Origin of the sequence: Pseudomaricurvus sp. HS19 (genome assembly GCF_009857815.1) — a bacterium.
Taxonomy (GTDB): Bacteria; Pseudomonadota; Gammaproteobacteria; order Pseudomonadales; family Cellvibrionaceae; genus Pseudomaricurvus.
Map to the genome: position 1 here is coordinate 1 of NZ_WVVW01000011.1, position 57,111 is coordinate 57,111.

A 57,111-nucleotide genomic window follows, 5' to 3' on the forward strand; every position below is an offset into this window, starting at 1 on the left:
TGGACTTAGTCGCAGTCTCAAACGTGCTTTACAAACTTTGTTTTCAGTTCCTATGGCACGCGCCGCAGACAGGCCGGAGAGAGGGGAGTCAGCTGGTGTTTTTTACCAGCTGACCCGCGAACCAGGGGCACCCTTTGAAGGACATGGATGTCCAAATTCTGTGGGCGCATGGATGCGCAGGAGCGGCCATTGGTTACTTTTCTTTGGGCGACAAAGAAAAGTGACTCGCCCGTAGGGCGAAACCCAAAGCTCAAATTCACTCAGCTTGTGAGTCGTAAGCTCTCAGATCAGCTGCCTGACAAAGCAGACTAACTTAACGCCTGAACACCACCGTGCGACGCCCATTCAACAGCACCCGCTGCTCCGCATACCAGCGAACCGCTCGATAGAGCACCACACTCTCAATATCGTGACCGATCTCCACCAGCTCCGCCGGTGAGTTGCTGTGGGAGACCCGCTCCACTTCCTGCTCAATGATCGGACCCTCGTCCAGATCACTGGTGACGAAGTGGGCGGTGGCGCCAATCAACTTCACGCCGCGGTCGTAGGCCTGGTGGTAGGGGCGGGCGCCCTTGAAGCCTGGCAGGAAGGAGTGGTGGATATTGATGGCGCGGCCGGACAGCTGACGGCACATCTCGTCGGAGAGGATCTGCATGTAACGCGCCAGCACCAGCAGGTCGGCCTGGCAGTCGCTCATCACCTGCAGGATCTGAGCTTCCTGCTGCGGTTTGGTGTCCGCGGTAATGGGCAGGTAGTGGAAGGGCACGTTGTACCACTCCACCAGGCTGCGCATGTCCTCGTGGTTGGAGACCACCGCCACGATATCGATGGGCAGGGTGCCCTCTTTCCACTTGTGCAGCATGGCATTGAGGCAGTGTCCCCAGCGCGATACCGCCAGAACCACCTTGGGGCGCTGGGCCAGGTCCCGCAGTTGCCACTCCATATTGTCCTTTTCCGCCAGCTCACCAAACAGGCTGCGCAGTTCCGCCTGTGAGGTGGCGCCGCTCACGGGCACCAGCTCGGTACGCATGAAAAAGCGCTTTTCCTGGCGGTCCTCAAACTGGGCCGCCTCCTCGATGTTGTAGTGGTGGCGGGCCAGGAAGCCGGTGACTTCGGCAACGATGCCGGGGCGGTCGGGGCAGCTGAGGGTGAGTACCAGTCGTTTGCTCATGGTGTATCGCTTACTAAAGGGTAAAAAATTCAGGGCGCTATGGTAGCAGGCTGGGGGAGAACTGTCCCTGCTGCCACAATTGATCACTTTTGGTCGCTGCTTTGCCAGTGCTGCGCCCCGGGATAGCCAGCTTCTGCGTGTTGAATAGAACCATCAATAAACCGCAGGAGATAAGCAATGAAACAACTGATGATCATGACCGCCCTGGCCGCAGCCCTGACCACCGGAGCTGCCCAGGCGGCGGATAACAGCCGTCATACGGAATTGAAGCAGAGCGCGACCTTTACCACGGCCACGGTGGCCGGGGCGGTGCTGGGCGGGCCGCTGGGGATGTTTATTGGCGCCCTCGGTGGTGCCTGGATGAGCGAGCAGATTGAGCAGGCAGACAAGGTGGATACCATGAACGAAGCAGTGGTGGTGGCAGATGTGCGTATCGGGCAGCTGGAGCAGCAGCTGCAATCCAGCGATAGCCTGCAGGGCCAGTGGCAGCAGTTGGCGCTGCGCTCGCTGGATCAGCGGGTGCTGTTCGAAACCGGCTCGGACCAGCTGACGGAGAGTGGTCGCGAGCAGGTCACCAAATTGGCCCTTATGCTCAAGGATTTCCCCCGGTTGCAGGTGCGGCTGGATGGCTATGCCGACCCACGCGGCACCGATGAGTACAATAATGTGTTGTCGGAGCACCGGGCGCTGGCGGTACGCGATGCACTGCTGGCGGCGGGGATTCCCGAACAGCGACTGCAGGTGTTCAGTCACGGTGCCGACCGTTCCACCGCTGCCAGGGGGGATCTCGAGGCCTACAGCAGCGAGCGCCGGGTGGATGTGGAAGTCAGGTCATCATCCGCAGACGACGGTGTGGTGGTGATGAACTGAGCGGGATTGGAGAATCACGGATCCGAGGCTCGGTTGCGTAAACGGATTACCGTATACTAGGCTGCTTTAACGCTGGCTACGTGTGTAGCCAGCAGCGTGGCGCCGGATCTTCGGCGTCCTACCACTGTCAGCCTCAGCGAGCCGCCGCCATGGAACCACTCTCCAACAATCCGGAAGAAAATCTGGATCGCTTTATTGTCGAAGCCATAGCCACCGGGTGTGTGTGGGCACTGGAAGGGCCGGATGGTTTTGCCCTCTGCCCGTCGGAGGGTAGTGATGATATCGATGTAATGCCTTTCTGGTCACAGCCGGAGTTTGCGCAGGCGGTCTGTATCGACGAGTGGTCGGTCTACAAGCCGGTACCGGTAGCACTGGAGGAGTTCCTCGACGAGTGGATCGATGGCATGCACGCCGACGTACTACTGGTGGGTATCAACTGGAGCGAGGAGCTGGACGGACTGGAGATCGAGCCCCTGGACCTGGCCGAAGAGTTTGATATGGAGCTGCGTTAAGGGGCAGGCGGCCTACCGCTTTCCATAAACACTCTTAAGCAAAATCATAAGATTCTTTTGCTGTACAGCAATTTTGGTCAGCCTCATATTGCGCGTGAAATCGCAGTAAACGGGGGTGAACCATGTCTCTTATTGAACAGGACACAGACGACGAACTCTTTCTCGAAAACGACAGCGAGGAGTTCGACTATGAATTTCCGGGCCAGCCGAAAGACCGTCGGGACAAGGCGCGCCGCAAGACCGAGCAGCGCCGCATGATGGAGGATCGCCGTGAGCGCCGTCGTCTGGCGGAAGAGTTGGGGATGAATATTCCCGACGAGTGGGCGCGGGAATCCGGCCACTACTGAGAGCGCTAGCGCCAGGGCTGGCGCTTCAGCAGCTCGATAATTTCCGGCAACAGATCCGGGCGGCTGAAATTGCTGCGATAGACGGCAAAGATATCCCGCGAGAAACCGGGGGCGTCGGCTACCCGGTAAATGTCCCCGGCTTGCCACTGTTCGATAACCGTCTCGGGCAGGTAGGCGCTGCCGCCGTGCTCTGCCAGGTAGGCCTCGGCGATGCTGGCCATATTGGTGTGCAGCACCGGTGGTTGGGTATCCGGAAAGCGCTTGCCGTGAAAGATCCCGAAGGCGGTACCCCAGTCCACGTAGACGTAGCCGTTTTTCACCGCTTCCTTCGCCTTGAGCCCCTCCCGGGTACTGGCCATAACCAGCTTCAGCTTGCCAATGGGCGTCGCGACGATATTGGGCAGGCTGGCGGGCTCGTAAAGAAAGGCCAGGTCAATCAACCCCTCCTGTAACAAACGTACCAGTTCTTCTGCCGAGTGGGCGTCAGCCCGCAGGGCCAGCTCGGGAAAGCTGTCGTGCAGCCGTGGCAGTTTGTCCTGCAGGGTAAAGCGCCAGAGGCCGGCGGTGGTGCCCAGGCTCAGTTGCAGCTGCTGCTCCTGCTTCAGGGCTACTTCCTGCCGGGCGCGTGACCAGGCCAGCAGCATGGTCTCGGCGTGAGGTACCAGCCGCTCCCCCTCGGGGGTGAGCTGGATATTGTTGCGCGCACGCAGAAACAGGGTTACTCCCAGGCTCTCTTCCAGCAGCTTGACCCGGGCGCTGACCGCCGCCTGGGTCAGGTAGAGGTTCTCCGAAGCCTTGCCGAAATGGCGGGTCTTGTTCACTTCGAGAAAGGTTCTGAACAGTTCGATATCCATAATGCCGTAACGCCCGTGCTTCTGCCGGGGCACCCTGGTCTCGGTTGTGGGAAGAGCGTAGCCGTCACGCTGCCGGGCTGTCGCAGTGGCTCTGCAGCGTGGCAGTGGCGCGCAATGTTGGGTATAGCAAGTTGTGGCGACCTTACCACCGGCTGTCGAAGCTGCCAAGGGGCGAGGGGGTGGCCCCTGTGGCGCCGGGGTTGCCGGCGGGGTTCACACAGCTGTCACAGCAATAGGGTATTCCGCATAACAGGTTTTTGATGTGTGGCACCTTCAATAAATATTTTTTGATTTCGTATCAATAATAATTTGATGTTCAACCACCCGGATAAAACCATAATGACGCGGAAATGAGCCTGTGGCCCATTTCACTCTGCTCTCGGTTGAGAGCGTCATCTGGGGCTTAGCCATCTGGGACCTTAATTCATCGTCAGGTGAATGCTGGATAGGGAGTGAAGCAAGACTATGAACACTAGAGAATATTTTCTGGGGCGCAAATTTGCCGACCCTGTTCATTACCCCTACGGCATCGAGAAATCCGGGGATTTTTCGGTGAAAGAAGTGCGCCTGCTGCAGTCTGCAGGCGGGTTGTTCAAAGCACTGGTGGATGCCAGGGTCAGTAATCCCACCGCAGATGACCAGCAACTGCTGGAAGCCGCTGCGGGAACCCGGGAAGTGACCACCGAGCTGGAGCGGGTTTACCGCAAATACTGGCTCAAGACCCATCCCACCGGTTATGTTCCGTCCATGATCCTGACCGGTGGTGCGACGGACTTCAGCAGCGACTCCTACTCTTACAGCGACTGATCGCGGGGCCCCGTCAAGGGGCCTGCCTGGAGGATTTTCTGTCGCGTTTGGAGTAGCGGCGTATACTGGCGTGTACGCCGCGGCTCAGCACCTTGGTATTTTCTTCAAGAACATCGATTCCCCACAAAATTGCCACTACAATCAGGCTCAGTTTGATGGCTTGCAGGCGGTAGTCGCAGGCGATCATTACACCTATGGCGGCCAGTACCCAGATGGCTGCAGCGGAAGTGACCCCCACCACGGCGCCATCCTTGGCCAGCATGACACCAGCACCGAGAAAACCAATCCCGGTAATTACCTGTCCTACCACCCGTGAGGGGTCAACAACGTCACCTTTCAGCTCAAAGGCGGTGGCGAGAAACAGATAGGTGCCTAACACTATAAGTGAGGCGGTACGGATACCCACCGGCTTGCCCCGCAGCTGCCGTTCGAGACCAATGATACCGCCGCTGAAGAGCGCGGTGGCGATGCTGGACCACTCCAGCGGGGCGATGTCGGTAATCAGCTCGACGAGCACGGGGTAACCTCAGCAGTACGAAAAGGGATGGAACACAGGTTCGGAAAGTCATTGCCCGGGCGCGGGTGGCCAGCTGCCGGATTGGCAGTGATGACACAGAGCTGCAGACAGGGGCAGGCATAACGGCAGGGGAGGTAGCATGGCTGCTACTTCCCGCAGGAAGTTTACAACGAAGTTCAGTGGCCGCGAAGCAGGGCTGAACAACAGAATGACAGAACCCGCTGCGAGCCCATTGGCCCGGCGGTGACAACGGATACCAGCAAGGATTTCAGATCATGCGAATTGCAGTACTCTCCCGCAACGAGAGCCTCTACTCTACCCGCCGCCTGCAGGAGGCCGGTGAGGCACGGGGCCACGAAGTGGATATTATCGATACCCTGCACTGTTACATGGATATCACCAAGAGCCGGCCGGCGGTGCGTTACCACGGTGAAGAGTTGCCGTTTTACGATGCGGTTATTCCGCGTATCGGGGCTTCCATTACTTTCTACGGCACGGCGGTGGTGCGCCAGTTCGAGATGATGGGGACCTTCTGCGTCAACGAATCGGTAGCCATCAGCCGCTCACGGGACAAGTTGCGCTCACTGCAGTTGCTGTCCCGCCGTGGTGTCGGCCTGCCGCGTACCGGTTTCGCCAACAAACCCGATAACATCAAGGACCTTATTCGCAATGTGGGTGGTGCGCCGCTGGTGATCAAGTTGCTGGAAGGCACCCAGGGTATCGGCGTGGTACTGGCGGACACCAATAAAAATGCCGAAAGCATTATCGAGGCGTTTATGGGACTGAAGGCCAACATCCTGGTGCAGGAGTTCATTAAAGAGGCCGGCGGCGCCGATATCCGCTGTTTCGTGGTGGGCGGCAAGGTAGTGGCGGCCATGAAGCGCCAGGGCGCTGAAGGCGAGTTTCGCTCCAACCTGCACCGTGGCGGCAGTGCTACCCTGGTGCGGCTGAGCAAGGAAGAGCGGGCCACCGCGGCCAATGCTGCCAAGATTATGGGGCTGAACGTCTGCGGTGTGGATATCCTGCAGTCTCACAATGGTCCGGTGGTGATGGAGGTAAACTCTTCCCCGGGTCTGGAAGGTATTGAGCGAGCCACCGGTAAGGATGTGGCTGGACTGATCTTCGAGTTTATCGAGCGCGAAGCCAAACCCCACAAGACCAAAACCCGCGGCCGGGGCTGATACCCCGTGCCGGCAGCATGGCATTACGGAGCGACGTCATGACGGACAAACTGATAATTGGCAATCTGGAGTTGTGTGACCTGCCAGAGCTGGGGATCAGTGATCTCAAGGTGCGTGTGGATACGGGAGCCAAAACCTCCTCACTGCACGTGGACAATATCCGCACTTTCAAAATTGGCCGCAAGCCGGCGGTACGTTTTGACCTGCATCCCCATATTCACAATGTGGATACCGTGGTGGAGTGCGAAGCCCTGTTGATGGATATTCGCCGGATCAAATCCTCCAACGGCGCTGCGGAACAGCGCTACGTCATTCGCACGCCTATTGTGATGGGCGGCCGCTCCTGGCCCATTGAAATTACCCTCACGGATCGCTCCGATATGAGCTACCTGATGTTGCTGGGGCGCGAAGGCATGAGCGATCTGCTGGTAGACCCTTCGCGGGCATTTCTGCTCAGCGAGTGATTGGGCCTTATCGGGATTGGGCCTGGGATTGACGCCTGAACGGGCGGCTTACAGCGCCTGCAGGGTCAGGTGGGCGATGACGGCATAGCGCAGCAACTTGCCGGCGGTGACCAGCAGCAGGAACCAGAGCAGCCGTATGCGCAGTACGCCGGCGACCACGGTCAGTGGATCGCCGATCACCGGTACCCAGGCAAACAGCAGCGAGGCTGTACCGAAACGGCGAAAGCGCTGCTCAGCCTGCTCAAACTCACGGTCTGACATGCGCAGCCACTTTTGCAGCAGTGCCTTACTGGCCCAGTAACCAAGAATGTAATTGGTGAGTGAGCCCAGTACGTTGCCACAGGTGGCAACAGCTACCACCGTGGAGGCAGGGGCGCCGCCGACCAGCAGGCTGGCCAGCACAATCTCCGAACTGAGAGGCAGGATGGTGGCGGCCAGGAAGGCGGCCAGGAACAGGCCGCTGTAGCCGAGTTCGGTCAGGTACTCCATGGGGGTGTGCTGTCGCTCGCAGATTGGGTAAATGGCGGCAGAAATACCGCGCCTGTAATGGCAACCGGTTTGTTACACCGGGTGCCATCTTTTATAGTGGAATGAACACAAGGAATCGCTGGAAACAACACTATGCGCCTGATTGCACTACTGTCCGTACTGATATTGGTGACCGCTTGCCAAAGCAGCAAAGTGGTTGTGGATTATGACACCGACACGGATTTCGGGGAATTCCGCAGCTACAGCTGGCAGGAAGACGGGGAGGCCGGTGATGAAGTGGATCCCCTGCTGGTGGAGCGGGTCAAGAGTGCCATTGCCAACCGCCTTGCCACCTACCTGATCGCACCGGTTGCCGACTCTCAGCAGGCGGATATGCTGGTGCGATATACCGTCAAAAACTCGGTGCAGACCCAGGAGCCCAAAAGCCGGGGTGGCATTGGTGTGGGCAGCGGCGGCGGTGGAACCGCCTTCGGTGTTTCACTCAGTATTCCGCTGGGAGGCGAGCGCACGGTACAGGAGGTTGAAGTAGTGATCGACTTTATCAACCCGCAGGACCGGAAGGTGAAGTGGCGTGGTACCAACCGCTTCAAACTGCAGGGAGAAGCACCGGAAAAAATCACCGAGATAGTCAATAAGGCGGTGGCCGAGATCCTCGACCGCTATCCGCCACAATAAGCCGCTAACAACGCCGGGAGCTACTCCTGGTTGTTGGCGCCGGGGCGGGGTTCGTCCGCCCAGGTAGTCTGTTTGTCCGCCACTGTCTGCAGCGCCCGTGCCCAGAATTGCGGGTTGTCTGCCAGCACCTTGATATCAAAGCGCTCACTGGCGCGGAACTCCAGAATCTCCACCCCTCTGGCACCGGCAACGTAGGTGTAGGGGACATCCTCGCCGACAAAAAAACCATCGCCGGCGTGCAGCTCGTCGTTACCCATAAGTACCGACCCCCCGGTGATGTAGTAGAGACAGTCGCAGTTGTGGGTGTGGCGCGGCAGCGGGTAGCCGCTCTTGAACCAGGCATATAACAGGCTGAAACCGCCACCGCTGAACAACAGGCGGTTCTCATGGCCGCTTTCGACACCGGCAGCGGTCAGTTGCATCGCACCTTCCATGGCCACATCGCTCAGTGGCGTCATCTCCATAATGGGTATACCGGCAGCGGGATCGGCGTCGGCGTGGCGGAAGGTGGCAAAGCGCAGGGGTTTATTATTATCGGTCATGGCGGTTCCTGGTGAAGGTTTGTCAGTCGGTGTGGCTGTCCTGTCCGCTGTGGTGAATATCGAATGTAGCTTTGTTGCTGCGGATATGGAGGTCCCGCTGCGGGAAGGGGATCTCGATGTTGTAGCGCCGCAGGGCATCGTCGATGGCCCACAGGTAGTCGGACATCAGGGCGGTGGGCCGCTTCACCTGATCCGCTTCCACCCACACACCCAGCACAAAGTTAAGGCTGCTGTCGCCGAAGCTGTTCATCCACACGATGGGCGCCCTGCCGGGCAGGTCCAGGGTGTAGGGTACGGCGGCGGCTGCTTCCAGTACGGCCTTGCGTACCAGCTCCTTGTCGCTGCCATAGGCGACGCCAAACGGAACGCGGAAACGCCGTACGCTCTCTTCCAGCGTCCAGTTGATCAGCTTCTGGTTGGTGAGCTCGGAGTTGGGGATCAGAATATCGACATTGTCATTGGTTCGAATCAGGGTGGCGCGCATGTGAATCGCCATCACCTCGCCGGTGACGCCGGAATCCAGCTCCACAAAATCTCCCACCTTGAGACTGTGCTCCAGCAGGATGGCCAGGCCCGAGACAAAGTTATTGACGATGCTCTGCAGCCCCAGGCCAATGCCGATACCCAGGGCACTGGCCACCAGCGCCAGTTTGGAAACATCGATGCCCAGCATGGAGATGGCAATCAGGAAGCCGACCAGCAGGATGGCGTAGTTGGAAATCCTCGCCATCACATAGGCTTGCGGCGCATTGAGCATGGTGGTGCTGCGCTGGCCGATGCGCACAAACGCCCGCCGCGCCATCTTGGCCACCAGCAGGGTGAGAGCCATCGCCACCAGCGCGGTGACCAGCTGGCTCAGGCGCAGGTGATAATCACCGACGGTAAACAGGATCGAGTTCCAGATTTCCGCTTGTTCCATGAGTCTGGCCCCTTCCTAAAACCACTGTTTGTGTTTGAACCACAGCGCCAGGCTGGTGGCAATCAGGGCCATGGTGCCGAGCAGCATAAAGTAGCCATTATGAAAGCGCAGCTCGGGGATGTACTCGAAGTTCATGCCGTAGACCCCGGCGAGAAAGCTGAGTGGCACAAAGATGGCGGTGATCACCGTCAACACCCGCATGGTGATGTTGAGCTGGTGGGAGGTAATGGAGATGTAGCTGTCGATCATGTCGCCGCACATGTCGTAATGCATCTGCGTGAGGCTCAGCAGTCGTTCAAAGCGATCGTCCAGGTCAATGATCTGGTGGTGATGGACGCTGTCGCTGGTGGGCAGAAAGCTGCACTGCTCCATGCGTAACTGATGAGAGACGCTACGGTGGTAGCCAAAGGTGCGTTTCAGCTTGATCAGTTGCGCTTTGCAGGCGGCCAGTTTGCCGAGTGCGACCTCACCCTTGCCGCTGTAGAGCTGGTCTTCCAGTATGCTCAGCTCATCCTCGAACAGCAGTACCTGGTCGAGGTAGATGCCGGCGGAGGTGTGCATGATCTTCAGTGCCAGTTGTAAAGGAGAGGCGAGCAGCTCCTTGGTCAGGCCCGCCTCTGCAACGGTGTTAATGCCCAGCGATACTTGCGGGTGAATGGTTATCAGCAGGCGCGCGCCGATAAAAAAGCCGATTTGCTGGTGATCGAAATCGAGGGTGTCGTTGATCTGGTGAATGCCGCGATACAGCACGAACATCTGGTCATCAAACACCTCCAGTTTGGGGGGGTGGCGTTTGCGGGTGACATCCTTGATCGCCAGCAGGTGACAGCCGAGCGACTCCAGCAGCTGGCGAATATCTTCGCTGATGGGGTGCTGGAACTGGATGTCGAGCCACAGTATAGAGTCTGTCGCTTCACGCCAGCGCTGCAGCAAATCCTGCTTACGGCTGGTGCTGATCTCTCCATCGAGTAACAAATAGGATTTGATCACGCTTTTCTCCCTTTCCGCGTTTGTATTTTTATGGCGGCGTTGCGCTTGTAGGCTACAGGAACACCAGTGAGCCGAGGCCGAGAAAAATACTGAAGCCAACCACATCGGTAACGGTGGTCAATATTACGGCCGATGCTACGGCCGGGTCTATGTGGAGCTTTTCGAGGATAAACGGAATGTAGGTGCCGGAGACTGCAGCCGCCAGATTGTTGATGACCACCGCCAGCCAGATAATGATGCCGAGCGCGGGAGAGTCGAACCACCAGCCCACCACCAGCGCAATCAGCATGCCGATCAATACACCGTTAATGGCCGCCACCAGGCTCTCCTTGTTGAGCAGCAGGCGGATGTTGGCGCTGTGAATGTGTTTCAGGGCCAGGCCGCGCAGGGTTACTGCCAGCGTCTGGCTGCCGGCGATGCCGCCCATGCTGGCGACCACCGGCATGAGAATGGCCAGCGCCACCACCTGTTGCAGGGCGGCTTCAAACAGGCCGATGACCCAGGAGGCGAGAAAGGCGGTGACGAGATTGATGGAGAGCCACAGGGCCCGCAGTTTGGCGGCGGATTTGACCGGGCTGAAGAGGTCCTCCTCGTGACTGGGGGATTCGCTGAGGGTGGCGATGGCGAGATCGTCCCGCACTTCGTTAAACAGGGTGGCCACCGACAGGGCCCCGATCACCTTCTGCTGGCGGGTGACCGGCAGGTAAGCGATTTCACCTTCCAGCGAGATGTGGTTGGTGGCTTCAAACAGATCCTCTTCGTGGTCGAGTTCGCTGATGCTTTCCGCCAGCTCATCCACCTGTGCCTCCGGCGAATTGCAGAACAGGGAGGCTACCGGGATATGGCCCAGTAGCTGGCGCTCGTCGTCCACCAGAAACACGGCGGTGACAAACTCGCGCTTCTGCAGCCGCTTGAGTACGGCGTCCACGGAGATACCGGAGCGCACCCGCAGGATATTGCGCTGCATGTAGCGTCCCACCTGCTCATCGCTGTAGCTCAGTGCCTGCTGCAGCTCTTCCGAGGTATCCTCGTCCAGATCCAGCAGGATGGCATCCACCATGTCCCGTGGCAGCAGGTCGGCAAAGGCGATCAAGTCCTGCGGGTCGGCATTGGCCTGGATGGTGCGGCGATCGTCATCGTTGAGGGTGTGGATCAGGTTGCGGGCGGTTTCCCACTGCAGCTCGGCGATCACCCGCCACTGGTCCTGCGGCGCAATCAGTGACCACAGCCGCAGGCGCAAATTGTTGGGAACACACTCCAGCAGGTGTGACCATTGCTGATGGCTGAACTCCTGCAGTTGCTCCTGCAGTGACTCCAGCCCCTCCTCTGCGTCCAGTTGCAGCAGCGGCTGCAGGAGCTCGTCAACCAGCTCCAGGGGATCGGTGGTGGCAGTGGCGGTGGCGATCAAGGGCGGCATTTCCTCTGTTTGCTGTTAGAATCCGGGGCCTTTGGCTGGCGGGCGGGACAGTATATGAACCGCGCGGTGATTGCCAGCGTACCCTAACGCATCGGTCTGTGTACTAGTATATGCAGTGGTTAACCATAACACTAAGAGAGAACTTCCGAGTCTGTAATGCTGCCTGTATCCCCCGTTTTGTCCCTCAAAAAGCTGTGGTTTCTGTTGCTCACCGTACTACTGGCGGGCTGCTTTTGTGAGGAGATCTGTCTCAATTGTGAAGTGGAGTTGCCGCGGCAGTCGTCATTGTCGTCAGCGCAGTTGCGGGTGCCGGATTTTACAGCCTTTGAGGTTGTCGCGGATAAGAAGAGCGCGTTCTTCGGATTTCTGATGCCGCTGGTGGACAAGGTAAACCGCGAGGTGTTACTGGAGCGCAACCGCCTGCGGGCGCTGGCCTTCAGTACCCTGACACCGGGTAAGCGGGATCGGGAGTTTGTGGCGCAGATGTGCGAGAAGTATCGCTACGACTGCAGCGAGGAGAGCTTGAAAGAACGGGCGCTGGCGCTGAGTGAGCGTATCGGTATGGTGCCGCCGTCTCTGGCCCTGGGACAGGCGGCCAACGAATCCGCCTGGGGTACGTCGCGCTTTGCCCGCAATGGCAATAACTACTTTGGTCAGTGGTGCTTTGTGAAGGGCTGTGGCCTGGTGCCCACCAACCGCCACTCCCGTGCCCGCCACGAAGTGCGCCGTTTCGCCTCGCCGCTGGCGTCAGTGCGGTCCTATATACACAACCTCAACTCGTCGCCGGCCTACGAGGAGTTTCGTCGCCTGCGTGCCGCCGCCCGTGCTGCCGGTGACGTGCCCAGCGGCCTGCAGCTGGCCCAGGGGCTGCAATCCTACTCCGAACGTGGTCGCGCCTACATTCAGGAGATCCGCGCCATGATCAGTGTGAACGAATTGGGCCACTATGATCTGGAAGCCTGGCAGGAGCTGGGTGCGCAGGTGGTGCCGCGAGCCTGAGCCCTGTCAGCTCCGGGGCGCTTCCCCATCCCCATTGCTTGACGGTGAGTGGCTGCCGGCCATTGCCAGCGGAAAGGGCGCCGTCTGTGAGCCGCTATAGAGCGTGAGATGGGGGAAGGGAATTTCCACACCGTGGCTGTCGAACAGCGACTTCACCTGCATCATCAGATCGCTTTTTACATCGCGGTAGAGTTCACGGCGGGTCCAGACCGACAGCTGCAGGTCCACCGACGAGGGACCGAAGTTGGTAACAATGCAATAGGGCTGGGGCTCCTCCAATACCCGCAGTTCGTCACTGGCCATATCCAGCAACAGTTGCCGAACCCGCTTCAGGTCCTCCTTGTAGGCAACACCAATGGCCAGGTCGATACGGCGGATGGGGAAACGGGTGAGGTTGACCACCGTGGTTTTGATCAGGGCCTCGTTGGGGATACGCACAAACAGGTTGTCGAAGGTGCGCAGCTTCACCGACAGCAGATCGATACTGATCACCTCGCCGGTGTCACTGCCCACCCGCAGGATATCGCCAATCTGAAAGGGTTTTTCCCCCAGCAAAAACAGGCCGCTGATCAGGTTGGAGGCCGAGGTCTGGGAGGCGAAGCCGATGGCGACGGTGAGGATGCCGGCGGCACCCAGCAGTACGCTGACGTCAAAGCCCAGCTGGTCGATGGTGGTGATGGCGAACAGAATCAGCAGGGCGTAATAGATCACCCGGCTGTACATGGCCTGGGTGTGGGCGCTGAAGCGGTTACTGCTGGCACGGAGAAACAGCCTGCGCGCCAGGTTGGCCAGCAGCAGACCTGCCAGCATCAGCAGTGCGGCCTTGATCCCGGTGGCCAGGGAGAAGGTGTGCAGGGTGGATTCGGCAACGGTCTCGTTCATGTTAGCTCCGGACATCAGGCAAAGAGGTTGGACCAGGCGCTCACCAGAATACCTTTGTCGGCACTCAGGCGTGGCGCGGACAGCAGCCGGGCGTTATCCGGTGGCCTGCCGATTTTCACCACCCCCTGTCCCTTCTCGGCATCCATGGTGATTTTCAGCGCTTCGGTGGTCAGGCTCTGGCTGCTGGCAAACACCGACAGATAAGGTGTGGGCAGGCTCAGGCGCTCCAGCTTGCGTTCCTGATGGCTCTTGTTGTGGATACGCACCGGCGTCAGTACCCGGTAGGGGAGGCTGAGCAGCTGGCTGCGGTCGAGCCGGGCATGGGTATGGGAGCCGTAACAGAGCTGGCCTTCACCGGTGAGGTTGCCCATCCAGGTGTCCGATAATTGTTGCACCGGCAGCTCCCGCAGTACCCGCCCGGAGAGTTCCAGCTGCAGCCACACCGGTGTGCTGACGTAGAGGGTGAGGTGGCAGTTGGCGGCCAGTGTCAGTGGTGCGTAAGGGCGTACCACCACCGGCCGGTCTGCCAGGCGCGGCAGCAGGCGCAGCTGCGGCGTGATGTGGTCCATGGCGATACGGTCATTGGGTAGCTCGTTACTGCCGGGCAGCGGCTGTGGGCGGCAGAGAAAATTCCCCTGGATGCCGCGTTTTTCCCAGTGGTAGAAAAGCTGCCACTCCATGGGCTGGGACCGGGCGCAGAGACTGAGATCGCCGATCTCGATGGCCAGGCTGTTGTCATTGTCGACGGTAAACTGCTGGTCCCAGAGGGCGGTGAGCTCCGCGGATTCGGGCGCGGCGGTGGTCATGTATGGGATTCCTTGTGCTGGCGGCTGGGACAGGGCGCAGGAGCGGCCGCTGGTGTGCAGACAGGCCAAGTGTACGGCCTGTGGCAGGAGAGGCAAAAGCCGATTTTGCAGGCGCGGGTTATAATGGCCCCAACACCCGTTAGCCCAGGCCTGCTGTTATGTACCCACTCGACTACATTGATCCTGTTTTTCGTCCCCCCAGTGAAGCCCGCTCCCTGATTCTGCAGGTCACCAACGGCTGCTCCTGGAACCGCTGCACCTTCTGCGAAATGTACACCGAGCCGCAAAAGCGTTTCAGCCCACAATCCCTGGAGCAGCTGGAACAGCAGGTGGCCGCGCTGGTCCGGGCCGGTTATCCGGTACGGCGGGTATTCCTCGCCGACGGTGATGCCATGACCCTGTCGGTGCGACGGTTGACGGAAATTCTGCAAATGATCCGTCGCTACTACCCGGATGTGCAGCGCGTATCGGCCTACTGCCTGCCGCGCAACCTGAAAAACAAATCGGCTGAGGATCTGCAGCAGCTGCGCGAACTCGGCTTGTCGCTGCTCTATGTGGGTTGCGAAAGTGGCGACGACGAAGTGTTGGCCAGGGTCGAAAAGGGCGAGACTTTTGAGTCTTCACGGCAGGCCCTGGAGAAGATTCACGCCGCCGGTATGCAGAGTTCGGTGATGATCCTCAATGGTCTCGGCGGCACAGAGTTGTCAGAGCAGCACGCCATGGAGTCGGCACGGCTGATGAACGCCACCCAGCCCCACTTCCTGTCGGTGCTGGTGGTGACATTCCCCACCGGTATGGAGCGGCACGCCAGCGGCTTTGAGGGGCGCTTCCGGCCTCTCAGCCAACACCAGTCTGTGCAGGAGTTACAATTGCTGCTGCAGCAGCTGCAGCTGGACAAAACCATATTTCGCAGTGATCACGCCTCCAATTACCTGGTGCTGAAAGGTATCCTGGGACGGGACAAGGCAGCCCTGTTGCAACAGGTGGAGCTGGCGCTGCACCGCCCCGACCTGGTGCCCTTGCGGGAGGAGTGGCAGCGCTCTTTCTGACGCGTTAAGGGATCAGAGCTGGCGGCCGTGACTATGGTCCGGCCACAGGTGGCGTGGCGGCGTAAAGGGGGGCTGGTGCAGCCACAGACGCGCCATTTCCAGTTCCGCTTGCGCGAAGTGGCGCAGGTCGGCGCCACTGAAATGGTCGCCGATCGGGGACATCAGCCGCGCCAGTGAGTGGTCGGTGACGGTGGCCACCTTGCGAATCGATTTGTGGTGGTTGTCGATAAACTCCAGGTGGTGCACCAGATCGGCAAAATCCTCCCAGCCGGGCAGTTCCGGTGAGTACACCAGCAGTCCGGATAGGCTCGGGTAGTGATTGAGGTAGCGGTCGACCGCCTGGTTGATTTCTGCAAAATCCCTCACCCTCAGGGGGGCGTGGGGGTGTAGCTGCAGAATGGCTTCCTCGCCCAGAATTTCAAAATCCAGCATGACCAGAATCTCCTGCACAACGGCCGACACTGCATGGCAGCCGTCTGTTATTAAGCGTAGACTAAAGTCGTCGATTGCGCCGCAATCAACATCGGAGCACAGGCAGGTTGCGGTCGGTAACTTGTCAGGGAACAGTCCCGGCGGTGTCCGGGCCAATTGGGGAAATGTCTATGGATTCCATTAAAGTTGCCGATTGTATGAGTCGTCAGTACGTCTCTTTTTCGCCCAGTACCCCTGTGGTGGAAGCGGCGATGGAGTTACTCAAGAATGAATTGCTGGGCGGGCCGGTGATCGACAGCGCCGGCAAGCTGGTGGGCTGGATTTCCGAGCAGGATTGCATCAGTGTGGTGAGCCAGGTGATGTACTACTCTGACCGCGTCGCCACGGTAGACGATGTGATGAGTCGTGAACTGAGCACCGTGGACCCGGATCGCAACGCCATGGACGTGGCGGAAGATATGAAAAAAATGAAGCGCAAACTGTTTCCAGTCGTTGAAGGCGCCAAAGTGGTGGGGGTGGTATCGCGCCGCCATATCCTGCGCGCAATGCTCAAACAGGTGACCGGCAAGTAGCAGTTTGCCGCACCTTGCATCAGTGTGCGCCGCTGCCGTACCGGTGAGGTACGGCTGGCGTCACAGCCAGGACCTCAGGTCACACTGCGGCCACCATCCACCGCCACAATCTGCCCGCTGATGTAGTCGTTCTGCATCAGCATCTCTACGGCCTGGGCAATGTTTTCAGCGCTGCCCAGCTCTCCCAGCGGTACCCGTGACAGGGTGAGCGCCTTGCCCTCGTCATCCAGCTCTGCGGCCGCTTCCGGCCAGATAATCGCTCCCGGCGCCACGCCGTTAACCCGTACCTCCGGTGCCAGCTCCAGCGCCAGGGATTTCACCAGCATCACATTGGCGGCCTTGGCCATGCAGTAGACCGTGTGCTGCGGGCGCGGGATCTCTGCCTGGATGTCGGTGATATTGATGATGACACCGCGGCGCTGGCGCAGCTCGGTGGCCAGCGCCTGACTGAGGAAAAACGGCGCCCGGGCGTTGCTCGCCATCAGGGTGTCCCAGTCGTTGCCGGTGGCGGTGCCGATCGGGGTGGGGTAGTAGGCCGAGGCATTGTTGATCAGGGCATCAATGCGGCCAAAGCAGGCCAGTGCATCGCTGGCCAGGACTTGTACGGCATCGTCGTCGCACAGGTCGGCCTGCACCACGGCAGCGCTCTGTGGGCGCAAGCTGTTCAATTGCGCTGCCAGCTGATTGGCGTCGGCGGTGGAGTGATGGCAGTGAATGACAATGCCGTAGCCACTGCCGTGCAGGCGTTCGGCAATGGCGGCGCCAATACGGCGTGCCGCACCAGTGATCAGGGCAACGGGTGCCTGGTAACTCATGGGGTGGAATCCTTGTAGCGAAGTTTCAGTTCCTGCAGCTGTTGCAGGCGTTGCTGCTGCAACGCCTTGCCCAGCGCGGCGCCCTCATAGCCTTGTGCCATCAGTGCCTGCGGTTGTACCTGTGCCACGCAGTCACAGGCGGCCTGCAGGTAAGCCGCCTGCGGGTAGGGCGTCTCTTCCAGTCCGGTGCGGCCGCGGGCATCGGCGGTGCAGGCGAGCAGGAACTGTTGCAGCTTTTGCGGCCGGCGCAGAACATCCAGTCGTTGCAGCAGCTGCAGCACGGTGGCGGGTTTGAGTTCAAAAGCGCGGTGGCAATTGGTGTGGTCGCGGGCCACGGCGATGGCCAGCTCGCGATGCCGTTTGGGGATCGCCAGCCGTTCGCATACCTGCTCTACCAGCGGCAGGGAGCGCGCTTCATGGGCGATATGGCGTGGCAGTTCGTCCGCCGGGGTCAGGGCCTTGCCCAGGTCGTGCAACAGTGCCGCCAGCAATACCTCACTGTCGTCGCTGAGGCGGCGGGCGGCGGTGAGGGAGAGCAGGGCATGCAGGCCGCAGTCGATCTCCGGGTGGTGTTGTGGTGGCTGTGGTACGCCAAACAGGGCTTCCAGTTCCGGTAGTATCACCGCCAGCGCGCCGCACTCCCGCAGGGTGAGGAAAAACACGTCCGGCGACGCCTCCCGCAGAGCCCGTTCCATCTCTTTCCACACCCGTTCCGCCACCAGGTGGGCCACCTCGCCGGCGGCCACCATGCTGCGCATCAGCGCCATGGTCTCTGGGGCGACCCGAAACCCCAGGTGGTGGTAACGGGCAGCGAAGCGGGCCACCCGCAGCACCCTCACAGGATCCTCGCTGAAGGCGTCGCTGACGTGACGCAGCAGTTTTTGCTGCAGGTCGTCGCGTCCACCGTAGGGATCGATCAGGGTGCCATCGGGCTCTTCCGCCATGGCATTGATGGTGAGGTCGCGACGGCGCAGGTCCTCTTCCAGGGTGATGTCGCTGTCGGTGTGGAAGACAAAGCCGCCGTAGCCGGGCGCTGTTTTGCGCTCCGTGCGGGCGAGGGCGTACTCCTCCCCGGTCTGAGGGTGCAGGAATACGGGAAAGTCCTTGCCGACCGGGCGAAAGCCCGCTTCCAGCATTTGCTCCGGGGAAGCACCCACCACCACCCAGTCACGCTCGGTGAAGGGGTAGCCCAGCAGTTTGTCGCGGACCGCGCCGCCAACCAGATAGTAGTTCATGGCGGCATTATACACGGCGGACGGTAGCTCGCCCGCGGCCTTCAGCGGGGCTGGTGTTGTGGCAGGGTGACGGTAAAGCGGGTGCCTTCACCGGGGGTGCTGGCCACCTCAATGGTGCCGTGGTGATTCTGGATAATGCCGTAGATAACGGAGAGGCCCAGGCCGGTCCCGACGCCCACCCCCTTGGTGGTAAAAAACGGGTCGAAGATGCGGCCGCGGGTGGTGTCATCCATGCCCTGGCCGTTGTCGGCGATGCAGATCTCTACAGCTTCCGCTTCCGCCAGGGCGCGCATGCGGATGTCGATACGACCAAAGCCCTCAATGGCCTGGGCGGCGTTGACCAGCAGGTTGGTGAAGACCTGGTAAATCTGCGGGGTGATGCACTCAATGGCGGGCAGGTCGTCCGCAACCTGCTGGTGCACCTCAGCCTTGTACTTGATCTCGCTGTTGATGATGTTGAGGACACCGCTGAGGCAACTGGTGAGGTCCAGTGTCTCCCAGCCCTGCTGGGCCGGGTGGGAGAAGACCTTGAGATCACCGACGATCTGTTTCACCCGGCGGGCGCCGGTGACGGAATCCCGGATCAGTGGCGGGATGTCCTCCCGCAGGAAGGCGAGGTTTATGTGGCGTCTTACTTCGGTCAGTTGCTGGCGGATACTGTCATCGGCGATGGCGGTTTCCGAGGCTTCGTACAGCGCCAGCAGGTCAAACAGCTGGTGGCAGTATTCCGACAGGGTCTCCATGTTGGAGAGCATGTAGCCAATGGGGTTGTTGATCTCGTGGGCGATACCCGCCGACAGCAGTCCAAGGGAGGCCATCTTGTCGGTCAGCATCAGCTGTTGCTGGGTCTCCAGCAGGCGGCGGTTGGCGGCCTCCAGTTCGGCGGTACGCTGCTGCACCCGCAATTCCAGGTCCTGTTCCCGCAGGCGCAGGGTCAGGTGGGTGGAAACCCGGGCCAGCAGCTCGTCGCGGTTAAAGGGGGTGGTGACGTAATCCGCGGCCCCCAGCTGCAGTGCCCGGCTGATGGTGGCGGGTTGGTTGTCGGCGGAGACCACGATAATGGCCGGGCGGTTGGCCGGAGGTTGCTGCTGCAGCTCGCTCAATACGTCAAAACCCGATTTGCAGGGCATATTGAGATCCAGCAACAGCAGGTCAAACGGGCGCTGGTGCAGCTGCTGCAGGCAGGCGACGCCGTTGTCGGCCGTGTGCAGGTTGCTGTAGTGGTCCTGCAGGATGAAGGTCAATATCTGACGATTGACGTCGTTATCGTCGACGATCAACAGGGCGGATTCGGAGGTCATAGGCTGCGGCGGCCGCTATCAGGGGCGAAGCGCAACACGCTAGCGGCAAAGCGCCGGGTGCGCAAGCGGACGGGGCAGGCTGTATCAGACGGGCAAAAAAAAGCCCCCGATACAGCTGGGGGCACAAGGGTCTTAGGGTGTTCAGGGGCGGGCGAAAAGCGCCCGGCCCGTAAAACTGACTGGTTACAACTTCACAATGATGGTTAGTTTATGACTAATATGACTAACCTGTCAAACGTGACATGTTGATTAATTTCCATGCTGTCCGCACAGGAAGTTCACAAATGTCAGGATTGTCAGGTAGTATGCTGCTCACGTTTTAGTCGATAGCGAGCTGGTGAGAGAGGCATGACAGAGAAGCGGGTACTGACAACCGGTGAAGCCGCGAAGTACTGCGGGGTCAATTTCCGCACGGTGATCCGCTGGATTGAGCGCGGGCGACTCAACGCCTACAAGCTGCCCGGTCGTGGCGATCACCGTATTACCGAAGAGGATTTCGTCGCCTTCCTGCGCCACAACAACATGCCGGTGCCGGCGGAGCTGGAGGGGGGCAGTCGTAAAATCCTGGTGATTGAGGACCAGCCGGAGATGGCCAGTGCCATTCGCCGGGTGCTGATACGCCAGGGCTACGAGGTGGAAGTGGCGAACGATGGTTTCAGCGCCGGTGCCATGCTCACCCGCCTGCAACCGGCCCTGGTGACCCTGGACCTGAAGATGCCGGGCATGGATGGGTATCAGGTGCTGGAGTACATCCGCAGCCAGGAAGCGTTCGCTGCCACGGCGGTATTGGTGGTTTCTGCGGAAACCAACGCTGGCCTGGAGCGGGCCCTCGGCCTCGGCGCCTCTGCGGTGCTGCCCAAACCTTTTGATAATGAATCACTGATCGCCTGCGTCAGCCGCTTGCTGGGCGGCTGACGGCCAGCGTCAGTTGCGCATCATCGGCATCAGTTGCAGGTCCGGATTGCTGCCACCATCGCCCCGTGGAGGACAGTGGTAGCTGGCAGTGACCTGGTTACCCAGTACCGAGTGCAGGTGCACATCGAATCCCCACAGCCGGTGCAGGTGCTTGAGTACCTCATCGGTGGACTCTGCATCCAGCGGTTTGCGGTTGTACTGCACGTGGTGCAGGGTGAGGGATCGGTCGCCGCGAATATCCACTTTTTGCACCTGGATGTTGGGTTCGCGGTTGCCAAGATTGTATTGTCCCGCCAATGCCTCCCTGACCTTCAGGTAACCGCTGTCATCATGGATGGCGTTAACGTTGATGGTGTCTTCGCGGTCGTCATCGACGATGCAGAAGAGCTTCATATCGCGCATCACCGTCGGTGACAGGTACTGCAGGATAAAACTTTCGTCCTTGAAGTTGCGCATGGCGAACTGCAGTGTCTCCACCCAGTCGCTGCCGGCGATGTCCGGGAACCAGCGGCGATCTTCTTCGGTGGGCTTCTCACAGATGCGGCGGATATCGCTCATCATCTTGAAACCCAGGGTGTAGGGGTTGATGCCGCTGTAGTAGGGGCTGTCGTAGGCGGGCTGGAAAACCACGCTGGAGTGGGACTGCAGGAACTCCATCATAAAGCCCTCGGTCACCAGGCCGCGATCAAACATGGTGTTGAGCAGGGTGTAGTGCCAGAAGGTGGCCCAGCCCTCGTTCATCACCTGCGTCTGCCGTTGCGGGTAGAAGTATTGCGCTATCTTGCGCACGATCCTCACCACCTCACGCTGCCACGGCTCCAGCAGCGGCGCGTTCTTCTCGATAAAGTAGAGCAGGTTCTCCTGCGGCTCGACGGGGAAGCGGAAACCCCTGGCATCGTCTGCATGCCCCGGCTGGGTGGGGATGGTACGCCACAGGTCGTTGACCTGTTTCTGCAGGTACTCTTCCCGCTCCTGCTGGCGGTGGCGCTCCTCTTCGGCGGAGATCGGGTAGGGGCGCTTGTAGCGGTCGACGCCGTAATTCATCAGCGCGTGGCAGGAGTCCAGCACCGCTTCCACCTCGTCAATGCCATAGCGCGATTCGCATTTGGCGATGTAGTTCTTGGCAAACAGCAGGTAGTCAATAATGGAATCGGCATCGGTCCAGGTGCGGAACAGGTAGTTGCCCTTGAAGAATGAGTTGTGACCGTAACAGGCGTGGGCAATAACCAGCGCCTGCATGGTCATGGTGTTCTCCTCCATCAGGTAAGCGATGCAGGGGTTGGAGTTGATGACGATCTCGTAGGCCAGTCCCATCTGGCCGCGCTTGTAGGATTGCTGGATATTGAGAAACTGCTTGCCGTAGGACCAGTGGCTGTAGCCCAGCGGCATGCCCACCGAGGCGTAGGCGTCCATCATCTGCTCGGAGCTGATGATTTCAATCTGGTTGGGGTAGGTGTCCAGTTTGTACTCGGCAGCAATTTTGCCAATGGCCCGGTCGTACTCTTCGACCAGGTCAAACGACCACTCCGAGGATTCGGAGATGGGGTTGCGCTTGAGGTAGGTGTATTCCTGTTCACTCATGGGGATTGCTCACACGACGGATTTTTTCTGGAACAGCTCGCGGAAGACGGGATAGATATCGCCGGCGTCCACAATCTGCTGCATGGCAAATACATCACTGTGGCTCAGGGCCACATCGGAATATTCCTCCCATAGCGCCTGATGCTCGCGCGGTGTGATTTCAATGTAGGAGTAGTACTGCAGCTTGGGCAGCAGGTCATCCACCAGCAATTTGGAGCAGACCGAGGAGTCGTCGTTCCAATTGTCGCCATCGGAGGCCTGGGCGCCGTAAATGTTCCACTCCGATACCGGGTAGCGTTCTTCGAGGATCTCTTTCATCAGCCGCAGGGCGCTGGAGACGATGGTGCCGCCGGTTTCCCGCGAGTAGAAGAACTCCTGCTCGTCCACCTCCTTGGCGCTGGTGTGGTGACGGATAAAGACCACTTCAGTGCGCTCGTAATTGCGCTGCAGGAAGAGGTAGAGAAGGATAAAGAAACGCTTGGCCATGTCCTTGGTGGCCTGGGTCATGGAGCCGGAGACGTCCATGATGCAGAACATCACCGCCTTGGAGCGCGGCTGTGGATCCTTTACATGCAGGTTGTACTTGAGGTCGAAGTCGTCCAGCCAGGGCACGCGATTGATGCGCGCCCGCAGGGTGGTGATCTCCTCCAGCAGGGATTCGATCCGCAGGTGATTGCGCAGTGCCGGATCCAGGTTCTCCTCTTTTTCCAGTTCCGCTTCCAGTTCTTTCAGTTTCTTGCGCTTGCCGCTGGTGAGGGCAATACGGCGGGCGTTGGCGGAGCGCAGTGAACGGACAATGTTGAGACGGCCGGGGTTGCCTTCATTGGCGATACCGGCGCGGCGCATCTTGAACTCTTCGCTGCCGGAGAGCTGGCGTTTGACCAGGTTGGGCAGCTCCAGGTCCTCAAACATAAAGTCGAGAAATTCGTCCTGGGTGATCTGGAACACAAATTCGTCCATGCCTTCGCCCTGATCGCTGGCGCCGGATCCGGAACCGCCGCCTCCGCCACCCCCGGAGGGGCGGGGAATGCGGTCGCCACTGACAAACTCCTTGTTGCCGGGCAAGACTCGGGTGTTGTGGCCTCCCTGGCCATGGTGGAAGGCGGGCTCGCTGATATCCTTGCTGGGGATACTGATCTGCTCACCCTTGTCGATGTCGCGGATAGACCGCTGGTTGACCGCCTCCGCTACGGCCTTCTTGATGTGTTTACGGTAGCGCCGCAGGAACCGTTGCCGGTTAACGGTGCTCTTGTTCTTGCTGTTCAGGCGTCGGTCGATGATGTAGCTCATAGCGTCCTCTTAGTGCCGGAGAGGAGGAACAGTCCCGTGCTGCAATTGCCACTGCTTACTGGGACTTACGTACGCGCAGATACCACTCTGACAGCAGTCGCACCTGTTTCTCTGTGTAGCCGCGTTCAACCATGCGTGCCACAAAGTCCTGATGCTTCTTGCGGTCACTTTCCGATGCCTTGGCGTTGAATGAAATCACCGGCAGCAGGTCTTCCGTGTTGGAGAACATTTTCTTCTCGATCACAGTGCGCAGCTTCTCATAGCTGTTCCACACCGGATTGTTGCCATTGTTGTTGGCCCGCGCCCGCAGTACGAAGTTGACGATCTCGTTGCGGAAATCTTTCGGGTTGCTGATGCCAGCCGGTTTTTCAATTTTCTCCAGCTCTTCGTTGAGTGCGCTGCGATCGAGGATCTCGCCGGTCTCCGGATCGCGGAACTCCTGATCCTGAATCCAGAAGTCGGCGTAGGTGACGTAGCGGTCGAAGATGTTCTGGCCGTACTCGGCATAGGACTCGAGGTAAGCGGTCTGGATCTCCTTGCCGATAAACTCGACGTAACGCGGTGCCAGGTACTCCTTGATGTAGGTGAGGTAGCGCTCCTGGATCTCGGGCTGGTACTGCTCCTGTTCGATCTGCTGTTCCAGTACATAGAGCAGGTGTACCGGGTTGGCAGCGATCTCGGTGGGATCGAAGTTGAACACCTTGGACAAAATCTTGAAGGCAAAGCGGGTAGACAGGCCCGACATACCTTCGTCCACCCCGGCCGCGTCCTTGTACTCCTGCATGGATTTGGCTTTTGGATCCGTGTCTTTCAGGTTCTCGCCGTCGTAGACCCGCATCTTGGAGTAGGGGTTGGAGTTTTCCGGCTCCTTGATGCGCGACAGGATGGAGAACTGGGCCAGCATCTTGAGGGTGTCGGGCGCACAGGGGGAGAAGGCCAGGGAGCTGTTTTCCAGCAGCTTCTGATAGATGCGCACCTCTTCGGAGACACGCAGGCAATAAGGCACCTTGACGATGTAGACACGGTCAATAAAGGCCTCATTGTTTTTGTTGTTCTTGAACGTCTGCCACTCGGATTCGTTGGAGTGAGCGAGGATGATGCCGTCAAAGGGAATCGCGCCCATGCCCTCGGTGCTGTTGTAGTTGCCTTCCTGGGTGGCGGTGAGCAGCGGGTGCAGTACCTTGATCGGTGCCTTGAACATCTCCACGAACTCCATCAGGCCCTGGTTGGAGTGACAGAGACCGCCGGAGTAGGCGTAGGCGTCAGGGTCGTTCTGGGGGAAGTCCTCCAGTTTGCGGATGTCCACCTTACCCACCAGGGAGGAGATGTCCTGGTTGTTCTCGTCGCCGGGCTCGGTCTTGGAGATAGCGATCTGGTCGAGGATGGAGGGGTACATCTTCACCACCCGGAACTGGCTGATGTCGCCCTTGTGTTCGTGCAGGCGTTTGGCCGCCCAGGGGGACATGATGGTTTTGGTGTAGCGACGCGGGATGCCGTAATCCTCTTCCAGGATCTGGCCATCCTCGTCGATATCAAACAGGCCGAGGGGAGATTCAAAAACCGGCGAGCCTTTGATGCAGTAGATGGGTTGTTTTTCCATCAGCGATTTCAGGCGCTCCGCAAGGGAGGATTTACCGCCACCGACGGGGCCCAGCAGGTAGAGAATCTGTTTCTTTTCTTCCAATCCCTGGGCGGCGTGTTTGAAGAACGACACGATTTGTTCGATGCACTCCTCCATGCCGTAAAATTCTTCAAACGCCTTGTAGCGCTTGATGACCTTGTTGGAGAAGATGCGGCTCATGCGGGAGTCCCGCGAGGTGTCCACCAGTTCCGGCTCGCCGATGGCCATCAACATGCGTTCCGCGGCAGAAGCGTAGACACTGGGATCGGTTTTGCACAACTCCAGGTACTCCTGGATACTCATCTCCTCCTGTTGCGTGGCGGCGTAGCGGTCACGATAGTGGTTAAAGATAGTCATGGCTCAATCTCCTCGGTAAAGGGCTGTCCCTTGAGCGTTAGACCCTGGTGGGAAGATGCCTGTTCCACCAGTTGCAGGGGCAGCCACAACAACGTTTCACCCGTCAGTTAAGAAACCCGTTTTTTTCCCCTCTTCCTAAAGCATAGTCCTAAAAAGCAGTACGTCTATGAAACAAAAATTCTGTGTTCCGCGGTTGGAGTCACGCCTGTGTTCTGAGTTAAAGTACGCTCCTCAAACGGATCAGGATGATCCTGCAGTGGGCGCGCTTCACGTCCAGTAAACACCAACTGAAACTTATCGTCACGGACATAAAATGACTAAGCAAGATGCGGGCCCAGTTTTAGTAACCGGCGGCGCCGGATACATCGGCAGCCACACCTGTGTGGAATTGATCAACGCCGGCTTTGAACCCATCGTTGTGGATAACTTCTGCAACAGCAAGCCCCAGGCACTGGCGCGGGTGGAGACCATTACCGGGCGCAAAATCACCCTGGTTGAGGCTGACATCAGTGACCGTGAAGCGATGCGCAAGGTGTTTGCCGAATACCCGATCAAAGCGGTGCTGCATTTCGCCGGACTCAAGGCGGTAGGGGAATCCTGTGAAATTCCGCTGACTTACTATCACAACAATGTCAGTGGCACGGTGGCGTTGTGTGAGGTGATGGCCGCAGCAGGCGTCACCGACCTGATTTTCAGCTCTTCCGCCACAGTCTATGGCGACCCTGCCAGTGTGCCTATCAGCGAGGACTTTCCCACCTCTGCCACCAACCCTTACGGTCGCAGCAAACTGATGGTGGAAGAGATCCTGCGCGACGTCTGTCGCGCTCCGGCCGCGCCCTGGCGGGTCAGCCTGTTGCGCTATTTCAACCCGGTAGGTGCCCATGAAAGCGGTCTCATTGGCGAGGACCCGCAGGGGATTCCCAACAACCTGCTGCCTTATGTGGCACAGGTGGCGGTGGGCAAACTGCCCAGCCTGAATGTGTTTGGCGATGACTACCCGACACCGGATGGCACCGGGGTCAGGGACTACATCCACGTGGTGGACCTGGCTCGCGGGCACGTCAGTGCCCTGCAATACCTGCAGGCCGCCGCTCCCGGTTGCTACACCCACAATCTGGGCACCGGCCAGGGCTACAGCGTGCTGGAGATCGTCAGGGCCTTTGAAGCGGCCAGCGGGCGCAGCATCCCGTTTGTGGTCAAGCCGCGCCGGGCGGGAGACATCGCCGCCTGTTACGCCGCCCCCGGGAAGGCTGCCACGGAGCTGCAATGGCAGGCGGCGTTCGACCTGTCGCGTATGATGGCCGACACCTGGCGCTGGCAGTCCGGTAACCCCAACGGCTACAGCGACAGCTAAAGCGCTCCGGAAACCGCGCCTGCCCCTGTGGATAATTAGTTGGGTGCTGGCGGAGGGGCAGTTGCCTCCCTCACACTGGCGCCGGGGGAGTGGCTGCAGCCGTAGCGGCAGCGAGCAGGGTGAGGCTAAATTATGAGCACTCTGCCTGAAAAAGCATCTCCTCGTGCGCCAATATGGTGATTTAGTGCGTCCATTATGGTGCATTGTGGTCTGTGTGGTGCAAATCCTGATGTAAGCTGCCCTTGTGGCGCATAAAGTTGAGTTTTCAGGGGCAGGGGCTGTTCATTGCGGTGCCTGCCTTTCCTGCCTCCGTGGGTTATTCCCACAGCCAGGGCCGGCCCGCCAGCGTGGTGGTGGTGTCATCGCATGGTGCCCGGCGTTCGATTTCTGTACAATGCCGGCCCTTTTCCCTGCGTCGTGTCCGAGTTATGTCCCAATCCGATCTCCCCGAAAACAGCTCCACCTCCACCCGCAAGGTGGGCTTTGTCAGCCTCGGTTGCCCCAAGGCGCTGGTGGATTCGGAGCGCATCCTCACCAAACTGAAGCTGGACGGTTATGAAGTGGTGCCCAGCTACGACGACGCCGACGTGGTGGTGGTCAACACCTGTGGCTTTATCGACAGCGCCAAGCAGGAATCCATGGACGCCATTGAGGAGGCTATGCGCGAAAACGGCAAGGTGATTGTCACCGGCTGTATGGGCAAGGGCACCGATGCCGAGGCCATCAAGGCCGCCAACCCGGGCGTGCTGAGCGTCAGCGGTCCGGCGGACTACGACAGCGTCATGAACGCGGTGCACAGCTTTATCCCGCCGGAAGCCCAGAATCCCCATCGCCATGAGCTGGTGCCACCGGAGGGGGTCAAGCTCACCCCCGGCCACTACGCCTACCTGAAGATCTCCGAGGGCTGTAACCACCGCTGCACCTTCTGCATTATTCCGGATATGCGTGGCGACCTGGTAAGCCGTCCCCTGCACGATGTGCTGACCGAAGCCCGTCAGCTGGTCGACAGTGGCGTGCAGGAGCTGCTGGTGATCTCCCAGGACACCAGTGCCTATGGCATCGACACCAAATTCAAGCTGGACCTGCAGGAGGGTCTGGAGACCCGCATGCAGGACCTGGCCGTGGCCCTGGGTGAGATGGGCGTGTGGGTGCGCCTGCACTACGTCTACCCCTATCCCCATGTGGACAAGGTGATCCCGCTGATGGCGGAGGGCAAGATCCTGCCCTACCTGGATATCCCCTTCCAGCACGCCAGCCCCAGAGTGCTGGGCCTGATGAAGCGCCCGGCCCACAGCGAGAAGGTGCTGGGCCGCATTAAAAAATGGCGCGAGATCTGCCCGGACCTCACCATCCGCTCAACCTTTATCGTGGGCTTCCCCGGCGAGACGGAAGAGGACTTCCAGATGCTGCTGGATTTCCTCGAAGAGGCGCAGCTGGATCGCGTCGGCTGCTTCAAGTACTCCCCGGTGGAAGGCGCCCGCGCCAACGAGCTGCCGGATCACGTACCCGAGGATATCCAGCAGGAGCGCTGGGAGCGCTTTATGGCCACCCAGCAGCGCATCAGCGAAGCACGCCTGCAGCGCCGCATCGGCCAGACTGTTGAGGTGCTGATTGACGAAGTGGACGAAGAGGGTGCCATTGGCCGCACCTGGGCGGATGCGCCGGAGATCGACGGCGTGGTCTACCTGAACGAGGAGTTTGATGTGCAGGTGGGCGACCGGGTGGCGGTGCTGATTGAGCACGCCGATGAATATGATTTGTGGGGGAGCGTGGTTCGCTCCTGACTGGCCAGGCTATTACAGCAGCTGGTATAGGGTCTTTTGACCTTCAAATTTGTTGCTGGAATATGGCACAGACTTCGGGCCCCTTGCGGAGCGCCGAGCACCGCAGTGTTGGAGGGGGAAGCCGGCCATGGACGGCCGGCTTAGCCTTGTCGGGCCAGGACGGCCCGTCAAGGCGACCCCGGAAGCGCGTGGAGCGCAGGGAACCGGAAAGCGCTTTTTGCTTTCCGGCGCGGAGGTGGGGAAGAGGCTTCTTTTGGTTACTTTTCTTCGCCTGAAGAAAAGTGACTCGCCCAGGAGGGCGAAACCGGAAGTCCGAATTCACTCCGCAAAACAGATAAACTCCCTGTCTGATCGCCATCGAGTCTCCGAAGCTGATATCGCGTGCCAGAGGAAAACAGCATGATCGACAGCCACTGCCACTGGGACTTCCCCGAATTCGATAGCGATCGCAGCGGCCAGCTGCAGTCGCTGGCGGCGGCTGGTGTGTCACACCTGTTGATCCCGGGTGTGGAGCCGGCGCAGTGGCCGCGGTTGCAGGCGCTGGGGTCAGGTCATCGAAGCGCTCCCTGCCAGCCGCTGCTGGCCTACGGTGTCCACCCCTGCTGGGGTGAGCCGCTGCAACTGACAGAAAATGCCTTCAAAACGGCGCTTGTGCAGCAGTTGCAGACCGGCGCCGTCGCCATCGGCGAATGTGGTATGGATGGCAGTATTGAGTGGTCGGAGGCGCAGCAACGGCAGTTGTTCGAGTGGCACCTGCAGCTGGCCTGTGACCTCAACCTGCCGCTGTTGATCCACGCCCACCGCGCCCACAATCCGGTCATGCAGCTATTGAGTCACTATCGGCCATCAGCCGGCGGTGTGATCCACGGTTTCGCTGGCAGTCCCGAACTGGCGCAGCAGTATTGGCGACTGGGCTTTTACCTGGGGGTAGGGGGCACCATCACCTATCCACGGGCACAGAAGACCCGCCGCGCGCTGGCCGCCGCGCCACTGCAGAGCCTGCTGCTGGAAACCGACGCGCCGGATATGCCGTTGATGGGCTATCAGGGGCAGGTCAATACCCCGGCGCGCCTGCCGCTGGTGGCGCAAGCGCTGGCGGATTTGCGCCGGCAGCCGCTGTCGGAGATCATGGCCACCACTACAGACAATTGCCGGCGCCTGTTGCGCCTGGCGGAGCAAGCAAGACCCGCATGAGTTTCGACAACGCCGCGTTTAAACAGCAGTTTCCCCTGTTCCAGCATCCCGAGAATGCTGCCCTGGTGTATCTGGATAACGCCGCCACCACCCAGCGGCCCCAGTGCGTGATTGACGCCATGGTGGACTTCTACAGCCGCTTCAATGCCAACACCCACCGCTCCAGCCACCGTCTCGCCCGTCAGGCCACCGCCATGGTGGAACGGGTGCGGGGGCAGGCAGCCGCGTTTGTGAATGCCGCCGGTAGCGACGAGATTATCTTTACCCGCGGCGCTACCGAGGCCCTCAACCTGCTGGCGGCGGGGTTGTGTGCGAATTTGCAGCCCGGCGACGAGATATTGCTGTCCGCCGCTGAACATCACGCTAACCTGGTGCCCTGGCAGATGGCGGCTGAGCGCTATCAGCTCAAGCTGCGTTTTGTGCCGCTGGCTAACGGGGCTCCCGCCTGGGAGCGGTTGCCGGAGTGCGTGTCGGAGCGCACCCGCATTGTCAGCCTTACCGCCGCCTCCAATGCGCTCGGGTTTGCTACCCCCCTTGCCGGGCTGCGTGCAGCCGTGGGTAACGACGTGGTGCTGATCGTGGATGCCTCCCAGCGGCTGGCGCACGAGACGCTGGACGTGCAGGCGCTGGGTATCGACTTCCTGCTGGGTTCCGCCCACAAGTTCTACGGCCCCACCGGCATTGGCCTGCTCTATGGCCGCCGCCGGCAGCTGCAGTCGCTGCCACCCTGGCAGGGAGGGGGCGAGATGATCACCCGGGTGACGCTGGAAAGCAGCGATTACGCTGAGGCTCCCCATCGCTTTGAAGCGGGCACCTCGTCGCTGGCGGCCATTGCCGGCCTTGGCGCTTGCCTCGAATTTCTGCAGGGGCAGGACCGCGCCGCCATGCAGCGTTATGAATCCCATCTTTGCCGTTACCTGCACACGGAACTGCAACAGCTCTGCCTGCAGCGGCCGCTGCGCCTGTTGACCGCTTTTCGTTACAACGAGGGGCGTTACAGCGAGGGGCGCGACAACGTGGGGATCGCCGCACTGGCACCGATGCCGGGCTGTGGTGTCGCCATGGCGGACCTGGGCCACTGGCTGGATGAGCACGATATTGCCGTGCGGGTCGGCCATCACTGTGCCGAGCCGCTCAGTGTTGAGCTGGGGGTGGGGGCCACCCTGCGGGTATCGCTGGCCGGCTACAACAATCGCGCCGATGTGGATGCGTTGGTGGCGGCGCTTGCCAGTTACCCCTGGGACGAGGTGTCAGCCACCGCTGCCGATGTGGAGCGGGAGGACGCGGTGTGGCCGGCAGAGGATTTCTCGTCACTGTCGTTAAGTGACTTGCGCGACCAGGGCAGCTGGCAGAAACGCTACCGGCAGCTGACCCGCTGGGCCGGGCTGCTGCAACCGAAACCGGCACTGCGCCTGGATGCCAACCGGGTGCCCGGCTGCGAGTCGCCGGTGTGGATTGTGCACCGCTGTGTGGAAGGGCGTCACCAGTACCTGATTGATACCGATTCCCGCGTATTGCAGGGACTGGCCGTGTTGCTGCTGTTGCTGCTCAATGACCGCACCGGTGCAGAACTGGCAACAGTGGATGTGGAGGCGCAGTTTGCCGAACTGGGATTGGAGAAGTACCTCAGTGAATCCCGTAACAACGGCTTCCGTGCGCTGGTGGACTTTATGCGCGCGCGGGCTTCCTAGTTCTCGTCAGCTGCCGCTTTTCTCTCTGCCCGTGCCAGCATCTTTTCAAGGCCGCGGGACACCGCCACAAAACCGAAACTGGCCGTGACCATGGTGGCACTGCCAAAGCCGCCGCTGCAGTCCAGCTTTACCCCGTCGCTCAACCCCTCCTTGCTCTGGCAGGTAGTGCCGTCAGCAGAGGGGTAGGTCATCTGCTCGGTGGAGTAGACAGCTTCCACGGAAAAGACCCGTTTCGGGTTGCGGGAAAAATTGTACTGGCGGCGCAGGGTGTTACGCACCTTGGCCAGCAGCGGGTCGTTGACGGTGCGGGCCAGGTCGCCGCTGGTGATCTGGCGGGGGTCCAGTTTGCCGCCGGCGGAGCCGACGGTGACCAGCAGCTGCTTGCGGCGCTTGCAGCTGGCGATCAGGGCGGCTTTGACATGGGCCGCGTCGATGGCATCAACCACCAGGTCGCAGTCGGCATTGATCAGTTCGGGGATGTTATCGAGGTCAAGAAAATCATCGATACAGTGCACCTCCAGCTCGGGATTGATGTCCTTTAGCCGTGCGGCCATGACGTCAATTTTCTGCTGGCCAATGGTGCTGGCCAGCGCGTGCAGCTGGCGGTTGGTATTGGTCACGCAGATGTCATCCATATCGATCAGGGTGATGGTGCCTATGCCACTGCGGGCCAGGGCTTCTGCCACCCAGGTGCCGACACCACCGATACCCACCACCGCCACATGGGCGTGGCGGAAAGTCGTCAGGGCAGGCTGGCCATAGAGGCGGGCGATACCGCCGAAGCGCTGGAGCCAGGATGGGGTGAGGGTGTCGGTCATGGTCGGGATCTGGGATTATCTGGGCCGGAGAGGGGCGCAGTTTAGCAAAAACAGCGCCTTTTGCCTGTCGCCGGAGAGCGCTGCTCAAAAAGCATTCAGTGGGGCCCGCAGCTTAGGTATAATCGCCGGCCCACTTGTTTCAGGCGCAGCATGCCCTCACATCAGTGGGTGAGCCAGCGCCACAACGAACTGCCCACAGGTGTCCGATGAAAGTGACCAGCAACAACCCCGCCCCTCTGTACGGCCGCGTCCGCGAGCTGTTTCAGCACGGCTTCCGTATCGACTGGGTGACGGCGTCGTTTATATCCATTACCCATGTACTGTGCCTGGTGACAACCCCGCTGGCCTATTGGTTCGCGCCCGAGGGATTCTGGAAAATCATGCTGGGCTGGACCCTGCTCCACGCCCTGATTGGCTGTCTCTCCACCACGGTTTATTCCCATCGCCTGATCGCCCATGGGGCGGCGCGCTGGGTAAGCTGGCCGGTACACCTGCTGTTTGGCTTCTTCGGCCAGGTGATGGCGATGCAGGGCAGTGTGCGTCGCTGGGCCGCCATGCATGTGATTCATCACGGTGTCGACCGCAGTGGCAAGCACCACCTGGATCCCTACAGCGCCACCTGGTTCAGCAGTGGCTGGCGCAACTTCCTCTGGTCCCACATGCTCACCTACTGTTTCCGCCACCCCGATACCACCGAGGTGGATCGCGCCTACGCCGCCAAGAGCGATAGCCCGCTGGTGTGGCAGGAGAAACTCTATATCCCGCTGTTGGTATTTTGGAACTTCCTGGTGCCGCTGGCGCTGGGTTACTGGCTCACCGCTTCGGTGGTGGGAGCCCTGTGCCTGATGGTGGCCTCCATGGGCGGGTTTATCCTGGCCCAGCACAACACCTGGACGGTGAACAGCGTCACCCATATGTGGGGTTTCACCAAAGGGGCGTTCAGTTCGGCGAAGAACAATTACGTGTGGATGGGGCCGCTGGGTGAGGGCAACCACCACGCCGACCACCACGATTACGGTCGTGACTACCGCAACGGTTTTGGCTGGAGTGGCTGGCTGCTGGATCCCACCCGTTACGTGATCCTGACCCTGCGCGGGCTGGGACTGGTGCGTGGTCTGCAGCGCGCCAGCAAGCGCGAGGAGGCGGCCATTATCGCCCGTCGCGCGCTGCTCCGGGCGCAGGTGAAATCACAGCCCAGTTGCTGGTCACGTTGGGAGAGCAAGCTGGAGAGCCTCAAGGCTGAGTGGCTGGAGGCGACCCAGCAGTGGGAGGCGTTCCGCCTCAAACGTATGCGGCTGAAGACCATGTCGCTGCCGAAGCTGGAGCTGCAGCAAAAACTCGATACCCTCAAAGCAGAGATGGAAGTGGCCCGCCGCGCCATGCGTGCGCGCAAGCAGGCTTTCTTTGATGCCCTCTACGAAATGCGCGCCTTGCCGGCCGCGGCTTGATCCGCGTCTCGCAGGCTGCGGGGGCAATCAGTGCCCCTGCGGCCGATCCAGCGGCAACCGTTCCGGTGGTCGATTACCGCTCTCGCGGCTGAATTCACACTCCAGTGCCCAGTGATTTTCCTGCCGGTAGGCGCTCACCAGCGCAAATCCGTCGCCGGGGAAAAAGCGCGTCTCCAGTGTACAGGCCAACTCACTCAGCTCACCTGCAACGTTAAAGGTCTCGCGCGGGATAAAGTCCTCGGTGCGGGCATTGCGATGCGGGAAAGGAGCATAGAGCGCCGAGCTGTGAATGGAGTAGAGGCGAATAGGTCGCTGCAGGTGCGGGCTGTGCAGCTCAGCGCGGGCGACGCTGGAGAGGTGCTCATCCCCGGACAGGAACACCAGGTTGCGACAGCGGTGCGCGGCCACAAACTGCAGCAGCCGGTTGAGTGCCGCGGGGAAGGCGCTCCAGCTGTGCAGGTCCATATTGGGGGACGAGGCTGGCAGGCGCCGCGGCAGCAGCGCCGACGGCGAGACGATAAAACGCGGCCGCAGGTCATTGGCGTGGGTGCGGATCAACCACTGTTCCAGTGCGTGGAATTGCTCCTCCGACATCAGTTGGCGGCTGTCGCTGGCACTGGCATCCCGCTCGCAAAAGGTATCGGCGACAAAGTAGTCAAAGCCCTGGTAGCGCCCCTGATACCAGAGCGGCTGACCGGGGGCCGTGCCGGCATCCACCAGCGGCAGGTCCGGTCGCTGGTAGTTGATGTAATGCGCCTTGCCCGACAACTTTTGTTGCAGTGATGCTCTCTGCGCCGGATTCCGGGGCGGACCGTTCTCGTGTTGATCCATCATAGTCAGGGTCGGCAGGCGGCGGGTGACGGAGCGCACCTCCTTCTGACCCAGCCACTGCTGGTAGGCCTGGCGCTTGGCGTCGAACAGTCCCCGTTGCGCCCCGGCTTCTGCCTGACCGGTGACGTAAACCTGGTCGCCGGTCAGCACCAGCAGCGAGGGTTGCAGCTGGGCCAGGGAGCGTCGCTGTTGTTCATCCAGGTGGTTGGCGAGGCGGCGGTAACTGGCGTAGGCAGGTCCGCGATTCAGCATGCCGCCGGGATACTGGCAGGAGGCCAGTACCAGCTGTAACTGCTCGCGGCTCTCGGCGAGGGGAATCTGCATGATGGAGTCGGTGAGCTTGCTTGGCGGCAAGGACAGATAGGCCTGCAGGCGTTGCAGGAAGTCATTGCTCAGCAGCCATTCGCGGATGTAATCGGCGCACTGCTGGCTATGGCCCGGCAGACCGCTGGTACCGATCAATTCAAACAGGTTATCGGGCAGCAGGTGTTGTGGCATCTGCTCACAGGGCAGGCCGAGGTCGTCAATGACCAGCACCAGGATACCGTCCGCCGCCCACATCGACGGGTTCAGGGGCAGTCGGGTTTTGAACCACCCGCCGCTCTGGGGGCGGGCCAGCTTCAGGTGCCCGTGGCGCATCAGCTGCGCGGCGGTGGGAGTCTGGTCGGGGGCGCCGCCAAACAGGCAGGTCTGCTCTCCCTGCAGGGTGACCGGCAGGAACAGGACAAACTCCGGCTTGTGCATTTCGCGATTGAATCCCAGTCCCAGGGGCAGCTGGTTTTTGTTCACCGGGGCGATGACCGGGCCCGCTCCCGGTTTGAACAAGCGGTAGCGCAGGGCGTGAGGCAGTTTGGCTGGCAGGCGGCTGGGGTAGTCCAGAAATTCCCGTACTCTGTCAAAGTGGCGCTGGGCCTGGCGGCCAATAAGCGCATCCAGGTGGCCGAAGCCTTGCAGTACCTGGGTACGGAAGTCGCGATCCGCTGCGCTCATCAGCTCCTGCATGCGGCCCAGAGTGGCAATATCCAGTACCCGGTTCTCATCGCTGTGGACGCTCAGGCTGGGGAAGTCCCAGCGCTCCCGCAACCGACGGATGGTGACATACTCGTTCTCTTCAGCGGCATTGGTGATGCGCTCCCGCAGGGCGTGCAGGGCGCCCCGGGCCACGGTGGCCAGGTGCAGGGGGCCGATGAAAACCCCCAGTTGCCCGAGGGTTTCACTGCTGACGTTGTTGAGGTTGAAGGTCTGCCCATAGAGGGCATCCAACCGGTGACGGGTGACGGCAAAGCTGCGTGATTGCCATGGCCACAGCGGGTGTTCGCGGCGGAACTCCCGCGCCGGGTAGGGGATCACCTCGATCACCTGGTCCCAGAACTGCTCTGCCATGGAGGGCGGGTTGGTGCGCTGCAACTGGTAGAAGGATTTGGGGATTACCGGCATCAGCGGCGCCAGCAGGCGGGCCTTGGCCTGGTTGGTGGGGCTGAACACCATCCGCGGCCCTCCCTGCGACAGTACCAGGCGGTGGATACGTTGCGGCAGTAGCTGGCGCTCCCGGTAGTAGCGGTCGCCACTGTGGGGTTCCGCCAGAATCGCCATGCTCACCAGTGCCGCGCCCATGCAGTGGGCATAGATATCCAGCTGGCTGTGGCCGCTGACACGACAGATGTGGTCGATAGCCACAGGGATATCGGCAAAGGCGATATCCTCAAACTTCCAGGGGCGCAGCGCCGAGTTCATGGCGGCACTGATACGCAGGTCCACCACCCATACCTCGCGGCCCTGCTGCCAGAAGTACTCTGCCAGGCTGGGCTTGATGCTGGCGTGGGTGAAGATGGCGCCACTGGTGCTGAAGCCGTGAATCAGCACCAGTGGCGGTTTGCTCGCCGACCGTTTTTGCCGGTAGCGGGAGAGGCGAATGCGCAGCTGCGGGTTTTTCTCCTGCGGTTGCTCCTGCACCAGGTCGATCTCGGCAATTTCCGGTGCCGGGCCGCCGTATATACGGCCGGGAAACTGGGGGCGTACCGTCAGCCCTTTCTCCTCCGGTGTGCGGAAACTCCAGAAGTGCAGGTGCAGCATGGCACGGGCGAAGAAGCTGCAGCAAAGCAGGGTATCGATCAGGGCCGTAGTCTGGTCCTGTTGCCGGCTGATGCCCATCAGCGGACTCTGCTGGTGGAGCATAAAGCCCGGCTCGCTGTGCAGGCTGGCCGGTTGCCGTCGCGGCTGGCGATGGCGGGGTTGCAGGCCGGGCAGCAGATCGATCAGCAGGGTTTCCAGTTGCCGGATGGGGTTGCTGCCACTGCTGTAGCCAAAGCGCTTGTGCGCCAGCAACGGCAGGGAGGACGGTTGTGAGCTGAAGGCTCCCAGTTGGGTGGGCCAGCCTTCGGCCGGTCGCAGAATATTGAGACGGTAGTGGGTGAGGCGAACTTCACCGCAGTGGGAGGCCAGCGACAGAAATTGCTGCCAGCGCTGCTGCAGTTGCTGCAGGCTCTGCCGCCATTCCGGCCGCGCCTGTCGCTGGCGATAGTTTTTGCCGGCTACCGGGCTGAACTCGCGCCGCAACCAGCGCAGCAGGGCGTGCTGGCCCTCCCGCAGTCCGTGGTTGAGCAGCCAGCCGCCACCGGCGCGCAGCACCCGCTCCCAATAGGTGGAGTTCTCGCGGCTCATCATCTCCATGCTGCCGCTCAGGGGCGCAACGAGGATGGCCTGCAGGGTAAATTCGTCGTCATCGGCACCGGCGTTGGCCAGCTCCTGCCAGTGCTGGAGCTGCAGTATGCGAATCCGGCTCTCGCCCTGATTCACCTGTAATGTGCGCTCCTGACGGCGGGTCAGTGCCCGCAGCGATTTGGGTTGCAGGCGCAAGGTGATATCGACCATACATTCCAGTGGCCGGTTGTTGGCGCCGCTGAGGGTAATGGGGCCGGTGAAGCGTTCGGTGAGAACCACCTCCGTCTCCCGTTCTGCCGGTGCGGAGTCCGGTTGCCGGTAGACAGGTCGGGCTGGCTTGTCCTGCGTGGTGTCGGGCGGTGTTGCGGTTGCGCGCCAACGCCAGTGGGTACGCAGGTAGTCGCAGCTGCGCAATGCCAGGGCCGCAACGGTCAATCCGGGGGGGGCACCCAGTGCACTGGGCAGCACCGAGCTGTCCATGATCACCAGGGAATCAAATACCCGGTTGCGGCTTAGTGGGTCGGACAGGTCATAGACCCGGCCACAATGGTCGACAACACCATGGCTGGAGTCGTCACCCATGGGGCAGCCGCCCAGTGGCTCCGGCGATACCAGTGTGCCGTGGCCGGGCATCAGGGTGATCTCTGACTGCCGGCGGTTGCGCGGCTGCCAGAAGGGTTGCAGCTGTACCGAGCCGCCACAATCGGCGGCGTTCTTCAGCCGGGTCAGTGTGTCGATCTGGTGCTGGAACAAGGGGTGGTCTGCCAGCCCCGGCCAGCGTGCCCGCAGCAGGCCCTCACCGCTGAGGGGCACCATCGTGGCGGGGGCGCAGGTGAGCTCCAGGCAGCCCTCACTGCCGTCGTCCCCCTGCAGCGCATAAATACCGGTGCGCTGAATCTTCTGCTCGTCCACCACCCAGGGGTCGGCCTCCGGTTGCCCGTCCAGGTGCTGGCTGGTGTCGGCAGTGGTGAGCCGCTCCAGGCAGTCGAGGGTCGTGGTCACCTCCTCGTAGAAGCGTCGCAGGGGCGAGGTGATAGTCTGGTCCCGCAGCAGTAACCCCTCTTTCTGGTGGCGCAGGTCAATAATACCGGTAGAGGTCGGTCCTACCCTGCGCTCGTGGGCGGCGGTCTCTTCCCCGGCGACGGCGTTGACCTCTTCGTGTTGGTTGTAGAGCGATGCCTGCTGGTAGCCGTTGGCGGAAAAGCGTTGCCCCAGCTGGGGTGACAGGCGCAGCTGATCGCTCTGGGAGCGCAGTAAAATTTCTGTGCTGCCAAGGGCGCCGGCGGCGAGTATGACCTTGCCGCAGCGGATGCGCAGGGGGGCGGACTGCTGCTGGCGTCGCTCGCTGGACGTGTGTACCACCTCCAGTTGCCAGTTGGGTGGCCCCTCTTCTGTCGGCAGCGGCTGCAGTTTTTCCACCGCGGTGCCGGTATAGATCTCCACGCCCGCCTGTCGTGCATTGACCAGCAGGGTGGTGTCCAGGGATTGCTTGGCGTTGTAGTTACAGCCGGTGGTGCAGTCGCCGCAGAGGGTGCAGGCGTTGAGGGCTACTGCGGCGCTGTCGGGGTTGTCCTGCATGGCGATCAGCAGTGGCGCGACGGCGAAGTTGTCACCGCTGCAGAGTTCACTGTCGGCCAGCTTTTGCAGGTTGCTCTGCTTGCGCAGTGGCTGTTCCTGTTGTTCGGGGTGGCGCAGGATGGTGTTGTCACCCTGATCGTCGCTGGCGCCCAGCAGGCGGCGGGCGGCGGGAAAGTACTCCTGCAACAGCTCGGCGCTTTCGCTGTAGCGCAGGCTTCGGGGCCAGCGGTCATCGAAGATTGAGGCCGTGGGTTCCAGCATCACGCCCGAGTCAATCAGGGAGCTGCCACCGAGGCCATTGGCGGTGAGGGTGGTAATGGCTTCACCCACGCGGATATCGAACAGGCCTTCGCTGTTTCCGGAGGGCTTGCTGCGGCCGGGGGTCAGTACCCGGGTGTGACCCGGTAGCTCTACCGCTGAGGAGGGAAACATACCGGGCAGGTATTCGACGCCGCGCTCCAGCAGTGCGATGCGCACCGGTCGCCCACGGCTGTGGCTGCCGGCCAGGGCGGCAGCGGCGGTGGCACCGCCATAGCCGCTACCCACGATTACCAGGTCAAAGTGCAGCGTCCCTTCCGCGTCCTGCTCGCACTGCTTCTGCAAGGCCTCAAAGTTGCCGGACAGCCAGCGACTGGTTCTGGTCGTCTTAGCTTCAGTCAATCCATTACTCCAGTGCTGCTCCTGTCCCGGTTCGGGCCATGTGTTGCTTTTGTGTTGCCGCTACCGTCTGGCTGTGATGCTGTCGAGCTACCTGATCTTGCCAGATCGGGCCAGTGGCGGACAACTGGCGTCTTACGCCTTGGCGGCCCGCAGGATCACAAACTTGCTGTTGCCGGCCACTGTCGTGCAGTTGCCAAACAACGTCTGCAGGCGCAGGTGGTAGCCGAGATGGCGGTTGGCAACCACCCATAACTCACCACCCGGACGCAGTACCCGATGGGCATCGCGGAACATCTGCCGCGCCAGGTGATCCCCTACCACGGCCTGTTGATGAAAGGGCGGGTTGTTGACCACCAGGTCCGCGCTGTTATCGGCAAAGCTGCGCAGGCCGTCGTCCACGTGCCAGTGGGCGTCGGTGACAGCCGGCAGGTTGTGCGCCAGGTTGTCACGGGCACTGGCCACCGCCATATGGGATTCGTCGACAAAGTGCATGTGCAGCTGGGGATTGGCTTGCAACATGGCCAGCCCCAGTATGCCGTTGCCACAGCCGAGATCGATGACCTCCGCCCCGGCGTCCGGCCGGGGCAGGTGCTGCAGGAAAAAACGGCTGCCGATATCGGGCCCGCTGCGGGAAAACAGGTTGGCGTGATTGCCCAGTCGCAGGGGCGGTTGCGGCAATTGATAGTGATCGGGGTAGGGGCTCTGACCCGGCCAGCCCTGACCCTGCGAGCCAGAAACTTGCGGCGTGCAGTGCAACAGGCGGGCCTTTTTCCAGGCCAGTGATGTGTGGCTGGGCCCGAGTATCTGTTCAAACAGTTGCTGGGCACTGGCGGGCCAGTGTTTCACCATGCCGGCCGCCACTACCCGGGTGGTGGCCGCGAGCAATGGGCGCAGGCAGTACAGCTGGTGCTCCAGCAGGGCCAGCTGTTTGGGCAGGCGAATTACCACCAGCTGCAGTGGTGAGGTGGGCCATTGCAGGCTGTCCAGCAGCTGCGGTTGTTCGAGCCCATTGTCCGGCAGTTGTTGCAGGTTGCGCTGGCAGGCGTGTTGCGCCAACCACGAGTCGCTCTGCGACCAGAGGGGACGACAGGGCAGGGAACAGGTGAGGGCGCCGAACTGGTCGTTCAGCACCAGCGTGGGGGTGCAGGCTTGCAGGTCTTGCTCATGCAACCAGCGCAGCAGGTATTCGTCGGCGGCATCCCAGGCACGCAGGGATTGTTGGGCTCTGGCTGGCAGCGGGTAGCGCAACAGGTGCCGGGATCCGAAGGGGCTCTGCAGGAGGTTGTCGTCGTTGCTGTTCATGCAGGCGCCTGATGTAAAAGCCGCCATTATAGCCCCAACCCCGTATCACTGCAGAAGAGTACGTTGTGCCGGGTATGGTTGCAGGGCAATCCGTGCTGTGCGGTTTTTGAACGCTGTCCGGGAGGGCTTGCCAGCCGTGGCTGTACCAATGTTATCCACAGCTTGTAACAGCAGTTGCCCAGTTTTTCTGTGGAGCTTTGGCGGTCGCTGCCGAAGCAGATTGCCGGAAATCTGTACGTTGAGGGTGGGGCGGGCGTCTATGCCCGGTGGTCTCACGGATTACTCTTGGGCAAGTTCTGGTGCAACACCCGGGTTTGTGCATGGCAAAGGTGCGTTTTTATGTGCCAATTTAGAACGTCCATCCCGTATAATCGCCTCAGCGCGGATGCAAGTGGTTAATTAATATACATTTGGGTTATTTTTTTATGTGCCATCACTTGAGTGGCACTATCTATGCAATATCTGCGTTGCGAATGGAATTCGTGATTGGTTTCAACTTCAGAGGGACTTCCGGTAATTCAGACCAGAGAGGTTTTTCATGGTCAACTTCAACAAAGCTATGATAGATCTGGTACGCGAAATACGTCGTCGGGCCCCCGCAGACGCCAAGCCAGGAATCAAACTGGCGAATCCCGACCTGCTCACTGAAATGATCCCCTGGTACCGCTCCTCCAACGACAGTGTGGCCAAAGCACTGCTGAAAGAACTCTACACTCTTGCCGGTGACGATTGGCTGGAGCAGTTGCAGGAGAGCAAGCCAGCAGCGGAGGCCGCCCCGGCCGCCGGTGGCACCATCGAGAAAGATGGCAAGCGTTACGTCACCAAAGTCTACCGCGGGCAAACCCAACTGGTGGAGGTGCCGATGCCTCCCGCCGAATCGGCCGCAACCCAAAAAATCTATCGCGGCCAGGTAGTGCGCGCCTGAGCCCCACTGTGTTTGCCGCCAGGCATTTCTGATCCAGCGTGGCCGCCGAACCTTGGCGGCAATCCTCCCTTCGTCTATCGCTGATAGTTACTGCGCCTCCGTGGGGTCGCTGTGTCTGGCCAGGGCTTCCCTGGTCCTGATCCTGCCTTTTGTCCTGTGTCCGGGCTTCGCCTATTTTTACCGGCAAGCACCCAAGCGCCGGCGTTTTCCTTTTTTGCCTCTCGTATGTTGTGCTCACCCGTTGATGCGTTCTGCATCAAGGCGGTGCGCTATGCGGGGGTGGCGCGGTGGCGAGAGCAGTTGGCGCTGGCGGTGTATCGAGTTTCCTGCACTGCATGAAGGCGCTGACGGGGCTTCTTGCGTCCTGTTTGTGCGGGGCATAAGGCCTGAGAGTGCCGTCAGGGCTGGCCTGTGAGTGAGGGCTGCCGTGTTTTGGCGCGTTTTTTAAGTGCTGGCATGTAACCTGCTTTGTTCGTCCCTGTGTCGCAATCTGCGGGGTGCTTCTTTACCGCGAGGTCAGCGACCCGGTTTCCTTATCTGAGAAGAGGGTATACGGGATGTCATTGGCGTATCAGCCGGAGAGTGGCTCTGGAGCGCTGGCGGGGGAGCAACAGTGGCAGCCTGTAGCGGATGGTGGCCGGGTTCTGGTGATAGGCAGCGGTCCGGTGGGAATGCGTTTTGTCGATGAACTTTTGCGTCGCCGCCCCCATGCCTTGGTGGAAGTGTTCGGTAACGAACCCTATAACCCCTATAACCGGGTGCAGCTCTCCAGCCTGCTGGCGGGTGAGGCCGATCCGCTATCTCTCGACATTCCTTTGCCGGATGTACAGCGTAACCCCGGGTTTCGGTTTACCTCATGCGCCATTCGCGCGATCGACACCGATAACAAGCAGGTTACGGATGCCCTTGGTCAGGTACACCCCTTCGACCAGTTGGTAATCGCCACTGGCGCACGAGCACATGTTCCCAATATAGAAGGTACACAACAGAGTGGGGTGTATACCTTCCGTAATATGAAAGACGCACAAGCTCTCTATTCAAGGGTCGCCCGCGCTCGCAGTGTGGTGGTGGTGGGTGGTGGATTACTGGGGATTGAAGCGGCCAAGGGGCTTTCCCGGCTCAATACCCGCGTCACGCTGATTCAACAGGGGCCGCGTTTGATGAACCGGCAGCTGGACGAGGGTGCCGCGGCCTTGTTACAGCATGGTGTCATGAGCCGGGGTATTCATGTGATTACCGACTCAGGCGTGCGCGAAATTCTGGGTGACGGCCGCGTTACCGCTATCCGCACCCGCGATGGAGAGACGATTGACTGCGACACGGTGCTGCTCTGCGCCGGGATTCGCCCCAATCTCGAGCTGGCCCGCGAGGCACGAATCCGGGTGGCTGGCGGCATAGTTGTGGATGACCGGTTGCAGACTTCAGCCGATGGGGTCTACGCCATTGGTGAATGTTGTGAGCATCGCGGCCTCACATATGGGCTGGTAGCGCCCGGCCTCGAGCAGGCGGCGGTGCTGGCAGAGAACCTTGCCGGTGGCAGTGCCTGCTATCAGGGCTCCAGTAGTGTCAGCCGGCTGAAGGTGCTGGGGGAGGAGGTCGTCAGTGTCGGTGAAGTGGCGGACTTGCCGCAGCGCCCGCACCAGCATGAAATCCGCTACCGCTTCGCGGCGGCTAAGCATGGTTACCGCAAGCTGGTCGTGCATCGCGGACGCCTGATTGGTGCGGTGGGGTTTGGTAGCTGGCCGCAGTTCAACCGTGTACAAGAGGCCTGCAAGTCCGCGCGTCGAATCTGGCCCTGGCAATGGCTGCTGTTCTGGATCACTGGGCGACTGTGGTTGGGGCAGGGCAGTGAGAGTGTGGCGCGTTGGCCGCTGACAGCGGTGGTGTGCCAGTGTAATCAGGTAAGCGTAGGTGCCTTGCGGCGGGCCACTGATGAGGGTTGCAACACGGTTGCTGCGCTGGGGAAGGCGACTCGCGCTGGTACGGTGTGTGGCTCCTGCAAACCACTGCTGGCGCAATTGATCGGTGGGGCGGTGGAGAAGGCGAAGGGAGCGTGGGCCTTGCTGGGTGCCAGCCTCGCCGCCCTGCTGGCGGTGATTGCAGTGATCGGATTGCCGGAGGCGCCGATTGCGGTCAGCGTGCAAACACAGGGTTGGTTTGAATCCGTCTGGAGTGATAAGGGCTGGAAACAGGTAACCGGTTTCAGTCTGTTGGGGATGGTAACTGTCGGCTTGTTGATGTCCCTGCGCAAGCGCTTGCAGTGGGAGTGGATGGGGGCGTTCTTTGGTTGGCGGCTGCTGCACGGGGTGCTCGGTATGAGCTGTGCGTTGTTGCTGATATTTCACACCGGCTTTCACCTTGGGGAAAATCTTAACCGCTTGCTGATGCTGACCTTCCTGGCGGTGCTGTTGTTGGGAGCGGGGGCGGGGGCAGTGGTAAGTCTCGCTCATCGCTTGCCGCCTGCCAGTGCTGCCGCGGTGCAAAAGACCTGGAACTGGTTGCACCTGCTGGTGAGCTGGCCCCTGCCCGTGCTTCTCATTGTGCACATCATTACCGTTTATTACTTCTGAACTGTTTATTACTCCTGACAGGCAGGCATGCCAGTTTGTCAGGCCCGGGGAGTGTAGTTGGTGAAAAAAATTGTTTGGGGAATCTGGTTGCTGGCCACGCTGGTGTTGGCGGGATACTACGGCTGGCTGCTGCTGCAGGCGGATGACAAAAGTGAACTGCTGATTGGAGAAGCGACGCACGGTCATTTTCAGATCGAACTGGCCTGCTCGTCCTGCCACACCCAGGCGTTTGGTGGTGGTGAGGTTTTGCAGGATGCCTGTGTCAGCTGTCATGGTGACGATCTGGCCATGGCGCACGACTCCCACCCGCGCAAAAAATTTACCGATCCCCGCAATGCCGACCTGCTCAAGGTTCTCGATGCCCGTCAGTGCATCAGTTGTCATACGGAGCATCAGAACGAGCGCACTCATCCCATGGGGGTGACTGTGCCGGAAGATTACTGCTTCCATTGCCATGAGGATATTGGTGAGCGCCGCCCCAGTCACGTTGAGTTGCCGTTTGATTCCTGCGCATCAGCCGGATGTCACAACTTTCACGACAACAGGGCGCTCTATGAAGATTTTCTGGTGGCAAATTCCGGTGGGCCGTGGGTGAAAAGTGTGGCGCAGCTGGCTGAGCGCAATGCCGCCAGTCGTGCCCCCCTGCCTGATTTGCCTGCGCCTGCCTTTGATGATACTGCGTTGATGGGCAAGCACCCGCAAGTGGCCGCCGATTTTCTCGCTTCCTCCCATGCGGCGGCAGGCGTTGGCTGCGCGGGTTGTCACACCGGCAACAACGATCAGTGGTTGCAGAAGCCTGAACTGAATCAGTGCAAAACCTGCCATGCCGGAGAAGTGGAAACCTGGTTGCAGGGCAAGCATGGAATGCGGTTAGCGCAAGACTTGAGTGCAATGAGCCCCTCTATGGGGCGGCTCGCGTTTCAGGCGCATGCCGGGGACAGGCACCAAGGCTGTACAAGCTGCCATGGGGCGCACAAGTTTGATGCAAAAACAGCCGCTGTAGGAGGCTGCCTGGAGTGTCACGCTGACCAGCACAGCCTTGCATTTAACGATTCCCCCCACGGTTTGCTTGCGCAGCAGGCCCTGAACAATCAGCGTCCGTGGTCGGAAGCCGTCACTTGTGCCACTTGTCACATGCCGCGGCTGGTAAACGGTGACACTGGCATAAAAGTTGATAAAGAAAGTGTCAGCGCCTTGGGAGAAAGCGCGATCGTGAGTGTGACTCACAATCAAAATCTGACCTTGCGGCCCAATGAGAAAATGATCCGGCCTGTGTGCATGAGTTGTCACAGCCTGGAGTTTTCCATTGACGCCCTGGCGGATGAGTCGTTGATTCAGAATAACTTCAAGGGCAAGCCCCACCAACATATTGAATCAATCGACTGGGCTGTTAAACGAGAGCAACGTTAAACATTTCTTCGAGGACGAGACCATGAAAAAAGCTGTGATAGCCGCAGCCCTGGGTGTTTCTGCGCTGGTACTTTCCGGTTGCGGCGAGCCCGAGAGCAAGGGCATTGATCCCAAGGTGTATACCGATTCCCTGTTTGCGGTAATGAAAGCCGATCGTACCAACTATACCAAGCTGGTTGTTAAACGCCTTGGCCCGGCCGGTACCAATGTAATTCAGCCGGACGAGCACTGGAAGGATATTCCCAACGGCACTCTGTTGCCTGCGCAGATGTTCCGCGCCGGCGCCGAAGCGGTTCAGGAGATGACCGACGATTTCACCTATTCCCTGCAATCCATCTGGCCGATTAACAGCCAGAACGCACCCAAGACTGCGATGGAAAAGGAGGGGCTGGAATACATTGCTGCTAACCCCGGTGAGAATTACTACGGCGAAGAGAAGCTTGGTGACGTCACCTACTTTACCGCAGTTTACCCGGACGTAGCCGTTTCTGACGCCTGTACCAGCTGCCACAACGATCATAAGGACTCACCTAAAACAGATTTCAAACTGGGTGAAGTTATGGGCGGTGTGGTAATCCGGGTACCGCTGTAATCACGCGTTGCTACAAGTAGTACGGCAAAACAAACGGGGCTTGCCCTCTCTGCTGGCCAGGCTGGTCATGGCGACCCAGGGATGGGGGTGCCGCAGAGGAAACGGCAGGTCTTTATGCTGTCGGGGATGGAGCGGGGCTATGAATAGAGCAAGACTTGCAGGAGTGATTGGGGGTGCTTTCTCTTTGCTGCTACTTTGGGGGTGCAGTGATTCCGGAGAGCCGGCTGCAGCAGCACAACAGCAATCTTTGTCGCAGGCAGAAGAGCTTTACCGCAAAAACTGCAAGGTGTGTCATGCCCAGGGTATTAACGGTGCCCCTATTGTGGGTAACCAGAAAATGTGGGGGCCACGGGCTGCGCAGGGTGTCGACGTACTGGTTGAACACGCGGTAAACGGTTTTGGCCTGATGCCGCCCCGTGGTGGTTCCGCACTCACTGACGAAGAGATTCGCAAAGTAGTGGAGTACTACTTGAGCCAGCTGCAATAAACCCTCGCTGCTGGCGAATCATCCGATAAGAAATTTCAAACAATTGGCGCTTTGCGCAATATGAGGAACTGCAAATGTCTGTTTACGAAAAAATTGGTGGTGATGGTGCTGTCGAGGCAGCAGTGGATATCTTTTACCGCAAGGTCTTGATGGATGACCGGATCAGCGACTTCTTCGATACCGTTGATATGGACCGCCAGCGGGCCAAGCAGAAGGCCTTTCTTACCATGGCTTTTGGCGGGCCGAACAATTACACTGGCAAGGATATGCGGGAGGGTCATAAACACCTGAACCTGACCGAAGAACACTTCAACGCCGTAGCTGAAAACCTGATAGCTACCCTGCAGGAGTTGAGTGTGCCACAGGAGTACATCGACGAAATCGTAGGGATCTGTCTCAGCGTAAAGGACGATGTGCTCAACAAGTAATTTGTTGGAATTAAGATCGTTCTATGACTGTTGTAACCTACGAGGGGGCCCAGTTTCCCGTCGCTGACGGGGAAACTGTGCTGGACGCGCTGTTGCGCGCCGGGCAGGTGGTTCCCTATGGCTGCCGTGCCGGCGTTTGTCACTCCTGTATGATGAGCGCCGATGACGCAGCCCCTGTGCGGCAGGCCCAGGCGGGCTTGTCCGATACCCAGAAAGCCCTCAACTATTTTCTCAGCTGCCAGTGTCAGCCTGCCTCCCCGCTGGAGGTCAAGGTGGTCAACGCGGTGGGTGAGAAGAAGCTGGTGGAAGTGCTGGAAAAAACTGCCCTCAGTGACACTGTCTATCGTCTGCGACTGGCGCCGGGGCTCAGCTATCGCCCAGGGCAGTACGTGAACCTGAGTCGCGATGCGAAATTGAGCCGCAGCTATTCACTGGCGAGCCTGCCGACTGATCCCTGGCTCGAGTTCCATATTCGTCATTACCCGGACGGGGCCTTCTCCTCCTGGATTGCCAATGAGCTCAACGCAGGCGATACCCTGGAATTGCAGGGGCCTCTGGGTCACTGCATCTACGCCGCCGAAGCCAATCAGCCGCTGCTGCTGCTGGGCACCGGTACCGGTCTGGCGCCGCTGTGGGGCATCGCCCGTGAGGCGTTGGCACAGGGGCATACGGCACCGATTACACTCGTGATATCCGGTCGTTCGCTGGACGATTGTTACTATCGCGAGGAGTTGCTGGCGCTGGCGGCGGCTCACGATAACGTGACAGTAACCTGGGTGCTGCAGGAAGGTGAAGCCGCTGTTCAGGTCGAGGTGGCGGACATCTATCAGTACTGCAAAGAGCGCTTCCCCGAGCTGAACGGCTACAAAATCTATCTCTGTGGTGCCAAAACGTTCGTCAACAAACTGCGCAAACAGTGCTTCTTTGCCGGTGCCGCGGTGCGTGATATCTCCACCGACGTCTTTTTGCAGGCCGGCTCGCTCTGAGCCGTGTTTGGCGACTTTCCCGCCGGGGAAGTCGCCTTGCCCTACCCCTTTTCCCCCTGTCACCTCACCTCGCTTTCTACGGGTTGCCGTTTGCCGGTAGCCTCTGACGCGCTATGCTGCGGCACTCCGGATAATTACTAAAGCCCAGGAGTCTGCATGAGCACTGCTGCCCGTCTTCAATCACTTACCTGCAAACCGGCAGCGACCCGCTGTGCCATCGCTTCTCTTGGCCTGGGGGTGCTGGCGCTGCTGGCGGGCCATGCCGTTACGGCTGCAGAAACCACGGTTATGCAACCGGCGACACCGGCCGACTGGTATCGGCAGGGAGAGCAGCTGGTGGATTCCAATGCAGCCATTGCCCGACAGGCGAAAGGTGACGCAAAGCAGCGGGCCAAAAATGTGGTGCTGATGATCGGGGACGGCATGGGTATCTCCACGGTGACAGCTGCGCGCATTTTTGCCGGCCAGCAAGCGGGGCGCAGTGGTGAGGAGAACCGGTTGTTCTTCGAGACCTTCCCCCACCTGGCCCTGTCCAAAACCTACAACACCAACCAGCAGACGCCGGACTCCGCCGGCACAGCCACGGCGCTGATGTCCGGGGTGAAAACCAAGGCGGGTCTTATCGGGGTGAACCAGAACGTGGTACGCGGGGATTGTTCGACGGTGGCGGGCAACGAGCTGCTCAGTGCCCTGATGCTGGCGGAACTGGCCGGCAAGTCCACCGGCGTGGTTTCCACCGCGCGGATCACTCACGCCACCCCGGCGGCGGCGTATGCCCATGCCATGGACCGGGACTTCGAGAGTGATGCCGATGGCACTCGTCTCGCCAATGCCGGCCACTGTGAGGATATCGCCAGCCAGCTGCTGTCCCTGCCGCAACGGTTGCAAGCGCTGGCTGGCGGGCAGGCCAGGGTGGATGGGCTGGAGGTAGCCCTCGGTGGGGGGCGGGCCGGTTTCCTGCCGCGCTCGGCCATCGACGCCGAAAGTGGCAAGCCTGGCAAGCGCGCTGATGGCCGCGATCTCACCCGCGAGTGGCAGGACAACTACCCCAACGCCGCGTATGTCTGGAATCAGCAGCAGTTCGACGCTCTCGATGTTGCGCAGGTGGATCACCTGCTCGGGCTGTTCCAGCCCTCCCACATGCAGTTTGAGATGGATCGGGGTAACGATAAGGCCGGTGAACCCTCCCTGAGTGAGATGAGCCTGACCGCACTGCGGTTGCTGCAGAAAAATCCCCGGGGCTTCTTCCTGCAGGTGGAGTCGGGGCGTATTGATCACGCTCACCACGCCACCAACCCTATTCGTGCTCTCAGCGACGCGGCGGAGTTTGCCAATGCGGTGCGCACGGTCTATGAAAATACCGATCCGTCCGAAACCCTGATCATTGTCACCGCTGACCACAGTCACGTCTTTACCCTGGCTGGCTACCCGACCCGTGGTAACCCGATTCTCGGCAAGGTGGTGGGTAACGACCGCGCCGGTGAGCCGGAACATGAACACTCCCTGGCGGAAGACGGTCGCCCCTACACCACCGTGGGTTATATGAACGGTCGTGGTTTTGCCACTGATGTCAGCGGCGAGGGGATCTACGCCAGGCCGGTACAGGCGGGGCGCGTAGATCTCAGTAAGGTGGACACGGAAGCCGAAGGGTTTCACCCGGAAACCCTGGTGCCGACGTCAGCCGAGACCCACGGCGCCGAGGATGTGGCCATCTATGCCACGGGGCCTGGTGCCCCCCTGATTAACGGCGTGATGGAGCAGCATGCGGTCTTTCATGTTATGAACCGGGCAGCCCGGTTACGGGGCGGGGCAGGTATCAGGGGGGAGTGACTGCGCTCCGGGGCTCCCGGGCTGATACAGGGCTGATACCGGGCAATGTAAAGTTTCGACATATGTGTTGAAATTACAGCATTGCCGCTGTAATTTTAGCCTATCCGTGGATTTGCTCAGGAGAGTGAGATCATGACTGCAGAGCTTCCGGTATTTGAGCCGGTCACCAAAGAAGAGGCCTCCCGCATCGGTACTGCGCCGGTGCCTGCGGGGCCCTACTACCAATCAGACTACTTCGACGCCGAGTGCGAAGCGGTATTTCGCCGCAGCTGGCTGAATGTGGGCCATACCTGTGAATTGCCTGAGCCAGGCGACTATATTGTGCGCGAGCTGGAGGTGGCGAATGCGTCACTGCTGATTACCCGTAACCGCGATGGTTTGCTCAAGGCTTTCCACAATGCCTGTACCCACCGTGGCACGCAGCTGGTATCCGAGCCCTGCGGCCGCCGCCAGGTCTTTTCCTGCCCCTACCACATGTGGACCTTCAACAGCGATGGCGAGCTGCGCAACGCGCCGGACTTCGACCAGTTCTACGTCGACAAGGCCGAGCTGAACCTCAAGCCGGTGGCGGTGGATTCCTGTGGCGGTATGCTGTTCATCAACCTGAATCCAAATCCGGCGCAGAGCTTGCGGGATTACCTGGGCCCGCTGGCAGATCAGCTGGAGACCCTGCCGTCGGCCAGGGCCACCACCTTCTCGGAATACGTCTACGAGATCGACGCTAACTGGAAGCTCACCTACGACAACTTCCAGGAGAACTACCACCTGCGTTTTATTCATCCCAAAACCGGTGCTGCCACGTCCGGTAAGGACAATCCCTTCGGCTACCCGCTGCGCTACGGTTTTCACGATCCACACCGTACCCAGACCATCTGGTCCAACCCGCAGCCGCAGATCCAGCCGTTCCAGATGCTGGCCTTTGGCAAGGGCATGCAGTTCGCCATGCAGGACGGCCTGGTTGGCAGTGAGCAGAGCAAGGAGTACTACGCGGTATTCCCCAACCTGTTTATCCTGGGTTCTCCAATGCAGCCTTTCTCGCACACGGTCTACCCCATCAGTGCCACCAAATCCCGCGGGGTGATCCGCATCTACTGGGTGGGTGAAGACGATTGCGCCAGCCGCCGCTTTGCCCGCGAGTACGCCATGGGACTGGCACGGGATATCCACAGTGAAGACCGCGCGGTGATCGAGGCGGGTCAGCGTGGTTTGAACAGCGGCGCCCTGACCCATATTCATTTCCAGGCGCAGGAGGTGCTCTGCCGTCACCTGTTTAATATGGTGGATGAGCGTGTGCAGGCCTACCGCGCTGAGCGGCAGACAGGAGGTGCACAATGAACGCAGCCAATCGTTTACCGGCAGCCTTTGCCGAGCTGGAACCGTTTGTTGATCAGTGGTGTCTGGCTACGTCCAATGAGCGCACCACGGCGCGTCGTAACAGCACGCCGGAAGAGCGTGAAGCGTTTTTCAATGCTGGCAAGGTGATTGCCGCCGATGCGTTGCAGTTACTGGACCAGAAGCCGTTGGATCAGCTGGATGACAAAGAGCAGTGTCTGATGAGTCTGCTGTTGAGTCTGGCCCATGTGTCGCTGGCGGTGGAGATTCAGGGAGGGGATGAGGCACGGCATGCGCTGGCGTCGCAGCACATGCCGATTACGCGGTCGCCTTCGAATCCCCGGTAGGTGTTGTACTTCTTACGTACTATTTTGAGAGCGGGCCATATAGGGCCCGTTTTCATTTCTGGTGTTTGAGTGAATTTGGGTTTTGGTTTTCGCTCTTCTGAGCGAGTCACTTTTCTTTTGTACACCCAAAAGAAATACCGATACAGCGGGCACACGTGAGTAACCAAAAGAAAACGGTGCCCGGTTCGCTGGTCAGCTGGTAAAAAGCACCAGCTGACTTCCCTCTCTCCGGGCTGTCTGCGAGGGCCGGCCTGATGGGCCCTCCTGGCCCAACAGACCTGAAGCGCACGTCCATGTGCGCTTCTCCCCCACAGCCAGCCCTCCGTTCGGCAGCTCGCACGGGTTTCGAGTCCGTGCCAAATCGAAGTCCGGTTAAAAACATTGCTAAATCTCCGTCATTCCCGCGCAGGCGGGAATCCAATATATGCTGGGCTTTCTGGACTCCCGTCTGCGCGGGAGTGACGGTATTTTTGCAGCCAGTGTAGTGGGTGTTTTTGTTGAGCCGGGATGTGGCACGGATTGGGGCCCTTGGCGTAGCGCGGGGGGGAAGCCGGCCATGGACGGCCGGCTTAGCCTTGTTGTGCCAGGGACAGCGCATCAAGGCGACCCCGGAAGCGCGAGGAGCACAGGGAACCGGAAAGCGTGTTTTTGCTTTCCGGCGCGGAGGTGGGGAAAAGGCTTCTTTTGGTTACTTTTCTTTGCCTAAAGAAAAGTCACTCGCCCAGCAGGGCGAAACAGGCAGCTCAAATGCACTCGAAAAATCCAGCCTGCAACCAGGCGTAGCCACTACCCCAGCAACGGCTTAAGAAACCGCCCCGTATGGGACTTCTTCAACTTCGCCACCTGCTCCGGTGTCCCCTCGCCAATAATCTGACCGCCACCACTGCCACCTTCCGGCCCCAGGTCCACAATCCAGTCCGCCGTTTTGATGACATCGAGGTTGTGCTCAATCACCACCACGGTGTTGCCGTGGTCGCGCAGGCGGTGCAGCACGTTGAGCAGCTGCTGGATGTCGTGGAAGTGCAGGCCGGTGGTGGGCTCGTCAAGGATGTACAGGGTCTTGCCGGTATCGCGCTTGGAGAGCTCCTTGGCCAGCTTGACCCGCTGCGCCTCACCGCCGGACAAGGTCGTTGCCGCCTGACCCAGACGAATATAGGAGAGGCCCACGTCAATCAGGGTCTGCAGCTTTTTGGCAATGGCGGGGATGGCGTCGAAGAATTCGCGGGCGTCTTCCACCGTCAGGTCCAGCGCTTCGTGGATGCTCTTGCCCTTGTACTTGATCTCCAGCGTCTCGCGGTTGTAGCGCTTGCCCTTGCACACATCACAGGGCACGTAGATGTCCGGCAGGAAGTGCATCTCCACTTTCACCACGCCGTCACCCTGGCAGGCTTCACAGCGACCGCCCTTGACGTTGAAACTGAAACGACCGGGCTTGTAGCCGCGGGAGCGGGACTCCTGGGTGCCGGCAAACAGTTCACGGATGGGAGTGAAGATACCGGTGTAGGTGGCCGGGTTGGAGCGCGGTGTACGGCCGATGGGGCTCTGGTCGATGTCCACGCACTTGTCGAACAGTTCCATGTTGTGCAGCGCCTTGTACGGCGCCGGCTTCAGGGTTGTGGCACCGTTGAGGGCGGTTGCCGCCAGCGGATAGAGGGTGGCGTTGATCAGGGTGGACTTGCCGGAGCCGGAGACGCCGGTGACGCAGGTCATCAGGCCGGCCGGGATTTTCAGTGTCACATCCTGCAGGTTGTTACCGGTGGCGCCCTCCAGGATCAACTCCTTGTCCTTGGGGTAGGGAGTACGCTTCTTCGGTACTTCAATCTTTACCTCGCCGGAGAGGTATTTACCGGTGAGGGATTTGGGATTGGCCATCACCTCGCCAACCGTGCCCTGGGCCACAATCTCGCCGCCGTGGACGCCGGCACCGGGGCCGATGTCCACCACGTAATCGGCGAGGCGGATGGCGTCTTCATCGTGCTCTACCACAATCACGGTGTTGCCCAGGTCCCGCAGGTGGGTGAGGGTGCGCAGCAGGCGGTCATTGTCGCGCTGGTGCAGGCCGATGGAGGGTTCGTCGAGGATGTACATCACACCCACCAGGCCGGCGCCGATCTGGCTGGCCAGGCGGATACGCTGTGCCTCACCACCGGAGAGGGTTTCGGCGCTGCGGCTCAGGGTCAGGTAGTTGAGCCCTACATCCACCAGGAAGCGGAAGCGATCACGCAGCTCTTTCAGGATCTTGTCGGCGATCTTGCCTTTGGCACCCTCGAACTTGAGCTGGGTAAAGTAGTCGTGGGCTTCACCCACCGGCAGGTTGGTGATCTGCGGCAGGGTGCGCTCGTCCACAAACACGTTGCGGGCGTCGCGGCGCAGGCGGGTGCCTTCGCACTCGGGACAATCCTGGGTGGAAACGTACTTGGCCAGCTCCTCGCGCACGCTCTGGGAGTCGGTCTCCTTGTAGCGCCGGTTCATATTATTGATCACGCCTTCGAAGGTGTGATTGCGCTGGTAGAGGTCGCCCTTGTCGTTGGCGTAGCTGAAGTTGATCACCTCGTCGCCGGAGCCGTAGAGGATCACTTGCTGGTATTTTTTCGGCAGCTTCTGCCACGGCGTATCAATGGAAAAGCCGTAGTGATCCGCCAGCGAGGTGAGCAGGTGGTAGTAGTAGAAGTTGCGACGATCCCAGCCACGGATGGCGCCTTCGGCCAGTGAGGCGTCCGGAAACTGGATCACCTTGTCGATATCGAAAAACTGGCTCACACCCAGGCCGTCACAGCTGGGGCAGGCACCAGCGGGGTTGTTGAAGGAGAAGAGCCGCGGCTCCAGCTCCGACAGCGAGTAGTCACACACCGGGCAGGCGTGCTTGGCGGAGAACATGCGGTCCTCCTGGTCGCCATCCATAAAGCTGATGCCGGCCAGGCCGTCCGCCAGTGTCAGTGCGGTTTCGAAGGATTCCGCCAGCCGGATCTGCAGGTCGTCGCGCACCTTGAAACGGTCCACCACCACTTCGATGGTGTGTTTTTTCTTTTTGTCGAGGGCGGGGACATCGTCCAGGTCCACAACCACGCCGTCGATACGGACGCGGATAAAACCGTCGCGTCGCAGTTGCTCGAAGGTGTGCAAGTGCTCACCTTTGCGCTCGCGCACGATGGGTGCCAGCAGCATGACTTTGCTGCCTTCCGGCAGGGCCAGCACCTGATCCACCATCTCGCTGATGGTCTGGGCTGACAGGGGTTCACCGTGCAGCGGGCAGCGCGGTTCGCCGACGCGGGCAAACAGCAGGCGCAGGTAGTCGTAGATCTCGGTGATGGTACCGACGGTGGAGCGCGGGTTGTGGGATGTGGATTTCTGCTCAATGGAGATGGCAGGGCTCAGTCCCTCCACGTGGTCCACATCGGGCTTCTCCATCATCGACAGGAACTGACGGGCGTAGGTGGAGAGCGACTCCACATAGCGGCGCTGGCCTTCGGCGTAGAGGGTATCGAATGCGAGGGAGGATTTGCCGGAACCGGAGAGGCCGGTAATGACAATCAGTTTGTCCCGCGGGAGGTCGATATCAAGGTTTTTCAGGTTGTGGGTGCGCGCACCGCGTACGTAAATCGTGTCCACAGGTTCCAGCCATCAGGGTAAGAGCAAACGCCCAGTATACGTGCTTTTGAGGGGTACGGACTACCGCCAGTCCGGTCTGTTGCCGGGGTTCGGCGCTATCGCGGGACGCAGTCAGCTTCTGTTGCGCGTACGGAGTTGGGTGGCAGGGGCACTGTGACCAGGCCCCTGACGAGGGCAGGTGGCAACGCTGCCCGCATTACGTGGGCGTCGCTTCCAGTTGGCTGAGGATGGTGTCGCTCAGGCGCTTTAGCAGCTGCTTTTGGCTCTCAATTGCGGCGTCGAAACCGTCCCCGGTCAGGGCTTCCTGCAGCTGCACATGTTGTTGTTGGCGGCGGCCGTTCTGGCGGTCCAGCAGTTCCCAGCTGGCCACCAGTATGACGTCGCCGCCGGTGGTGGGGTGCAGTTGGTCGATCCGGATCCGCAGCTGGTAGCGGGGTGGGGCGTCCGTGCCCAATCTATCATCGGCGCCCAGTTGGCGGCTGAGGAACAGGGGCAGGCTCTGCGACAGCGGTTCGGCCCATTGGTGATGCCTGGCGATGAGGATTTCGTTGCCGTCGGTGACCATCACCAGCCCCGGCTGCTGCAGGTAGGCTGCCAGTCGCACCTCTGCCAGCGCCAGGTCCCGGGGCTGCGCCGCGGTGGTGGTGTCGGCGCGCAGCAGGTAGTAGCGGGTGGCGGGCGCTGACGGGCCATTGAGGCAGCCGCTCAGTAACAGGCAGAGAGCGGCGGTGAGCAGGTGGCGAATCATTGGCGGGCCTCCGGCAGGCGGTCTTCCACTTCCGCGGCAGGCAGCAGGTGGGCGCTGTTGTCCAGGGTGTCGCTGAGCTGGCGGATGGAGGTCATGGTGCTGTTCAGTTCTCCCAGGCTCTGTTGCAGCTGCCCGGGGAGCTGTTGCAGTTGCGGGTTTTGCAGCATCAGTTCGAGGCTGGCCAGGGTGCTGTCCAGACGCTGCAGGGCGCGGTCGGCTTCGCTGAGGGTGTTTTCCAGCGGCAGTTTATTGAGTTTGTTCAGCAATTGGCTGGCGGAGGCCTGCAATTGGTTGAAGCCACCGGCTATGGCCGGGATTTGCGGGTATTGCTGAATGGGGGGCAGCGACTGGGCGGGAGCGTCCGGGTGGTAGTCAAGGCTCACCAGCTGGTTGCCGGTAATCAGGTTGCCGGTTTGCAGGGAGGCGTGCAGGCCGCGTTGTATGGCCGTAGCGAGGGATGTTTTCAGGCGCTCGGCACCGGCAGGGGTGTCTTCCATGGAGAGGCTGCCGGGGGCGATGGAGATGAGTACCGGGATGGTGATTTTGTCGTCATAGACACCCTTGGCCACCAGCTCCTGCAGCAGGATCTTCTCCACCCTGCCCACGGGTATACCGCGGTAGAGGACCGGGGCGCCGGGAGCCAGCCCGCTGACCGATTCGTCGAAGGTCACCACGTAGCGGACGTGCTCGTGGTAATCGCGCCGCAGCGTGTCTTCCAGTGAACTGTAGAGTTTGAACTCCTCGCCATTGCTGACCACTTCACCCTTGTCCATGCCGGGCGGCACGGCAAAGGATATGCCTCCGGACAGCAGGGTATTGAGTGAGCCCACATCCATGTCCAGTCCGCGGGCCGAGGCGCGCACGCTGAGGCCGCTCACGTCCCAGAATCGCACGTTTTCAGTGACCAGCTGGTGGT

49 protein-coding genes (1 of these 49 only partly in view) are annotated in these 57,111 nt (G+C 60.4%); 26 read left to right on the forward strand and 23 right to left on the reverse strand.

Features of this window, described 5'->3' with window-relative positions:
• Nucleotides 1-313: 313 nt before the first annotated feature.
• Nucleotides 314-1,171 carry a formyltetrahydrofolate deformylase gene (purU, locus tag GSF27_RS14160; protein WP_160970253.1) on the reverse strand — a complete coding sequence of 286 codons (858 nt, stop codon included), beginning with the start codon at nt 1,169-1,171 and terminating at the stop codon, nt 314-316.
• A gap of 177 nt (nt 1,172-1,348) precedes the next feature.
• On the opposite strand from purU, the gene GSF27_RS14165 reads away from it, so the two are divergent.
• The 3 genes from GSF27_RS14165 to GSF27_RS14175 all read left to right on the forward strand — a co-directional run bounded on the left by GSF27_RS14165 (nt 1,349) and on the right by GSF27_RS14175 (nt 2,900).
• Nucleotides 1,349-2,041: an OmpA family protein gene (locus GSF27_RS14165; protein ID WP_160970255.1), complete on the forward strand. Its 693-nt coding sequence runs from the start codon at nt 1,349-1,351 to the stop codon at nt 2,039-2,041.
• A 149-nt stretch (nt 2,042-2,190) separates the two neighbouring features.
• Nucleotides 2,191-2,553, forward strand: coding sequence for a DUF2750 domain-containing protein (locus GSF27_RS14170; RefSeq protein WP_160970257.1), 363 nt, complete (start codon nt 2,191-2,193; stop codon nt 2,551-2,553).
• 122 nt (nt 2,554-2,675) lie between these two features.
• Nucleotides 2,676-2,900 (forward strand): hypothetical protein, encoded by a 225-nt coding sequence (locus tag GSF27_RS14175; RefSeq protein WP_160970259.1) that lies wholly within the window; start codon nt 2,676-2,678, stop codon nt 2,898-2,900.
• Between the two features lie 5 nt (nt 2,901-2,905).
• Here the strand turns inward: GSF27_RS14175 and GSF27_RS14180 are convergent, their stop codons facing one another.
• Complete coding sequence (locus tag GSF27_RS14180; protein WP_160970261.1) at nt 2,906-3,754, reverse strand: LysR family transcriptional regulator; 849 nt, start codon at nt 3,752-3,754, stop codon at nt 2,906-2,908.
• Between the two features lie 465 nt (nt 3,755-4,219).
• On the opposite strand from GSF27_RS14180, the gene maoP reads away from it, so the two are divergent.
• Nucleotides 4,220-4,561 carry a DUF413 domain-containing protein gene (gene maoP, locus GSF27_RS14185; protein ID WP_160970263.1) on the forward strand — a complete coding sequence of 114 codons (342 nt, stop codon included), beginning with the start codon at nt 4,220-4,222 and terminating at the stop codon, nt 4,559-4,561.
• 13 nt (nt 4,562-4,574) lie between these two features.
• Here the strand turns inward: maoP and GSF27_RS14190 are convergent, their stop codons facing one another.
• On the reverse strand, nt 4,575-5,078 hold the full coding sequence (locus tag GSF27_RS14190) for an MgtC/SapB family protein (RefSeq protein ID WP_160970265.1): 504 nt from the start codon (nt 5,076-5,078) through the stop codon (nt 4,575-4,577).
• Nucleotides 5,079-5,353: 275 nt separating this feature from the next.
• On the opposite strand from GSF27_RS14190, the gene rimK reads away from it, so the two are divergent.
• Nucleotides 5,354-6,259 (forward strand): 30S ribosomal protein S6--L-glutamate ligase, encoded by a 906-nt coding sequence (gene rimK / locus GSF27_RS14195; protein ID WP_160970267.1) that lies wholly within the window; start codon nt 5,354-5,356, stop codon nt 6,257-6,259.
• Nucleotides 6,260-6,297: 38 nt separating this feature from the next.
• The gene (locus GSF27_RS14200) at nt 6,298-6,723 is read left to right on the forward strand and encodes an ATP-dependent zinc protease (RefSeq protein ID WP_160970269.1); all 426 of its coding nucleotides are present in this window, start codon (nt 6,298-6,300) and stop codon (nt 6,721-6,723) included.
• A gap of 48 nt (nt 6,724-6,771) precedes the next feature.
• Here the strand turns inward: GSF27_RS14200 and GSF27_RS14205 are convergent, their stop codons facing one another.
• Entirely contained in the window at nt 6,772-7,212 is a 441-nt protein-coding gene (locus tag GSF27_RS14205) for a YqaA family protein (protein ID WP_160970271.1), read from the reverse strand.
• A 132-nt stretch (nt 7,213-7,344) separates the two neighbouring features.
• Here GSF27_RS14205 and GSF27_RS14210 point away from each other — a divergent pair, with 132 nt between their 5' ends.
• Nucleotides 7,345-7,887: a DUF4136 domain-containing protein gene (locus GSF27_RS14210; protein WP_160970273.1), complete on the forward strand. Its 543-nt coding sequence runs from the start codon at nt 7,345-7,347 to the stop codon at nt 7,885-7,887.
• A 20-nt stretch (nt 7,888-7,907) separates the two neighbouring features.
• Here GSF27_RS14210 and GSF27_RS14215 read toward each other — a convergent pair whose 3' ends face one another.
• Genes GSF27_RS14215 through GSF27_RS14230 form a run of 4 tightly spaced genes read right to left on the reverse strand, consistent with a single transcriptional unit; the run spans nt 7,908 to nt 11,755 of the window.
• Nucleotides 7,908-8,429 carry a cupin domain-containing protein gene (locus tag GSF27_RS14215; RefSeq protein WP_160970275.1) on the reverse strand — a complete coding sequence of 174 codons (522 nt, stop codon included), beginning with the start codon at nt 8,427-8,429 and terminating at the stop codon, nt 7,908-7,910.
• 22 nt (nt 8,430-8,451) lie between these two features.
• Nucleotides 8,452-9,348 (reverse strand): mechanosensitive ion channel family protein, encoded by an 897-nt coding sequence (locus GSF27_RS14220; protein WP_160970277.1) that lies wholly within the window; start codon nt 9,346-9,348, stop codon nt 8,452-8,454.
• Nucleotides 9,349-9,363: 15 nt separating this feature from the next.
• Nucleotides 9,364-10,338, reverse strand: a complete 975-nt coding sequence (locus GSF27_RS14225) for a magnesium transporter CorA family protein (RefSeq protein ID WP_160970279.1) — start codon at nt 10,336-10,338, stop codon at nt 9,364-9,366.
• A 52-nt stretch (nt 10,339-10,390) separates the two neighbouring features.
• Nucleotides 10,391-11,755, reverse strand: coding sequence for a magnesium transporter (locus GSF27_RS14230; RefSeq protein WP_160970281.1), 1,365 nt, complete (start codon nt 11,753-11,755; stop codon nt 10,391-10,393).
• Nucleotides 11,756-11,911: 156 nt separating this feature from the next.
• Between GSF27_RS14230 and GSF27_RS14235 the strand changes: the two genes are divergently transcribed.
• The gene (locus GSF27_RS14235) at nt 11,912-12,754 is read left to right on the forward strand and encodes a glucosaminidase domain-containing protein (protein ID WP_160970283.1); all 843 of its coding nucleotides are present in this window, start codon (nt 11,912-11,914) and stop codon (nt 12,752-12,754) included.
• A 6-nt stretch (nt 12,755-12,760) separates the two neighbouring features.
• Here GSF27_RS14235 and GSF27_RS14240 read toward each other — a convergent pair whose 3' ends face one another.
• Both GSF27_RS14240 and GSF27_RS14245 read right to left on the reverse strand, forming a co-directional pair.
• Nucleotides 12,761-13,636, reverse strand: coding sequence for a mechanosensitive ion channel family protein (locus GSF27_RS14240; protein ID WP_160970285.1), 876 nt, complete (start codon nt 13,634-13,636; stop codon nt 12,761-12,763).
• A gap of 14 nt (nt 13,637-13,650) precedes the next feature.
• Nucleotides 13,651-14,442, reverse strand: a complete 792-nt coding sequence (locus GSF27_RS14245) for a hypothetical protein (protein WP_160970287.1) — start codon at nt 14,440-14,442, stop codon at nt 13,651-13,653.
• A 158-nt stretch (nt 14,443-14,600) separates the two neighbouring features.
• Between GSF27_RS14245 and GSF27_RS14250 the strand changes: the two genes are divergently transcribed.
• On the forward strand, nt 14,601-15,491 hold the full coding sequence (locus GSF27_RS14250; RefSeq protein WP_160970289.1) for a radical SAM protein: 891 nt from the start codon (nt 14,601-14,603) through the stop codon (nt 15,489-15,491).
• A 12-nt stretch (nt 15,492-15,503) separates the two neighbouring features.
• On the opposite strand, the gene GSF27_RS14255 is transcribed toward GSF27_RS14250, so the two are convergent.
• Nucleotides 15,504-15,923, reverse strand: coding sequence for an STAS/SEC14 domain-containing protein (locus tag GSF27_RS14255; protein WP_160970291.1), 420 nt, complete (start codon nt 15,921-15,923; stop codon nt 15,504-15,506).
• Nucleotides 15,924-16,093: 170 nt separating this feature from the next.
• Here GSF27_RS14255 and GSF27_RS14260 point away from each other — a divergent pair, with 170 nt between their 5' ends.
• Nucleotides 16,094-16,495, forward strand: coding sequence for a CBS domain-containing protein (locus GSF27_RS14260; protein ID WP_160970293.1), 402 nt, complete (start codon nt 16,094-16,096; stop codon nt 16,493-16,495).
• Between the two features lie 74 nt (nt 16,496-16,569).
• On the opposite strand, the gene GSF27_RS14265 is transcribed toward GSF27_RS14260, so the two are convergent.
• From GSF27_RS14265 to GSF27_RS14275, 3 genes are read right to left on the reverse strand one after another with little or no spacing between them, the layout of a single operon-like run.
• Nucleotides 16,570-17,310 carry a pteridine reductase gene (locus GSF27_RS14265; RefSeq protein ID WP_160970295.1) on the reverse strand — a complete coding sequence of 247 codons (741 nt, stop codon included), beginning with the start codon at nt 17,308-17,310 and terminating at the stop codon, nt 16,570-16,572.
• A complete protein-coding gene (locus GSF27_RS14270) occupies nt 17,307-18,545 on the reverse strand; it encodes a multifunctional CCA addition/repair protein (RefSeq protein WP_160970297.1) in 1,239 nt (412 codons plus the stop codon). Before GSF27_RS14270 ends, GSF27_RS14265 begins: the two co-directional genes overlap by 4 nt.
• A 41-nt stretch (nt 18,546-18,586) precedes the next feature.
• On the reverse strand, nt 18,587-19,846 hold the full coding sequence (locus GSF27_RS14275) for a response regulator (RefSeq protein ID WP_160970299.1): 1,260 nt from the start codon (nt 19,844-19,846) through the stop codon (nt 18,587-18,589).
• A gap of 348 nt (nt 19,847-20,194) precedes the next feature.
• Here GSF27_RS14275 and GSF27_RS14280 point away from each other — a divergent pair, with 348 nt between their 5' ends.
• Nucleotides 20,195-20,761 (forward strand): response regulator, encoded by a 567-nt coding sequence (locus tag GSF27_RS14280; RefSeq protein WP_160970301.1) that lies wholly within the window; start codon nt 20,195-20,197, stop codon nt 20,759-20,761.
• Nucleotides 20,762-20,770: 9 nt separating this feature from the next.
• Here GSF27_RS14280 and GSF27_RS14285 read toward each other — a convergent pair whose 3' ends face one another.
• The 3 genes from GSF27_RS14285 to GSF27_RS14295 are packed head-to-tail and all read right to left on the reverse strand — an operon-like array spanning nt 20,771 to nt 25,610.
• Nucleotides 20,771-22,342, reverse strand: coding sequence for a SpoVR family protein (locus GSF27_RS14285; protein ID WP_160970303.1), 1,572 nt, complete (start codon nt 22,340-22,342; stop codon nt 20,771-20,773).
• Between the two features lie 9 nt (nt 22,343-22,351).
• Nucleotides 22,352-23,632, reverse strand: a complete 1,281-nt coding sequence (locus GSF27_RS14290; protein WP_160970305.1) for a YeaH/YhbH family protein — start codon at nt 23,630-23,632, stop codon at nt 22,352-22,354.
• Nucleotides 23,633-23,687: 55 nt separating this feature from the next.
• A complete protein-coding gene (locus GSF27_RS14295) occupies nt 23,688-25,610 on the reverse strand; it encodes a PrkA family serine protein kinase (protein ID WP_160970315.1) in 1,923 nt (640 codons plus the stop codon).
• A gap of 313 nt (nt 25,611-25,923) precedes the next feature.
• On the opposite strand from GSF27_RS14295, the gene galE reads away from it, so the two are divergent.
• The 4 genes from galE to GSF27_RS14315 all read left to right on the forward strand — a co-directional run bounded on the left by galE (nt 25,924) and on the right by GSF27_RS14315 (nt 31,633).
• Nucleotides 25,924-26,964 carry a UDP-glucose 4-epimerase GalE gene (gene galE, locus GSF27_RS14300; protein WP_160970317.1) on the forward strand — a complete coding sequence of 347 codons (1,041 nt, stop codon included), beginning with the start codon at nt 25,924-25,926 and terminating at the stop codon, nt 26,962-26,964.
• Nucleotides 26,965-27,392: 428 nt separating this feature from the next.
• The gene (gene rimO, locus GSF27_RS14305; RefSeq protein WP_160970319.1) at nt 27,393-28,748 is read left to right on the forward strand and encodes a 30S ribosomal protein S12 methylthiotransferase RimO; all 1,356 of its coding nucleotides are present in this window, start codon (nt 27,393-27,395) and stop codon (nt 28,746-28,748) included.
• A gap of 399 nt (nt 28,749-29,147) precedes the next feature.
• Nucleotides 29,148-29,942, forward strand: a complete 795-nt coding sequence (locus GSF27_RS14310) for a TatD family hydrolase (protein WP_160970321.1) — start codon at nt 29,148-29,150, stop codon at nt 29,940-29,942.
• Nucleotides 29,939-31,633, forward strand: a complete 1,695-nt coding sequence (locus GSF27_RS14315) for an aminotransferase class V-fold PLP-dependent enzyme (RefSeq protein WP_160970323.1) — start codon at nt 29,939-29,941, stop codon at nt 31,631-31,633. The genes GSF27_RS14310 and GSF27_RS14315 overlap by 4 nt, the downstream gene beginning before the upstream one ends.
• Here the strand turns inward: GSF27_RS14315 and tcdA are convergent.
• Nucleotides 31,630-32,451: a tRNA cyclic N6-threonylcarbamoyladenosine(37) synthase TcdA gene (gene tcdA / locus GSF27_RS14320; protein WP_160970325.1), complete on the reverse strand. Its 822-nt coding sequence runs from the start codon at nt 32,449-32,451 to the stop codon at nt 31,630-31,632. The genes GSF27_RS14315 and tcdA overlap by 4 nt on opposite strands.
• A gap of 206 nt (nt 32,452-32,657) precedes the next feature.
• Here tcdA and GSF27_RS14325 point away from each other — a divergent pair, with 206 nt between their 5' ends.
• Nucleotides 32,658-33,899: a hypothetical protein gene (locus tag GSF27_RS14325; protein ID WP_160970327.1), complete on the forward strand. Its 1,242-nt coding sequence runs from the start codon at nt 32,658-32,660 to the stop codon at nt 33,897-33,899.
• Nucleotides 33,900-33,926: 27 nt separating this feature from the next.
• On the opposite strand, the gene GSF27_RS14330 is transcribed toward GSF27_RS14325, so the two are convergent.
• Together GSF27_RS14330 and GSF27_RS14335 are read right to left on the reverse strand one after the other, a co-directional pair.
• Complete coding sequence (locus GSF27_RS14330; RefSeq protein ID WP_160970329.1) at nt 33,927-39,629, reverse strand: alpha/beta fold hydrolase; 5,703 nt, start codon at nt 39,627-39,629, stop codon at nt 33,927-33,929.
• Nucleotides 39,630-39,761: 132 nt separating this feature from the next.
• Nucleotides 39,762-40,931, reverse strand: coding sequence for a methyltransferase (locus tag GSF27_RS14335; RefSeq protein ID WP_160970331.1), 1,170 nt, complete (start codon nt 40,929-40,931; stop codon nt 39,762-39,764).
• Nucleotides 40,932-41,469: 538 nt separating this feature from the next.
• On the opposite strand from GSF27_RS14335, the gene GSF27_RS14340 reads away from it, so the two are divergent.
• From GSF27_RS14340 to GSF27_RS14385, 10 genes are all read left to right on the forward strand, one after another.
• Entirely contained in the window at nt 41,470-41,856 is a 387-nt protein-coding gene (locus tag GSF27_RS14340; RefSeq protein ID WP_160970333.1) for a hypothetical protein, read from the forward strand.
• A gap of 557 nt (nt 41,857-42,413) precedes the next feature.
• The gene (locus tag GSF27_RS14345) at nt 42,414-44,426 is read left to right on the forward strand and encodes an FAD-dependent oxidoreductase (protein WP_160970335.1); all 2,013 of its coding nucleotides are present in this window, start codon (nt 42,414-42,416) and stop codon (nt 44,424-44,426) included.
• A gap of 87 nt (nt 44,427-44,513) precedes the next feature.
• Nucleotides 44,514-45,836 carry a cytochrome c3 family protein gene (locus GSF27_RS14350; RefSeq protein ID WP_202410467.1) on the forward strand — a complete coding sequence of 441 codons (1,323 nt, stop codon included), beginning with the start codon at nt 44,514-44,516 and terminating at the stop codon, nt 45,834-45,836.
• Nucleotides 45,837-45,858: 22 nt separating this feature from the next.
• Nucleotides 45,859-46,428, forward strand: a complete 570-nt coding sequence (locus GSF27_RS14355) for a DUF3365 domain-containing protein (protein WP_160970339.1) — start codon at nt 45,859-45,861, stop codon at nt 46,426-46,428.
• A gap of 247 nt (nt 46,429-46,675) precedes the next feature.
• Nucleotides 46,676-46,915, forward strand: a complete 240-nt coding sequence (locus GSF27_RS14360; RefSeq protein WP_160970341.1) for a cytochrome c5 family protein — start codon at nt 46,676-46,678, stop codon at nt 46,913-46,915.
• A gap of 74 nt (nt 46,916-46,989) precedes the next feature.
• Nucleotides 46,990-47,343, forward strand: coding sequence for a group 1 truncated hemoglobin (locus GSF27_RS14365; RefSeq protein ID WP_160970343.1), 354 nt, complete (start codon nt 46,990-46,992; stop codon nt 47,341-47,343).
• Between the two features lie 23 nt (nt 47,344-47,366).
• Nucleotides 47,367-48,329, forward strand: a complete 963-nt coding sequence (locus GSF27_RS14370) for a 2Fe-2S iron-sulfur cluster binding domain-containing protein (RefSeq protein ID WP_160970345.1) — start codon at nt 47,367-47,369, stop codon at nt 48,327-48,329.
• 156 nt (nt 48,330-48,485) lie between these two features.
• A complete protein-coding gene (locus tag GSF27_RS14375) occupies nt 48,486-50,159 on the forward strand; it encodes an alkaline phosphatase (protein ID WP_202410468.1) in 1,674 nt (557 codons plus the stop codon).
• 132 nt (nt 50,160-50,291) lie between these two features.
• A complete protein-coding gene (locus GSF27_RS14380; RefSeq protein WP_160970347.1) occupies nt 50,292-51,494 on the forward strand; it encodes an aromatic ring-hydroxylating dioxygenase subunit alpha in 1,203 nt (400 codons plus the stop codon).
• Nucleotides 51,491-51,838: a hypothetical protein gene (locus GSF27_RS14385; RefSeq protein WP_160970349.1), complete on the forward strand. Its 348-nt coding sequence runs from the start codon at nt 51,491-51,493 to the stop codon at nt 51,836-51,838. Before GSF27_RS14380 ends, GSF27_RS14385 begins: the two co-directional genes overlap by 4 nt.
• A 786-nt stretch (nt 51,839-52,624) precedes the next feature.
• Here GSF27_RS14385 and uvrA read toward each other — a convergent pair.
• The 3 genes from uvrA to GSF27_RS14400 form a co-directional block, all read right to left on the reverse strand.
• Nucleotides 52,625-55,447, reverse strand: coding sequence for an excinuclease ABC subunit UvrA (uvrA, locus tag GSF27_RS14390; RefSeq protein ID WP_160970351.1), 2,823 nt, complete (start codon nt 55,445-55,447; stop codon nt 52,625-52,627).
• A gap of 196 nt (nt 55,448-55,643) precedes the next feature.
• Nucleotides 55,644-56,195: a membrane integrity-associated transporter subunit PqiC gene (locus GSF27_RS14395; RefSeq protein WP_160970353.1), complete on the reverse strand. Its 552-nt coding sequence runs from the start codon at nt 56,193-56,195 to the stop codon at nt 55,644-55,646.
• A protein-coding gene (locus tag GSF27_RS14400) for an intermembrane transport protein PqiB (RefSeq protein ID WP_160970355.1) crosses the window boundary here: on the reverse strand, nt 56,192-57,111 show its 3' portion. The gene runs 616 nt beyond the window's last position; the window shows 920 of its 1,536 coding nt (coding positions 617-1,536); its start codon lies beyond the right edge, outside the window; the stop codon is at nt 56,192-56,194. Before GSF27_RS14400 ends, GSF27_RS14395 begins: the two co-directional genes overlap by 4 nt.

Bases quoted from the DNA above. Each gene is read 5' to 3' on its own strand.
- purU (WP_160970253.1), bottom strand. From the start codon at position 1,171: ATGAGCAAACGACTGGTACTCACCCTCAGCTGCCCCGACCGCCCCGGC.
- GSF27_RS14165 (WP_160970255.1), top strand. From the start codon at position 1,349: ATGAAACAACTGATGATCATGACCGCCCTGGCCGCAGCCCTGACCACC.
- GSF27_RS14170 (WP_160970257.1), top strand. From the start codon at position 2,191: ATGGAACCACTCTCCAACAATCCGGAAGAAAATCTGGATCGCTTTATT.
- GSF27_RS14175 (WP_160970259.1), top strand. From the start codon at position 2,676: ATGTCTCTTATTGAACAGGACACAGACGACGAACTCTTTCTCGAAAAC.
- GSF27_RS14180 (WP_160970261.1), bottom strand. From the start codon at position 3,754: ATGGATATCGAACTGTTCAGAACCTTTCTCGAAGTGAACAAGACCCGC.
- maoP (WP_160970263.1), top strand. From the start codon at position 4,220: ATGAACACTAGAGAATATTTTCTGGGGCGCAAATTTGCCGACCCTGTT.
- rimK (WP_160970267.1), top strand. From the start codon at position 5,354: ATGCGAATTGCAGTACTCTCCCGCAACGAGAGCCTCTACTCTACCCGC.
- GSF27_RS14200 (WP_160970269.1), top strand. From the start codon at position 6,298: ATGACGGACAAACTGATAATTGGCAATCTGGAGTTGTGTGACCTGCCA.
- GSF27_RS14205 (WP_160970271.1), bottom strand. From the start codon at position 7,212: ATGGAGTACCTGACCGAACTCGGCTACAGCGGCCTGTTCCTGGCCGCC.
- GSF27_RS14210 (WP_160970273.1), top strand. From the start codon at position 7,345: ATGCGCCTGATTGCACTACTGTCCGTACTGATATTGGTGACCGCTTGC.
- GSF27_RS14215 (WP_160970275.1), bottom strand. From the start codon at position 8,429: ATGACCGATAATAATAAACCCCTGCGCTTTGCCACCTTCCGCCACGCC.
- GSF27_RS14220 (WP_160970277.1), bottom strand. From the start codon at position 9,348: ATGGAACAAGCGGAAATCTGGAACTCGATCCTGTTTACCGTCGGTGAT.
- GSF27_RS14230 (WP_160970281.1), bottom strand. From the start codon at position 11,755: ATGCCGCCCTTGATCGCCACCGCCACTGCCACCACCGATCCCCTGGAG.
- GSF27_RS14235 (WP_160970283.1), top strand. From the start codon at position 11,912: ATGCTGCCTGTATCCCCCGTTTTGTCCCTCAAAAAGCTGTGGTTTCTG.
- GSF27_RS14240 (WP_160970285.1), bottom strand. From the start codon at position 13,636: ATGAACGAGACCGTTGCCGAATCCACCCTGCACACCTTCTCCCTGGCC.
- GSF27_RS14245 (WP_160970287.1), bottom strand. From the start codon at position 14,442: ATGACCACCGCCGCGCCCGAATCCGCGGAGCTCACCGCCCTCTGGGAC.
- GSF27_RS14250 (WP_160970289.1), top strand. From the start codon at position 14,601: ATGTACCCACTCGACTACATTGATCCTGTTTTTCGTCCCCCCAGTGAA.
- GSF27_RS14255 (WP_160970291.1), bottom strand. From the start codon at position 15,923: ATGCTGGATTTTGAAATTCTGGGCGAGGAAGCCATTCTGCAGCTACAC.
- GSF27_RS14260 (WP_160970293.1), top strand. From the start codon at position 16,094: ATGGATTCCATTAAAGTTGCCGATTGTATGAGTCGTCAGTACGTCTCT.
- GSF27_RS14265 (WP_160970295.1), bottom strand. From the start codon at position 17,310: ATGAGTTACCAGGCACCCGTTGCCCTGATCACTGGTGCGGCACGCCGT.
- GSF27_RS14270 (WP_160970297.1), bottom strand. From the start codon at position 18,545: ATGAACTACTATCTGGTTGGCGGCGCGGTCCGCGACAAACTGCTGGGC.
- GSF27_RS14275 (WP_160970299.1), bottom strand. From the start codon at position 19,846: ATGACCTCCGAATCCGCCCTGTTGATCGTCGACGATAACGACGTCAAT.
- GSF27_RS14280 (WP_160970301.1), top strand. From the start codon at position 20,195: ATGACAGAGAAGCGGGTACTGACAACCGGTGAAGCCGCGAAGTACTGC.
- GSF27_RS14285 (WP_160970303.1), bottom strand. From the start codon at position 22,342: ATGAGTGAACAGGAATACACCTACCTCAAGCGCAACCCCATCTCCGAA.
- GSF27_RS14290 (WP_160970305.1), bottom strand. From the start codon at position 23,632: ATGAGCTACATCATCGACCGACGCCTGAACAGCAAGAACAAGAGCACC.
- GSF27_RS14295 (WP_160970315.1), bottom strand. From the start codon at position 25,610: ATGACTATCTTTAACCACTATCGTGACCGCTACGCCGCCACGCAACAG.
- galE (WP_160970317.1), top strand. From the start codon at position 25,924: ATGACTAAGCAAGATGCGGGCCCAGTTTTAGTAACCGGCGGCGCCGGA.
- rimO (WP_160970319.1), top strand. From the start codon at position 27,393: ATGTCCCAATCCGATCTCCCCGAAAACAGCTCCACCTCCACCCGCAAG.
- GSF27_RS14310 (WP_160970321.1), top strand. From the start codon at position 29,148: ATGATCGACAGCCACTGCCACTGGGACTTCCCCGAATTCGATAGCGAT.
- GSF27_RS14315 (WP_160970323.1), top strand. From the start codon at position 29,939: ATGAGTTTCGACAACGCCGCGTTTAAACAGCAGTTTCCCCTGTTCCAG.
- tcdA (WP_160970325.1), bottom strand. From the start codon at position 32,451: ATGACCGACACCCTCACCCCATCCTGGCTCCAGCGCTTCGGCGGTATC.
- GSF27_RS14325 (WP_160970327.1), top strand. From the start codon at position 32,658: ATGAAAGTGACCAGCAACAACCCCGCCCCTCTGTACGGCCGCGTCCGC.
- GSF27_RS14335 (WP_160970331.1), bottom strand. From the start codon at position 40,931: ATGAACAGCAACGACGACAACCTCCTGCAGAGCCCCTTCGGATCCCGG.
- GSF27_RS14340 (WP_160970333.1), top strand. From the start codon at position 41,470: ATGGTCAACTTCAACAAAGCTATGATAGATCTGGTACGCGAAATACGT.
- GSF27_RS14345 (WP_160970335.1), top strand. From the start codon at position 42,414: ATGTCATTGGCGTATCAGCCGGAGAGTGGCTCTGGAGCGCTGGCGGGG.
- GSF27_RS14355 (WP_160970339.1), top strand. From the start codon at position 45,859: ATGAAAAAAGCTGTGATAGCCGCAGCCCTGGGTGTTTCTGCGCTGGTA.
- GSF27_RS14365 (WP_160970343.1), top strand. From the start codon at position 46,990: ATGTCTGTTTACGAAAAAATTGGTGGTGATGGTGCTGTCGAGGCAGCA.
- GSF27_RS14370 (WP_160970345.1), top strand. From the start codon at position 47,367: ATGACTGTTGTAACCTACGAGGGGGCCCAGTTTCCCGTCGCTGACGGG.
- GSF27_RS14375 (WP_202410468.1), top strand. From the start codon at position 48,486: ATGAGCACTGCTGCCCGTCTTCAATCACTTACCTGCAAACCGGCAGCG.
- GSF27_RS14380 (WP_160970347.1), top strand. From the start codon at position 50,292: ATGACTGCAGAGCTTCCGGTATTTGAGCCGGTCACCAAAGAAGAGGCC.
- GSF27_RS14385 (WP_160970349.1), top strand. From the start codon at position 51,491: ATGAACGCAGCCAATCGTTTACCGGCAGCCTTTGCCGAGCTGGAACCG.
- GSF27_RS14395 (WP_160970353.1), bottom strand. From the start codon at position 56,195: ATGATTCGCCACCTGCTCACCGCCGCTCTCTGCCTGTTACTGAGCGGC.